The organism is Algoriphagus halophilus, assembly GCF_900129785.1.
Lineage (GTDB): Bacteria > Bacteroidota > Bacteroidia > Cytophagales > Cyclobacteriaceae > Algoriphagus > Algoriphagus halophilus.
Genome location: NZ_FSRC01000002.1, coordinates 980,417 through 1,038,087, shown reverse-complemented (window position 1 = coordinate 1,038,087; position 57,671 = coordinate 980,417). Strand labels below are relative to the sequence as shown.

Sequence of the window (57,671 nt, the reverse complement as noted above, 5' to 3'; positions counted from 1 at the left end):
TCCACATACTGAACTTGAACTCAAAGAAATAGAAATCTGGCTGAAGCATAAAGATAAATTATTGAGTGATTGGGGCATGAAGAGAAAACTTAAACCAGGATTTAAGGCCCTGTTCTATGGCCCTCCTGGAACAGGAAAAACTCTCACTACCACCCTTTTGGGACAAAAATTAGGCTTAGATGTTTATAGAATTGACCTTTCAAGATTGATTTCCAAATACATTGGAGAAACCGAAAAAAATCTGGCTAAGATTTTCGATCGGGCAGAGCGCAAAGGTTGGATCTTATTTTTTGATGAGGCCGATGCTTTGTTCGGAAAAAGAACTTCGGTTTCTGATTCCCATGACCGATATGCCAACCAAGAAGTCTCTTATCTGCTACAGCGAATAGAGGAATACGATGGCTTGGTGATTTTGGCTACTAACCTAAAAAACAATCTGGATGAGGCATTTATGCGACGCTTCCAAGCTTCTGTATTCTTTCCAATGCCTCAAGTGGACGAGCGTAAAAAACTATGGACCAAAGGTTTTCCTGCAGTGGTCCAATTGGAAGAACGAATTAACCTTCAGGAAATCGCAAAAAGTTACGAACTCTCGGGTGGTTCCATCATTCAGGTGATCCAGCACAGCCTACTGATGGCACTGGATAAGAATACCAATGAAATTAAACTTGGAGATATACGAGAAGGGATACGAAGAGAATATCATAAAATGGGCAGGACGATATGAGAAAGAAAGTCAGAAAAAAGCCTGATCAGGAAATAGAAAAGGAAGAAGTAGTCGTGGTGGTCAATGAAAAAGAAAAACCTCAAGTCAAAATGACACCGGTAGAGGAAGAACAAGAGCCTATGACCCCACTTGCTGCAGCTTCGCCAATGAAAACAAAAGTCGAAAAGAACTAATATGGGGGCTTTAGTTGAACATAAGACCATGCCTTCACCCTATCGAAGTGGTGCTGGAAGCTTTATGGTTCAGCCAAGTCTAAAAGTTGGAAAACCTGGGGATCATTTCGAAAAAGAAGCTGATGCAGTGGCAGATTATGTTATGATGAGCCCCTCTCCCTCTTCACCAGCATTTGCCATGAGTCCGAGCTCTTCCGATGCATTCCAAATGCAAGCAGAGGAAGAAGAAGAGACCCTTCAAATGATGCCATTCGCATCATCCTCCCCTTTCCTTCAATTGAGCGCCATGGAGGAAGAAGAGGAAACTATTCAACTTCAGCCTGAAATCGGATTTGGTATTCAAAGGCAGGAAGAGGAGGAAGAAAGTATCCAATTATCCCCAGATGGTTCAATCCAGGCTTCCCCTTCAATTTCAAGCCATCTAGTAAACAGCTCCGGAGGAGGTCAAGCACTTCCAGCCCCTTTGCAAAGTGAAATGGGAGCCAAAATTGGAGCGGATTTTTCAGGAGTTAGAATTCACAAAGATGCTCGGGCGGTTCAAATGAGCAATTCTTTGGGAGCCCAAGCTTTCACTCACGGAAAGGATATTTATTTCAATGAAGGAAAATACCAACCAGAATCCTCCCAAGGGAAGCATCTGTTAGCCCATGAACTGACTCATACAGTACAGCAAGGTTCCGCTCCTGTTCAACGAAGTCCTTTGCCCCAAATCAGCAGCACAGCACCTCAGGTGCAGCGATTACCTTGGGCAGTAAGAGAGGGACTCGCGGAGTTTGCAAGCTACATTCCAGGCTATTCCCTTTTGACAGTGATCATAGGATATGATCCTTTGGCAGGCAGGAATGTAGAAAGAAACGGTGTCAATTTACTTGGCGGATTACTGGGGCTTATTCCAGTATTCGGGATGCTACTTTTCAATAAACTGACCGAATTAGGAATCATCCAAGATGCATTTACCTGGGTAGAAACAGAAATGAGATCATTAAATCTCACTTCCAGTAGATTGAGTGATACCTTGGAAGAAGCTTGGGACCGAATGGGGATTACCGAGGGTTGGGATGGGAATATCCAAATCCTGGATGAAACTTTTGGACAGCTCTATCGGGATATTGTCACTTTTGCAGGTCGGGTAAAAGATCAGATTTTCATCATGATCAAAGAGGCTTTAATGACAGGCCTCAAAGCTTTGGCAGATGCTTTCCCAGGATATCCCTTGTTAACAAAACTACTTGGACACGACCCATTGACAGGGGAAGAAGTCATCTCCACTACTGCTGAAAAAATTGAAGATTTCCTGCGCCTGATCGGTAAAGAACAGGAATTGGAACGAATGCAAGCCGAAGGAACCATTCAGGAAACCGCTGATTGGATTGATGCAGAATTGGCTGCCTTAAACTTCAGTTTTGCAGAAGTCAGAGCCCTCTTTGAAACCGCTTGGAATGCCTTTTCATTGGATGATTTAAGTGATCCATTTGGTGCTTTCCAGCGTACTGTGGCTATTTTCACCCCTTTTACACAACGGGTATTTACCTTCGCAGCCAACGTAGCGATCAAGGTCCTTGAAATTATTAAAAATGCTTTGATGTCCCAGCTTTCTGCCTACGCCAGAGAGCAACAAGGCTTCCATTTGATGACGGTAATTTTAGGAAAAGATCCCTTCACAGAAGAGGTGGTGCCTCGCACTACCGTCAATATCATCAGGGGCTTTATGGGACTGATGCCGGGTGGGGAAGAACAGTTTCAGCAAATGCAGGAAACCGGAGCCATCGAACAGACCGCCTCTAGAATCAATGCGGCAATAGAAACCTTAAACTTCTCATTGGCATATATAACAGGTTTGTTTTTGGGACTATGGAACAGCTTTACCATAGAAGATGTATTCCATCCGATAGATGCCTTTGTTCGAATAGTTCAGACTCTTGCTGATCCTATTCGGCGACTTTTTGCCTTCATCGTCACCATCGTCAAAATTATTGTGGAAGTATTGCTGGTCGTGATGAATTTCCCAATTGAAACCATCCAGCAGATCATTGCGAATGCTCAAAGTGCCTTTGAAGACATCAAACGCGATCCAATTGGATTCCTAAAAAATTTACTGGGGGCTGTGAAGCTAGGTTTTGTACAGTTCTTTGACAATATACTAACCCATCTTTTGGGCGGATTAAGGGACTGGTTATTTGGGGAACTGGCTTCGGCCGGGATCAATCCACCTGCAGATCTAAGCTTCCAAAGCATTTTAGGATTTGTCCTCGATGTGCTTGGGTTAACCGTGGATAATGTATGGGAAAGACTTGAGATGAAAATCGGAGCCGAGCGGGTAGCTCAAATCCGAGGAGCCATTGATACACTTACCGGGATCTGGACTTTCATCAAAGATGTATGGGAACGTGGACCCATTGCCATTTGGGAGTATGTTCAGGAGCAGCTGAGCAATTTGTGGAATATGGTATTGGAACAGGTACAAAATTGGGTGGTGACCCGAATTATCACCCAAGTCACCACACGGTTGCTATCCATGCTTGATCCGACAGGAATTATGGCGGTCGTCAACAGCTTTATTGCCTTTTACAGAGCTGTTCAATCCTTTATTGAAAAACTGCGTGAGATGCTGGAAATCGTCAATTCATTTGTGGCGGGAGTGGCAAATATTGCCAGGGGAGCAATTGGAGATGCCGCCAATTTCTTGGAAGCTGCATTAGCACATGCCATACCTGTAGCCATTGGCTTCCTTGCCAACCAGGTAGGATTGAGAGGCCTGGGAACAAGGATCGCAGAAATGATTGGAGGATTAAGAGATCGGGTAAATGCAGCGATTGACTGGCTGATTGATAGAGCCTTGAGTGTGGGAGGTGCGATTTTGCAGGCTGGTAGAAATGCTGCCGATGCCGTCCTTGGATGGTTAGGGTTTAGAAAAAGATTTACTTTACCTAATGGTGAACAACATGAAGCTTATTTTGAAAACTCAACGCCCCAAGCTCAAATAATAATAGCAAGTGCCGATCCTATGACTTTAGGAAGAATTATTTCAACTAAAAGTTGGAATAACAAAACAATCCCTGATGATAAAGTAGCCGAACTACAAACTTCAGCAAATGAAATTGACAGAAATCGAGAAGGTCAAGGGGTAGAAAAAGGGCAGATAATCATGAGGGAATTTGAAAAAATAGTAGCTATACTAAATGCGATTGGTGGCCCTCCAATACCACAAACAAGGGTTGAAACTCGAGATAAGGTTTCAGGTGCAGGGATGGAAATGGGTCAACACGTAGTAGTAAATCCACTAAGTCTTGATCCCGGTGGCCTTGCAGGAAGTCAACCAACCTATACGACTGGATTGGGTAGATTACTGAAAATGAATTACCCAAATTATATCGTAGAAGGACATCTGTTAAATCATAAACTGCATGGACCTGGTAATGTCTCTTGGAATCTAACTCCAATAGCCAAGCAGACCAATTCCGAAATGAATTCTAAATTTGAGCGCTTTGCTAAACAGCATATTATCGATGAAGGAAAGGTCGTTCGATATGAAGTAGAAGTGAATTATCCACAAAACTTAAATAATGGAGTCAAAACCGATCCAGATAGCTATGTAGCCGATAGCCTAAGCTTCAGTCTTCAAGAGCTAGAATATACCAATAACAATTGGGTGCCCTCATCCTCACAACCTACCAGTTGGGATATTCCTCCTTCGATCACACATAACAAAGCTTCCATTCCAGGTTTTGGAACTGGTAGATTAAATTTTATGGTCTATCTGAACGATTCACCAATTGAAGTACTTCAGAGAGTCAATGGATTAGGTGAAGTAAGGGCTCAAGCTATTATCAATAAAAGAAATGAAAAGCGATTTACTTCCTACGCTGAACTAGAAGCTGCAGATGGAATTGGTCCTTCTACGGTTGCCGTTCTTAAGGCTGAACCCAATGTGAGACTCAACAATAGATAGAATTGCTCTCAATTGCTTTTAAATTTACCCTTTATGACCAGCTTTTAGGAATTTGAACTTTCATTCAATCTAGGTAACTTTTAAATCCTTTAAACCAACTAGAATGAAAAGTCTATCCTACCTGATTACTCTTTTTTGCTTCCTCTTATTTTCTTGCGGAAATCAAGAAACTCAAACTGATCCCATCCAAAATGAAATTGCTGCCATAGAAAATGGCCTGATTTCTCCCTTTGTGGTCAAGGGCGATTCCATCCAGACAATGAATATCTATGAGCGAATGGAACACTATCACGTTCCAGGAGTGAGTATTGCTGTAGTAAAAGATGGAAAACTACATTGGGCCAAAGGATATGGCATCGCCAATACTGCAACCGGAGATTCCGTGACTATTGAAACCATTTTTCAAGCCGGATCCATCAGTAAACCACTGGCTGCTTTGGGTGCACTCAAATTGGTGCAGGAAGGAAAAATGGATTTGAATGAAGATATCAACACCTATCTCAAAGGTTGGCAAGTCCCTGAAAACAAATTCACCGAAACTGAAAAAGTAACACTTGAAAGACTGTTGACGCATACCGCAGGAATGACCGTTCATGGCTTCCCAGGCTATACCCAAACTGACACTTTCCCTGATATAATCACCGTTTTGGAAGGAAAGGGCAATACCCCGACGATCTTTGTGGATACCATTCCAGGAAGCATTTGGAGGTACTCAGGAGGTGGTTATACCGTCATGGAGAAAGCTGTGGAAGATGTTTCAGGACAACCCTTGGATGTGTTTTTAGCTGAAAATGTATTAGAGTCAATAGGAATGAACCATAGTACTTTCGGCCAACCCCTCCCTCAAAATCACCAAGTCAATTTCAGCGCTGCTTATGATAGTGATGGAAAACTAATTGAGGGGTTGTATCATAATTACCCGGAACAAGCTGCGGCCGGCCTTTGGACTACTCCTTCTGATTTGGCCAAGTATTACCTGGAAATCCAAGCCATTCGATCCGGTAAAACTGATGGAGTCCTTTCCAAAGAGCTAATAGATCAAATGCTTACCGAGCACAAAAACCGTTGGGGGTTAGGCCCTGCTTTAGGGGAACGCGACGGGAAAGTTGTCTTTGCCCATGGTGGAAAAAATGCAGGCTTCAGCAATGACATGATGGGCTATGCAGATCAGGGAGATGCCATTATTGTAATGACAAGCGCCGATGGTGGGGTACGATTGATGTCAGAAATTATGAGGGGCATTTCTCATTATTACGATATGAATTTGAGAAATCCAGGCGAGGTAGAACTTGCTGACTTATCACAGGAACAACTGGAGCATCTTGCCGGATCCTATCAATTGGATAGACCTTTGAATGGAATTGAAAATTATGTAGTGGAAGTGAGCGTCCAAGGAAAAAATATCTTTGTTTACGATCCCAACAATGGCGACGAAAACCTGCTCTCCCCCACTTCAGAAACTGATTTTGTAGACTTGAGCACTGGCGACCGGGTGAAATTCCAGCCTTCCGAAAATCCGGTTGGAATGCTCTGGGGAGGAAGTTTTCAGTTTTATAAAGTGGAGGAGTGAAAAATTGAAATAATATCGTCACTGCGAGGCTCCTTTTTTAGAGCCGTGGCAGTCTCGTTTTAAAAAACAATGGAACCAATTTTTACGAGATTGCCGCGTCGTCGTTCCTCCTCCTCGCAATGACGGACTTAAATAAAATTATTGGAAAACTTGAAATAAATCCCCATTTTAATTACATGGTTTACCAGCATACCATCGGCAATTTTTCATATACTTTTCCCGATCTCAAAACCGTTTTAGCAAAGGCCTCCCCAGAAAAATCAGGGGATCAACTGGCAGGTCTGGCAGCTTCCTCCGAAAAGGAACGCATGGCCGCCAAACTCGTATTGGCCGAATTACCCATCAAACTTTTCCTATCCGAAGAAGTGATCCCGGCCGAAATTGATGCAGTTTCACAATTGGTTCAAGATAGTTTTGATCACAAAGCCTTCCAACCCATCTCCCATCTGACAATAGGAGATTTTAGAAATTGGCTGTTGGATTACCAAACCGATGGGAAAAAAATCGCTCAGATTAGTCCTGGCTTGACTCCGGAAATGGTCGCTGCAGTCAGTAAAATCATGGCCAACCAAGACCTGATCTTGGCTGCTTCCAAAATCCGAGTCATTAGCAAATTCAGAAATACCTTAGGCCTCAAGGGTCACTTTTCCACAAGACTCCAACCCAACCATGCCACGGACGATGCCAAAGGAATCATGGCCAGCACCATCGACGGATTGCTCTATGGAGTAGGCGATGCGGTGATCGGAATCAATCCCGTTTCGGATTCTGCAGAGACTACCCTACGACTATTAGAAATGCTGGAAAAGCTCCGGCTGCAATACGAAATTCCCACCCAATCCTGTATTCTTTCGCATGTGACCACCACCTTAGAACTCATCGCAAGAAAAGCGCCTGTGGATTTGATTTTTCAGTCCATTGGAGGCACCGAAGCTACCAATACCAGTTTTGGCTTTAGCTTGGATACTTTGGAAGAAGCCTATCAAGCGGGCAAAGAACTGAATCGAGGAAGCATCGGGGATAATTTCATGTACTTCGAAACAGGCCAGGGAAGTGCACATTCTGCCAATGCTCATCATGGAGTCGATCAGCAAACCTGTGAAGTTCGGGCCTATGCAGTGGCGAGAAAATTCAAGCCCCTTTTGGTCAATACCGTAGTAGGATTTATAGGTCCAGAATACTTGTATGATGGAAAACAAGTGATCCGAGCTGGATTGGAAGATCATTTCTGTGGTAAACTGATGGGCCTTCCTATGGGTTGCGATATCTGTTATACCAACCACATCGATGCAGATCAGGATGACATGGATAACCTACTGACCTTACTGGGAGTAGCAGGCTGCAACTTTATCATGGGAATCCCTGGTGCCGACGATGTGATGCTCAATTACCAAAGTACCTCCTTCCACGATCAACTTTACATCCGACAGGTGTTGGGGCTCAAAAGGGCCCCGGAATTTGACGAGTGGCTGCTTAAAATGAATCTGATAGACGCTACCGGAAAAGTCTTGGACGTTCAGGGAAATAAATTGCTAGAGCTATGAGTGAACAAACCAACCCTTGGGAAAAACTCAAAGCCTATACCGATGCCCGAATTGCCTTAGGAAGAACGGGCGGAAGTCTCAAAACCCATGAGCTGCTCCAATTCCGAAAAGACCATGCCTTGGCGAAAGATGCGGTTTGGACCGAAATGGATATCCCTCATCTGGAAGAAGGACTCCAAGATCTCAAGCTGAAAAGCCTGATTTTGCAAAGCCAAGCCGAAAGCCGTGAAAACTATATCAAAAGGCCTGATTTGGGCAGAAAATTGGATGAAAATTCCAAACAAGCCATTCGGAATTTAAAATTGGCTACATCCGATCTTTCCATCATCTTGTCTGATGGGCTTAGTGCACAGGCAATTGCCTTGCATGCCCTTCCATTTTTGCAGGAACTCCTGCCTAAACTATCAGGCTACTCACTGGCCCCCATCTCCATCGTAAAACAAGGACGGGTAGCCATCAGTGATGAAATCGGAGAATTATTTTCCAGTAAACTAGCCATTATTCTGATCGGGGAAAGACCCGGTTTGAGTTCCCCGTATAGCATGGGGATTTACTTGACATACAACCCAAAAGCAGGAAATACAGACGAAAAACGAAACTGCATTTCCAATATCAGAGCAGGCGGTTTGCCTTATGCTTATGCAGCAGAGAAACTCGCTTTTTTAACCTCGGAGGCTCTGAGACTAAAACTATCCGGTGTCCACTTAAAGGATACTTTTGACCACCATCTATTGAACAATGAATCAGGAAAAAACTGAATTAAAACGTACGCTCGGGCCATTTATGCTTTGGGGGCTAGGCGTAGGTTATGTAATTTCGGGAATGTACTTCGGCTGGAACCTCGGTTTGGCGGAAGGAGGCACCCTGGGATTGGCTGTGGCCACCCTATTTATCATTATCATGTATGTGACTTTTACCTTTAGCTACACGGAGATGGCCTGTGCCATTCCCAAAGCCGGAGGTGCTTTTGATTATGCCCGATTAGGACTGGGTAAAAACTGGGGATTCTTGGCCGGAATGGCTCAAAGTATCGAGTTTATCTTCGCTCCACCTGCCATCGCCGCAGCCATCGGAGCCTATTTCAATGTGTTTTTCCCGGAGATCAGCATCACCACCATTGCCATCACTGCCTATTTGATTTTCACTTTGATCAATATCTCCGGGGTGAAGTTTGCGGCCTACTTCGAACTCATCATTACCATCATCGCTGTAGCCGAACTTCTACTCTTTTCGGGCGTGAGTTTTACCGAATTCAAGTTTGAGAACTTGAGCCAAAATGCACTTCCCAACGGTTGGGGAGGCGCTTTTGCAGCCATTCCATTTGCAATATGGTTTTTCTTAGCAATCGAAGGTGTGGCCAATGTAGCCGAAGAAGCCAAAAACCCACAACGCAATATCCTGATCGGTTTCGGTTCCGCTTTGCTGACCCTAGTGATTTTATGTTTGCTGACCTTTACCTCCTCCATCGGGGTGGCAGGATGGGAAGCCATCGTCTATCCTCCGGGAAGTATGGAGCCCTCCGACTCTCCCCTTCCCTTGGCCTTGGCCAAGATTGTAGGTGAAAGCAATATTCTCTACCATTTACTGATTACAGTGGGATTGTTTGGATTGGTGGCCTCCTTTCATGGGATTATTCTGGCTGCAGGAAGATCTACCCTGGAACTAGGACGTGAGCGCTATGTGACGCCAATTGTAGGGAAAGTCCATCCTAAAACCAAGACTCCGGTGAACGCCCTTATTGTCAATATGGGTATCGGGATCTTGGCATTGCTTACTGGTAAAACCGGTGAAATCATCACCATCGCCTGTTTCGGGGCCTTGACCTTATACATTGTATCGATGATTGCCTTTTTTGCCTTGCGGAAAAACCATGCGGACTTAGAGCGTCCTTTCCATGTTCCCGCTTTTCCTTATTTCCCTGCCATTGCGTTAGTGATTGCGATCATCGCCATGGTTGCCATGAGTATTTATAACCTGACTTTAATGGCCATTTTCTGGGGATTGGTAGGTTTTGGGTATGTGAGTTTCAGATGGTATCAGAGGAAGGGGTAAGGAGGAAATTGGATTATACGATCAAACCGCCGAAAGCATTATCCAAAACCGAGTTCGGATCGATTACATTTTGGCCAGCCCATCACTTGCCAAAACCTGTTCCCAGGTAGAAATTTTTAATCATGGAGCCCCTGAAACCCTTTCGGATCATTTCCCGATGATGGCGGTATTTCAGATTTCTTCAGAGACTAAATAGATAAGGATGAACAAAATCCCACCCGGATTTTTGTAAACCTTTTCAAGTGGCTGTGTCATAAATACGTCTGGCTTCATTAAGTGTCAAGATCCCGATGTTTATCGGGATTGAAAAGTAGCTTGATTTGCTGCAATAAGCCTTCGATATATACTACTCTCGTCGTTCATTTGATGCATTTGGTTATTTACTGATATATCAAATCAATTTACTAATTCCAGACCCCAGCGGGGTCAAAGCTTTATAACCCAGGGTTTCAACCCTGGGTAAAATGGATTAGGTTTCCCCAGCGCTGGCCCGGGATTTTCTTTCGAAGACATGATCGTTTTGCCAGCAAGATGGAAGCTAATCTAAGATATAAAAAGTTTGATGAGTGTTCTTTTGCCTTGAAGCAAAAGAACCAAAAGTTCAAGACGCAGCAAAGCTTCAACCGCACAAGGCCAAACGCTGGCCCGCTGCTGCGTCAGCCCCACGCGCCCACACTTATTACGTTTTGTTCTTAAGAATTGGTTTTCGATTAAGTAATACCATCATGTAGTTTTCCTCTAAATGAGGTGAATAGCTTGTATTCATGTGCAAAAAACTATGCTGGATAAAAGGGATTGATCGAAGTAGATTATTTGTGAAAATCCAATTGCAAATTGAAAATATATGACGGTGTAGTTGCTCCAGACAGCTGTCGAGGACTACACCCAGTTTAGGAAAGATGAGGCACAATTAATTTTTCATTCCAATAACAGAAATATTATAAACACTGTCGGGATCTTGACTTCTTAGAAAAATATTCAATTCTATCTGTTCAAATCTATTGAGGCTGTTTTTAGGCCAAATCCTAAAAGCTGGAGCACTAATCTGACTTGGATTTGCTTTCCTCCTGTAATCATCTGTAGTAAGAAGTTCCAGATGAACCTCCACTATATTCAATAGGTCTAGTTGCTCTATTTTTCTGACACTATATTTTAATTCAGGCAAGGTATAGATCCCTGTATTCTGAAATCTCATCGTGACTACCTGCTCTTGATTATTAAATGAAACCATGGTTAAGACATCGTGGACAAGAAAGGTGGTATCGATCTCTTCAAATGAGTTAGTATTCTTGATCACATCATGGAATAAAGAACCTGTATAGCTACCCGCGATATTTGTAATACCTGGAACGTCCGGTTCTACTTCATCTTTATCGGTACATGAGAATAGTAAAGCACAAAAAAGGAGGCATAGATAAGATTTCATACTTTAATTTACCAACTATCACCTTGCCTCACTCCCAGAAAATCCCAATCTAAGAAAACTGTTTATTGATTTTCGCAAAAGCCCTGACCGAAGGTTTTTTGGTAAAATCCTTTTCTAGGTGTAGTCCACGACATTGTCGGGACAAACTACAACCAGATTAGGATTGATGAGGCACAATTAATTTTTCACTCCAATAACTGAAATATTATACACGCTATCAGGATCCTGACTTCTTAGAAAAATTTCAAATTGTAGTAAATCCCTTCTATTAAGGTTGTTTTTGGGCCAAATCCTAAAAACAGGTGTGTCTATTTGATTGGGGATTGCTTTCATTCGGTATTCATTCGTGTTTAGTAGCTCCAGATAAACATCAACGATTTTCATTGGCTCTAGATTCTCTATTTTTCTGACTTTATACTTTAATTCAGGCAAAACATATCTTCCCGTATTCAGAATTTGTATGGTGACTATCTGTTCTTGATCATTAAAAGCCACAACGGGTCGGACTCCATTTACTGTATAGGTTGTATCAAATGTTTCATTAATCTTAATGACATTATGGAATAAAGAACCTGTATAGCTCCCCACAATATTTTCAATACCTGGAACGTCCGGTTCTACTTCGTCTTTATCGGTACATGAGAATAGTAAAGCACAAAAAAGGAGGTATAGGTAAGATTTCATACTTTAATTTACCAACTATCACCTTGCTTCACTCCCAGAAAATCCCAATCTAAAAAAACTGTTTATTGATTTCTGCAAAAGCTGTAAGATTCTATTCCTCTCTCATAGTTATCCCGCCTACTAGCGCACAAAGATTCTGGTTTTGAATCATTTAACCTGATTTACGCTATGAAAAAAATAATATTATCTCGATATTGAATTAGCCAAACAATAGGATTGCCACAGGAAAGTTTCGTTGTCAAGTACCTTATTTGTCAATCATTACCTTTCATCGTTACCTACTATACCAACCATTTTAACGAATTCATCGCTCACTTTTGAATTTGATCCTACCCATCAAATTGGAAAGACCTTATTTCGATTCCAAAGTGAAGATTTTAGTGGTTGGTTGATTTTTTTACCAGCATAGTACCACTAATCCATTACGATTACTTTTTTCATTAAAAACTAACTGATCATGGGAGACCTAGGAGAGCAATTCACCAACCTATTTAAAAAGTATATGCCAAATGCTTTTGTTTTTGCGTTGGTCTTGACCATCATAACCGCTGTTTCCGCACTAGTATGGACAGAATCCACCATTATGGATACTATTTCGGCTTGGTACCAAGGGTTTTGGCAGCTTTTAGAGTTTGGTATGCAAATGACCCTCCTACTAGTAACAGGCTATTCCATCGCCCTCTCTCCCATTATAAAACGATTCTTTTCCAAACTCACCCAATTCATTCAAACTCCTAGGCAGCTTTATCCATTCATCATCCTCATTGGGATGCTTCTAAGTGCGGTCAGTTGGGGTTGGATCGTTATTACTGCCGTGCTGGGAAGAGAACTTGCCTTACGGATCAAAGGGGTCAATTACCCCTACCTCATTGCCTGTGTTTATTTCTCCGGAGGGGTTTGGGTCAGTGGATTTTCAAGTACTATCCCACTCTTGCTTAACACTGAAAATAATTACTTAATTGAGGCGGGAGTTTTGTCTGGTACCATCCCAACTTCTTATACCTTAGGATCTATTTTAAATATGTCCATTATTGGTTTTTCTTTATTCTTTGGTCCCCTCCTTTTCTTTTTATTAGCTCCAAAAAAATCAAATGGGCTGGAAGAAATGCTTTCCTCAAAAACTCAAAATCAGGAACTTACCATCCTGGAAGAAGCCGAAAGTATGAAGCAAAAGGAAATTTCTTTTTCAGATAGACAGAACAATAGCCCTATCCTTCAATATGTTATCGGGCTGATGGGGCTAGTTTACATCATTTATTATTTCAGTACCAAAGGATTGGACATCAACCTGAACATCATGATTTTTATTTTTATTGTGATGGGTCTGTTTTTGCATCAAACCCCCATCCGATATGGAATCGTTATGAAACGCTCCAGTAGTAATATTTCGGCAATTCTGTTTCAGTTTCCTTTTTATGCAGGAATCATGGGAATCATGAAATATACTGGGTTAGGAAATGAACTTACCAATGCCATGGTCTCAATCGGCACGATAGAAAGTTTTCCATTTTTGGCCTTTCTCAATGGGGCAATCGTCAATTTTGCGATCCCATCTGCAGGAGGAGAGTTTGCGGTCGTCGGTCCAAGCGTCATCGATGCGGTAAAAGAACTTGGAGTAGGGCTTCCTGAACTCCAAGTCACCAAAATGATTGCTAGAGCCTCCATGTCTATCGCTTTTGGGGAAAGTTTGACGAATTCATTGCAGCCCTTCTATTTGCTGCTTATCCTTCCCATTATGGGAGTTGGCATTAAAATCCAGGCACGGGACGTCATGGGGTATTTATTCATCCCTTTTATCCTGTTTTTCATTGCCTGGGCATTAATGGTGGTCTATGTACCACTTTAAAAAACCATGGATTCATCCAAAATGCCACTCAAGTAAAACCACATTCCCTTCACCAATTTTAACAGCGTTTTTCAATCCATTTTTCATTTGGGAGCGTTACATTGGACTATGATTAGAAGCAAAATCCAGCTGTTGGCCGGGTTGGGAGTAGGCCTGATGGTCATGGGATGTAGTTCCTCCTCCTTAATCACCGCCCCGCCGATCAGCTATACCAACACCAGCCCCAAAGTAGCCGAACTGACCGATCAGGAATCCAGGCATTGGGGACATCTAGATTTACAGCAAGATACGATTCCAGGCATGAGCATAGACCGCGCCTATGCGGAACTCCTCAAAAAGAAAAAAGGAGAGGAAGTCATCGTGGCTGTGATTGACTCAGGTATTGACCTGGATCATGAGGATATCCAAGAGGTTCTTTGGACCAATCCAGGAGAGAAGCCTGGGGATGGTCTCGATAATGATGGGAATGGATACATTGACGACATCCATGGATACAACTTCCTAGGCGAATCCTTCAATGAACAAATGGAAATGGCAAGAATCGTCCGGTTGAAACTCGGAGATGAGGCCTATCAAGCAGCTGCCCAAGAAAAGATCAATGAAAAGCTTCCTGAAGCCAGAGCAGCCCTTCCTCAGCTAAAGCAGATCGAAGCGTTGGTGACCTTAGCCGATAAGAATATCAAGACTGCTTTGGGAAAAGAATACTATTCCTTAGCTGATCTACAAGGATATGAGCCTAAGAATGTACAGGAAGAGAGAACCGTAGGGATGTTGATGCAGGTGATCAGCATGGGGGAAAATATCCCAGATGCGATCGAAGAACTTCAAGCAGGAATCAACTATTACGAGACCATGGTGAACTATAACCTGAACGTGGATTTCAACGGTCGAACTCCCGTAGGAGATGATCCTTATGATTATTCCGATCAGGACTATGGCAATGGAGATCCGAATATCAGAGATACAGAGGAAAGCCATGGTTCCCATGTAGCAGGAATCATTGCTGCTACCCGAAACAATAAAAAGGGCGTGGACGGCGTCGCGAATCGTGTCAAAATCATGTCTGTCCGGGCGGTGCCTAATGGAGATGAATACGACAAGGACATCGCATTGGCAATTCGCTATGCAGCAGATAATGGAGCCAAGGTCATCAATGCGAGTTTTGGAAAGGGATTCTCCCCTAATTCCGAATGGGTCTATGATGCCTTAGCCTATGCGGCTTCCAAAGATGTGCTCTTTGTACATGCTGCTGGAAACGATGGAATTGATTTGGATGATCCGAAGAACCCAAGTTTCCCGAATGACCATCCCAATGGAGCACAAAGTGAATTTGAAGACAATTACCTCACCGTGGGTGCCTTGACTCCAATGCTGGGATCTGAAATGGTCGCAGTATTTTCCAATTATGGAAAGAAGTACGTGGACATCTTTGCCCCTGGGCAAGAGATTCTATCCACTATGCCCAATAATGGCTATGAATTTCAGGACGGCACTTCCATGGCCGCTCCTGCAGTAACGGGTTTGGCGGCCATGATCCGATCCTATTATCCAAGCCTGAGTGCCGCCCAAGTGAAGCAAGTAATCTTGGAGTCAGGTATTGCTTTAGACATAGAAGTCATGGTAGGAGGTCCGGAAGGAGAAGAAAAACCCTTCTCCGAGATCTCATCCTCTGGGAAGATCGCCAACCTATACAATGCCCTGATCTTGGCCAGTCAAGTGGCTAACGGGAAAGCAAGTTTGTAAAGCCTGGTATCTTAATAAAAAACATAAGCAAAGCCTCTTCTGACTCACAGAAGGGGCTTTTTTTGATCAAAACGAAGATGGAAGTTCTATTGATTCCATCAACTAAACTCCCAATAATCTATATTATTGATGGACTATTAGAGCAAGAATTCAACTTATTCCAAGGAGATCAAAATGAAGAATCCCAAGGAATCAACCCAAATAAATGGGGCTGAACTACAAAAAACAGCTCAAAAAAGTATAAAATACCCAGTACTGGGTATAGGAACTCAACTTTTAGTTTCCGTACTTCAAGGGTTGGTGGGATTGGGGTTAGATCGAGCGTTTTAGAAAACAACAAAGAATTTTTGTCGGTTGTTGTCGGTTACGATTTATTAATACTTGTTTTTCAGTGCTTTATAAACCCATGCTCCTATTCCAACTATAATGGAAATATGCGGAATTCGTATATACAAATGTTAGGTGTAATTTAAAAAAATGATATGCCAATAAATGAAGATCATCCAATAATGAACCCACCTGATAAAGATGTAACTCTTTGGAGGTATATGGACATTCCTTCTTTTATGGCTCTTCTAACAAATCAAGAATTGACGTTTGTAAGAGGAGACTTATTTGAAGATAAGTATGAAGGCGTTCTACCAAAAAAAACATCTGCATTAATTGACGAATCAACAAGAAGGGAGATTAAGGATGGCAAACTTGATAAACGATATTGGAATTTTTCTCAAATTCTAAACAACGACAATAAGAATATTTACTTGAGCTGTTGGACTAAAGAAAACCATGAAATGGTCCACATGTGGAAAATCTACTCCAAAGAGAATGGTATAGCCATAAAGACAAGTTATGAAAAGCTAAAAAGGGCGATTGAGACAAAAGAAGATGTATATCCCACAGTCATAAATTATATTGACTTCGATAAAGATATAGTTGATTGGAAGTCAAACGGGTTAACAGCATTTACGATCAAACGCAATGAGTACAAATCTGAGAAAGAGTTTAGACTAATAATTTCATATCCAAGGGAATTGGAGGATCAACTTAGTCAATTAAAGACTCATGAAGAAATAAGTCCCGCTAGGCGACAGCTCTATCTTAAAACTCCAGTCATTAAATGTAAGGTTAATGCGGACGAGCTAATTTCAAATATTCAGGTTAGTCCTTATGCCCCTGATTGGTACTTAGGCCTGATTAAAGATATTATCAAAAAGTATAATTTAAAAATTGACTCAATAAAGCAATCGGAATTATAAAAAACTGAAGTCAATCGAGTAGACGGCCGTGAGCTATAAGCCCAAGGTGCGCCTAGGCCACGGCCCAAAGGTCGTACGAGTCTTCCCGATTACACTAAGTTTAGACCACCATACCTAACGGATGCATCTACGCTTTTTTATTATTAGGAATTTACAATTCCCTGTAGCCATCTGAGACAATTAATAAACAGGCAAATAAATTTCTAACTATTCAATATCGACAAGGAAGTCATTACCGAAATTGTTAATTTGGTTTACACAACACAAAATACCCCTGCAGACCATGCAGATATATGCAATAGAATAGGCGGACTTGGGTTTATAAAAGCGTTTGCTAATATTGAGAAACAAAATGAAAAAAGAAGAAATAAAACTTATTGTAAGTATCTCTATCGCAATAGCAACGATATTGGGAATATCTTACCTAATTATTTTAGATAAGAGTTTTGACCTTTCAAATGGTCTTAGGGCTATTAGTTTTGGAATAACAAGTACAACATTCTTTTGGACATTTTATTTTACTTATGGTTGGAAAATTTGGGGATTAGATAAGGTTTTTTATCGACCAAATTTAAGTGGTACTTGGGCAGGGATACTTAGATCCGATTGGAAAGATGAAAACGGAAATGGAGCTGGAGATATTGAGTTTTATATAGTAATACGACAAAGTTTTTTGAGAATTCATTTCACAACTTTCACCGACTCATTCATCGGGACTTCTTATTCAGAAACTTTATCCCTAAAGAAGGAAACAGGGCTTAAAAATGCGGCTTATTTATATCGTAAAGAAACTAGTCAAGATGAAAATGAGTTCCTTCAAGAAGGAGCGACAGAACTGAGAATAATTGAATCCAATCCTAAAAAACTTGAAGGAAAATATTGGAGTAACCAAAAAACTAATGGCAAAATAGATGTTTCCTTTATTTCAAAAAAAATAGTAGACTCATTTAATGATGCTAAAACTTTGAATAATAATGGAAAATAAAATATTTGTCCGGTTAGATGTAGACAATGTAGGAGACAGGATTGAGCTAGCCCTTTTAGAATCTAACACTATAGAAGCTCAAAATATCCATGATAATATTCAAAAAAATATAAATTCGATTTTATCTAATATTCAGAATCATAAATCAATTAAAGTCCTAATGACAGGGTGTGATGATATATTATTTATCATTAATAAGAATGAATATGACATTTTATATTTAGAAAAATTAAAAAGTGAGTTTAAACTAAAATCAGGTTTCTCTTTAAGTATTGGAGTTGGAACGTCTATTACCGAATGCATGTTGAATTTGCATATAGCAAAAGTATCTGGGAAAGACAAAATCGTAGATAAAACAACAGCAAACAAAACCTAAACTGCATAAAAACAAAGTAAATACAGAAACTTTTACAAGCATAATATTATGTCAAAAAAAAGTACATATCTGAACTTAGTAAATAAAGATTATAGAAAGGATTGGCAATTTGCAATGGATGTAATGAAAAATCCTATTGTCAAACCGGCTACATCTGTAATTTTTATAGTTCCGATATTATTAAGCATTCTAAATAAGGAAATTCTCGATGGCATACAATTACCATTTCAACTTCCCTTAACATTATGGTTATCATGGATTTCAGCAATACTTTATTTAATTGCTTTAATTATTTACAGAGTTTATTGTCCAAAATTTGTCCAAGAATATAGAGATTTTGGACAATTCTCAAAAAGAAAGCATTCACATCGCTGGATAGTTTGGGAGTTTTATTATAATATCATTAAATATGAAACTTGGGAATTATTAAGAGAATCGTTTGACAAAAATATTTCAATTGAAGCTGAAGGCGAGGAAGGAAAAGAATATTTTACTTCCAAAGCAAAAAATAATGAAACAATTGATATTGGAATACCAAAAGTTAAAGGGCGCAATGTCCTTTTGCCATTTAAATTAGAGGACAATAAGATTTATTTACTCAAAATTTCAGAAGACGATATTAAACTAAACGAAAAGGAAAAAGAACTTTTTTGGATTCTATATACAAGTCTTACAAAACAAAATAATACAGCTCGAAACTGGTTTTGGATAGTTATCTTTTTTATGATTTTTAGTGTCAGTTTAATTGTGATTTGTAACATCGCTAAAGTATTTATATAATTCAATGTCATTTTATAAGAATTCAATTACTATAACTAGTCAATTATTTTTTTGCTCATCCCCAATAAGAATAGACCCTTACAACACTTGTCAATTTGGTTGCACTTACTGTTTTTCGAAAAAACGGTCTAAGTTGGCTTCAAACAAAGGCGTACAAATTGCTTCTCCAGAAGCTCTTCGTACTCGTTTGAAAAGAATTAAAAGTGGAGTAATAAAGTCTGCATTAGACGAGATGTTTGAACAGAGAATACCTATCCAACTTGGTGGTTTACAAGATCCATTTACTGATTTCGAAGGAAAAAACAAAATCACCTTTGAAATTCTCAAAGTTTTAAAGGATTTTGATTATCCAACCATGGTTAGCACTAAAGGTAAAATTTTTACAGAGCCCAAATATTTAAACTTAATGTCTGGCATGAATATAATGTTTAGGCTTTCAGTAGCAGGAGTTTCTGAATCTAAAAGGGCTAATGTAGATATCGGTTGTGACTCTTTTGATGAAACATTAAAAAAGATAAGAATTTTAAAGAAAAATAGAATCCCTGTATCTGTTAGAATTCAACCAATCATTCCAACTTTTGAAAGCAACGTTCTCGAAATGATTAAAAAAATTGCCTTGCACGGAGGAAATCATGTTGCTTTAGAACACTTAAAAATTTCTGTTGAAAACAAAGCTCGTCAAATAGAATCACTAAACAAAGCTTTAGGAATTGATTTATGGAACGAAATGATAACTTTAGGATTGACAAAAATTGGCAGGGATTACTCTTTAAAACAAGAAGTTATAAAACCCTTTATAATCAAAGCACAAAAACTTTGTAAAGATTTAGGTCTTGCTTTTGGGGCTGGAGATACTGGATTTATTCACTGGAGTGATGGCAATGGATGCTGCAATGGTTCTAGTTTATTCTTAAAAGATGCAAATCAATTTGATTCTAACATTATTGGTGCACTGAAGAATGCTAAAAACGGAAAAATTTACTTTAATGATATTTTAAAAAGATGGTCACCTAAAGGAAATGTTCACCGTTTTTTAAATAAAAATTCTAGAAAACTATATGACAATGATGAATATACAAGTTGGCAAAAATTAATAGCATATCGTTGGAATGGTAAAAATAGTCCTTACAGTCCAATATTTTTTGAAGGAGTGACATGGAGTGGAGAATATGACTCCAATGGTTTTAAAGTTTATGAAATTAATAAACTGAAATCTAATAATATAGTTGATAAAAATAGATCTGAGTAATTGCTGGTTCTCGGCTACTTCTGAAAACTCAAAAATAGTTTTGGTTAGTTGTGTACTTGTATAATCCTCCTAACCACTCATAACCGAGACCTTTACAAAAAAACCCATCCTGTTTTGACAAGATGGGCTTTTGATTGATGGAATTTTCTGAATTAACTACAGGCGATCTTCTTCACTCGATTTTGATGTCTTCCGCCTTCAAACTCGGTAGTCAAGAAGATTTCGGCTAGCTTTTCGGCTAGTTCGTAGGAAATAAAACGTGCCGGCAAAGCAAGGACATTCGCATTGTTATGCTGTCTCGCCAAAGCAGCCAATTCCTCGTTCCAGCAAAGTGCCGCACGGATTCCCTGGTGCTTGTTGGCAGTGATCGCCACCCCATTTCCACTACCACAGATTACAATCCCGAGTTCGTACTCTCCTGCTTCGATCGCAGCACTCAAAGGATGTACATAGTCTGGGTAATCCACCGAAGCGGTAGAGAATGGACCAAAGTCCTTCACTTCATATCCAAGGGACTCCAGTTTGGTAATTAGTTGGGCTTTGTATTCAAAACCTGCATGATCTCCTCCTATTGCTATCTTCTTTGCCATAAGTTGTAAATTTATATAGGCTTCGACTCCGCTCAGCCAGACAACTTTGTCATCCTGAGCGGAGTCGAAGGATATTATGATTCTAATGTCCTAAAATCCTACTTCCTTAATCTCCCATTGCATCTCTTGCTTCTTCTTCCGCTTCTTTGATCGCTCTTTTCTTTTCCAGACGTTTCGCAATCTGAATCCCGGCCTCATACAAGACCAAGATCGGCATGGCAATCAAGACCTGGGAAATCACATCCGGAGGCGTAATAATTGCAGAAAGCACCAAGATCACTACAATGGCATGTCTTCTATAGGCTTTTAGCATTGCTGAAGACACCAATCCTGACATGGCTAAGAAATACACCACTACCGGAAGCTGGAACATAATGGCTGAAGCCAACACCAACATCGTGAGGGTAGAAATGTAGGAGGTAATATCAAACTCATTCAGGATCGAGGGATCCAGCTGGTAGTTTGACAAGAAGTTGATGGAAAGTGGGGATAGGATATAGTATCCAAAGGCCGCTCCCAAAAAGAATAACAAGCTGACGAAGAATACGGCTCCTCGAGCAGCATTTCTCTCCTGATCATATAATCCCGGGCTGATAAACCTCCAAATCTCCCAGAATACAAAAGGAAAGGCTGCAATAAACCCTACCACAAAACTCGAAGTCATGTGCATGGTAAACTGCCCGGTCATTTGCCTACTCTGAATCGTAAATGGCAATTCATCGATACAAAGAGCAGTGATTCCGAAATAGTCACTGACATTGCAAAGCCATCGATAGGTCACGAAGTCCACCTTGGAAGGTCCCAAGATTACGACTCCAAAGACAAAGCTCTTGGCTACGAATGCAGCAACGGAAAGTATTAAAATTGCAGAAACAGAACGAAGAAGGTGCCAACGAAGGGCTTCTAAATGGTCCAAAAAGGACATTCCTTCTTCTTCCTCATCTTGATATTGATCTAACGCCACGGGTGATTTTTAAATTCTAATATAATGGAAACTGATTCATCCAGGCATTGACTTCACTTCTGATGGTAGCCAATTCAGCTTCATTTTCGTGATTTACCAATGCGCGGTCAATCAAACCTACAATTTTGATCATATCGTCTTCTTTCAGGCCTCTGGTAGTGATTGCAGCAGTACCTACTCTCATTCCTGAAGTGACAAATGGAGATTTGGTATCAAACGGAACCATGTTCTTATTGATCGTGATATCCACTTTGCCCAAGGTCTGTTCAGCTATCTTACCAGTCAAGTCCTTATTTCTAAGATCGATCAACATCATGTGGTTATCTGTACCACCTGAAATGATTTGATATCCTAAACGTACGAACTCTTCTGCCATGACGGATGCATTCTTCTTTACTTGCAACACATATTCCATGTATTCATCCGAAAGCGCCTCTTCGAAAGCGATTGCTTTGGCAGCAATGATATGCTCTAATGGACCTCCCTGGGTACCTGGGAAAACTCCCATATCCAACAAGGAAGACATTTTCTTGATTTCTCCTTTTGGAGTGGTCAATCCCCAAGGATTATCGAAGTCTTCACGCATCAAGATCAAACCACCTCTTGGACCTCTCAACGTCTTATGGGTAGTCGTAGTTACGATATGGCAATGCTCCAAAGGATCATTCAATAGACCTCTCGCGATTAATCCAGATGGGTGGGAAATATCCGCCAATAAAAGCGCGCCTACTTCATCCGCAATCTCTCTCAATCTTGCATAATCCCAATCACGGCTATACGCAGAAGCACCACAAATGATCAATTTAGGAGAAACAGCCAAGGCTTTCTCTTCTACCTTATCGTAATCGATTCTTCCAGTCTCTTCTTCCACGCCATAGAAATGTGGCTCATATAATTTACCGGAGAAGTTCACTGGAGAACCATGCGTCAAGTGACCGCCATGAGAAAGGTCAAATCCTAAAATCGGATCACCTGCTTTCAGGCAAGCCAATAATACCGCTGCATTGGCCTGCGCCCCAGAGTGAGGCTGTACATTGGCCCAAGTAGCTCCAAATAATTTCTTGGCACGGTCGATCGCCAACTGCTCAATTTCATCGACTACTTCACATCCACCATAATATCTCTTGTTTGGTAAACCTTCTGCATATTTGTTGGTCAACACGCTTCCAGCAGCTTCCATTACTTGTTTGCTGGTGAAGTTTTCGGAGGCAATCAGTTCGATTCCTCTCTTTTGTCTGTCCTCTTCTTGGGCAATTAGATCAAATATTACCGTATCTCTTTTCATAATCAGGGGTTTGAAAGCGGATTAGCTATGGATTAAGAGCTGATTATCACAGCCCAAAAACGAGCCCAAAAATAGCCTGAAACTCTTGATATTCCAATCCAAATACTGCTTTGATCAAAGATTAAAGAATTCCTTTCACAGATTCACTATTTTAGCAGCATGTTTGATTTCAAATTCACACCGGAAACCTATTTTCAAGAAGACACTACATCGGTGCTATTGGTCAGGATGCAGTATCCGGAAAGTCAATGGGGAGAACAGATCAGCATCTATGCACACTGGATAGAGGGAAAGATTCAATTTGAGGCAGTAGATTTTTATGGAAATGACTTTATGCTCTATCCATCCTCGAGTTTTGAACCCTTAAATTTTGAGGATTTGGTGTACCTATTGGAAGGAATCCAAGTGAATCAGGATTCGAATGAAGGAAATATCGAAATGACCCTATATGGGATTCCGAAGGCAGAAAGTGCTTTCTACCCAGAGCTGAAAAAATATTTTGAAGAAAAAAGGGAAAATGCAGGTTTAGATTAAAAATCTAAGGCATTTTGGCTTCTGTTGGATACATGACGAGAGCGGAACCAATATTCATAGGTAGAAAAGTCTACGCATTCATTTAATTCCATTCCTTGAAATAGGATCTTCTTTAAACTATTGACAGGAAGCCAAGATTTAAGCTGCTGAGCTTGTTTCGAACTTAATTGTGAAAGTTGAATCCATTTTCGCCCTTCAATTGAAATAGGTACAAGTTTCGTCATATAGATTTATTTAGGTCAGGTAAAAGTATGCTGATTTTCAATACGATACAAAATTTGAAAATTAATTTTATGTTAATAGCTATTCAATTTTATCCTAAAACTACATGATACCAGTAATCATTGCAGTTTTGGGGCTTTTTTTGGGATTATTTCTTCAAAATCGAGACGGATTCCCTACCGAAAAAGCTACAAAATGGACCAATTTTTATTTATTGAATATTGTATTGCCTGCCTTGGCATTGCTTTATATCCCACAAATCAAAGCTGAATGGAGCTTATTGATCCCCATTTCTGCAGCCTGGTTTACCTTTATCACTTCCTGGATCATCTTCGGGATATTAGGAAAACTGTTGCACTGGGATCGAGGATTAACAGGCTGTCTGATCATTGTGGCAGGCTTGGCCAACACTTCTTTTTTGGGATTTCCCATTGTAGAAGGGCTCTATGGAAAGGAAGGGATGCCTATCGCCTTGTTGATGGATCAAGGAGGATCCTTCTTATTGGTTTCTTCCTTGTCGATCATCGTAGGTTCACTCTACAGTCATAAAAGTGGAAAGCTCAGTAGGATTCCCCTAAAAATCATCAGTTTTCCTCCTTTTGGATTTCTGATGGGTACCTTGGTAATGAGCATTCTGGAAATTCCTACTCCTGAGATGCTGATGCCCTTGCTCAAACTAATTGGAAGAACCATGGCCCCAATGGCCTTATTTGCCATTGGGTTAAAATTCTCTTTGGATTTTGACTCTTTAAAGTCCCGCTATTTCTGGATGGGAATGGGGTATCGGTTGATTTTAGCTCCTATACTCGTCTGGCTAATCTACCGCAATTTCCTGCCTCAGGATAGCCTTACCTTCAAAGTAACCGTGTTGGAAAGTGCCATGGCCCCTATGATCACCGGCTCCATTGTAGCCATCAGCTTTGATCTACGACCCAAACTAGCCACGCTATTGGCCGGACTGGGCATTCCAATAGCTGGACTCAGTTTGTTGGTCTGGTATTACTTATTGGGCTAATCCTATTGCCAGATTGTCTGAATCTCCTTGGTGAAGTCTTCTTGAATGTGGTGATTGCTAGCAATAATCTCTCTTCCGAAAATATAATTCTTCCCTCCTGAGAAATCAGTTACTGCTCCTCCTGCTTCTTGAACTATCAAAGCACCGGCAGCCACATCGTATGAATTCAGGTTGTATTCAAAAAATCCTTCAATCCTTCCAGCGGCCACATAGCAAAGATCTGTTGCTGCGCTGCCAAACCTTCGAATCCCATGGGTCTTTTGCATAAAGATCTTCAAGGCAAACAAATACTTATCGATCAATTCAAAATTGTAATAAGGGAAACCTGTAGCTATCAGAGAAGCTGACAAGTCTGGAGCCGAACTCACTTTTATTTTGGTATCGTTACAGAAGGCTCCGCCACCTTTCATGGCATAAAAGCATTCATGTCTATTCACTTCATAAACCACTCCCAAAATCACTTCATCGTATTCCATCAAAGCAATACTCACTGCAAAAACAGGGATTCCATGAATGAAATTTGTGGTTCCATCCAATGGATCAATCACCCAATTGTATTGATCCGCTTGGGTGCTGTTGGTCCCCTCTTCTGTAATAAAACCGGCTTCAGGAAGGATTTTGGATAGGGCAGCTACAATCATTTTCTCGGCTTCTTTATCTACATAAGAAACCAAATCGTTAAAGCCTTTGTGCTCCACTTTATCTGCACTGAAATGTTGACGCTCTTTTCTAATAAAAGAACCGACGTTCTTGGCAATTTCCTGAGTTTGCTCCAGGAGCGTACTTAATTGATTCTGGGTATCCATAAAATAATAGGTTTGTTAATTAGGCTTTGGGGTTCTTTCCGGCTACTACTAAAACAATTTCGCCTTTGACTGGGTGAGTACTATAATATTCTATTAATTCTGCCAGTGAACCTCTGACATTCTCTTCATGAAGTTTCGTCAACTCCCTGGAAACGCAGGCTTGGCGATCCTCTCCAAAAGCTTCGGATAATTGAAGCAAGGTTTTTTGAATTCGATGGGTAGATTCATAAAAAATCATGGTCCTGGTTTCTTCCATCAGACCTTCTATTCGGGTCTTACGCCCTTTTTTATGAGGCAAAAAGCCTTCGAAAACAAATCGATCATTGGGAAGTCCACTATTGACCAAAGCAGGAACAAAGGCAGTAGCTCCAGGAAGACATTGAACTTCCAAACCGGCTTCCAAAACTGCTCTTACCAATAAAAATCCAGGGTCTGAAATAGCCGGGGTTCCTGCATCTGAAACCAAGGCAAAATACTCTCCCGCTTTCATCCTACTGACCAATTTTTCCACTGCTTTATGCTCGTTGAAAATATGGTAACTCTGCAAAGGACGGGATATCTCCAGATGCTTTAACAAAATGCCACTGGTCCTGGTGTCTTCCGCAAGGATGACATCTGCCTGTTTCAGCACTTCTACCGCTCTGTAAGTGATATCCTTTAAGTTCCCTATAGGAGTAGGGACAATGTATAAATTGGGACGAGACGTTTCGCTCATTTAATCAGGGCATCAATTTCTTTCGCTAACGACCGATCCTTTTCGGTCACGGTATTTCCCTCATCATGTGTGGTCAACTCAATGGTTACCTCATTATACACATTACTCCAGTTGGGATGATGCTGGGAAGCTTCTGCTAGAAAAGCCACTCGGGTCATAAAAGCAAATGCCTCTTGAAAATCTTTAAATTTGAAAGTTTGCTTGAGTTTATTGTCTTCTTCTGTCCACATCATCTTTTGGTTTTATAGTGAAATAACTCCTTCTACCTTAGCTGCTTTTTCATAAAGGTCCACAATCTGATCTGATGTATCCATCATCGCCTGAATAGTGGCACTTATGTACTTCCCTCCCGAACTAGGCTTTAATTTCACCTCGTTCTTAGGAAACAAAGCTTCAATCTCAGTTTCCTTTCCTTTAGGAACTATAAATTTAAACATATAGAGCATAGGAAATTGTCCTGACCCCTCTAATTTCTCTTTAAAGTTTTCTCTATCAAAGTTCTTTTCCATAGTAATCCGATTCAATGTGATTAGAAATAGCTTCAAACAAAGAACCCATGCCGATTGGCATGGGTTCCGATGAGCTTCTTTAATTAAAAGAATTTATATCGGTAGTCTTTCACATCTGCGAGATCCTGCAGGGCCATCATGACCTGATAGGAAGTCCTTTGTGAAGCACTCTGTGTCAATTGACTTTGGAAACCACTATAGTCTCCTAATTCTGCAGCTGGGTTCAAGCTGTTCAGCTTACCTACGATCACTCCCACATCTTCTTTAATCGGTGCAGTCATGTCACCAGCGTTCTTCAATCCGAAGATGGATCCGATTGCTTTAGGAGCAAAACCAACGCCTGGAATAACAGATGCACTCAACTTCAAGTCTGGAGTAGTATTTAATGAAGCCTCAGGGAATACTGCTTGCATTTCTTCCAAAGTAGATTTACCTGCTAATTTCTCAGCAATCATCGCAGCTTTCTTATCATTTCTAACCTGCGCTTCTACTTGAGGACGAACATCAGCCAATTTCGCATCTCCTTCTTCTTTCTTACTGATCAAAGAAGCAACTATGTAATTGTTATCCAATTCGAATACTGGCGACACCTCATCGGCAGAAGCTTCTGTAAATGCCCATCTCACTACTTCTCTTGCATTTTGGATGTTGTTGATGTTTCTGCTAGTAGCATCTACATTACTTGCTTCCAAAACTCTATATCCTTGCGCAGCCGCATTTTCTTTGAACTGGTTTCTGTTTCCGCTCTCAGCAGCAAAAGAATCTGCATTTCTGAATGCTTCGTTTCTAGTTGCATCACTTGCTACCAACTCAATTTCCAAGGCTGCCAATTTAGTATACTGAGTTAATGGCATTCCAGTAACCTCAATGATATGGTAACCATATTCTGTTTCCACTACATTATTGATCAAACCAAGAGATTTTGCAGCGAATACTGCATTGGCAAATGGCTCTACGAAATCTGCTTTCGCAAAGTAGCCAAGGTCTCCACCGTTTTGAGCAGTTCCATCTTGACCATACTGGCTTGCAGTTACTGCGAAGTTAGCTCCACCTTTCAGATCCGCTAAAATCTGCTCTGCTTGCGCTTTGACAGCAGCTTTGGTAGCATCATCCATTCCTTCAGTGCTCAACAAGATATGAGAAGCTCTCATTCTAGCTGGACCTTCGTATTGATCACTTACCTTATAAGTAACATAGGTAGAATTTGGAGTTACAAATGGACCATAAGTAGCACCTTCTTCAATTTCATCTACATTGGATGTTAAACTTGCAGGAAGGTTGGTTCCTGGAGCATACGTAAAGAAAGGAAATTGAGTCTCAGAATTTCTAGCTACAAATGCAGAGTCATTTTCAGAATTTCTCAATTCTTCTGTCAAGCTTTGGATTTCAGAAATCACCTCAGCAGAATCTTCACTGCTTGGCAAAATGCTAAAGCTTACATATTCAATATTGGCACTAGTACCCGTTCTGAACTTACTTTGATTTTTGCTTAGGTAGTCTTTCATTTCGCTTTCGCTTACTGAAACTGCTGAATCAGCAATTGCATAGTAAGGAACAAACAAATGAGAAACGTCTGCAATGGTATTTGCAGCTTCATATTCGTGCTTTGCTTCTACTGAAGTCACGTACTCCGAGAAGGTAAGCATGTTGTCATATTTGATTCTCAATCTAGAATCCGCAAATAATTGTTCCTGCTGAGCCCAGAAAGCCTGCTGAGTAGGATCAGCATTTTCTAAAGACTGAAGGAAAGATACCAATTGGGACTTGTCGAATTGACCGGTCTGAGGGTTCACCAATTGCTGACGTAATTCTGCCACAATGTTTTTCCCCTGCACCATATCTACTAATTCTGCATCAGAGATGGTCAAGCCAAGCTTTTCATATTCCTCGTTGAATACTTTTTCAACGATCAATGCCTGCCATGCCTGCTCTCTTACGGTAAACATTTCTGGCTCGGAAGGAGCTCTACCTGTTCTTTGTTGGAAAGCAATTCTAAATTGCTCAATGTTTGCCACGTACTCTTCATAGGAGATTTCCTCTCCTGCGATTTCCCCAACAACATTTTGATTTGAATTGAGTATGGAGGAATTTGGACTTAGCAAATCTCCACCCAATAGGAATAAAATCAACCCGCCGGCAATGACACCGATTGCGAGACCCGTTCTCTGTCTTATTTGTTTAATTAACGCCATTTGTATTTCTACGCTTTTTTAGAAGTGTCGCAAAATAATAGCATTAGGGTCGAAATTCAAAATATATTCTGAATCAAACCTTTATCTAAAAAATCCCTGAGCTATTAATTTTCAGCTTAACTGAGTCAATTCGATGGTCTTGCTTAGTCATGATTGTAAACGTATACGGACCAAAAACGACCGATTCGCCCTTCTTGGGCAGGTTTTCTGTCAAAGAAAGAATTAATCCTGACAATGTTTCAAAATCACCGTAAGGTAAATCCCATCCATATTTATCATTTAAATAATCTATTTCGTGACGGGCACTTAACAAATATTCATGATCTCCGGTCTTTTGTTCGATCAAATCATCATTGTCATACTCATCTTCAATCTCTCCAAAGATCTCTTCAATGATGTCTTCCATGGAAACAATTCCACTGGTTCCCCCAAATTCATCCACCACCAAAGCCAAACTTTTTCTTTCCTGAATAAATTGGATGAGCAGTTCATTGGCCAAGGCTGATTCTGGTGCGATGATAATAGGAGTAAGTATTTCCTCGATACTTTTCGGCTTTTTGAACAACTCCAGTTGATGACAATAACCAATCACATCGTCGATGGTTTCACGATAGACAATCACCTTGGAGTGACCGCTTTCTGCAAATACCTCTTTCAGCTCTTCTATGGTATCCTCAATTTCTACCGATACAATGTCTGTTCTAGGCACCATGCACTCTCTCACACGCACTGTTTTAAACTCCACCGCATTGTCGAAAATCTTGGTATCTATATCCACTTTCCCTTCTTCTTTTTCCTGGGTCAAATGATTTTGGATAAAGCTATTCAAATCCGTCACCGTAAAAACCGGTTTGTCTTCACTGTATTCCAGTCTCAATATCTTGGTAATGAAGAATCTGGAAAGCCCTACCACTGCCCAGACAATGGGATACATGATAAAATAGATTGCCAAAAAAGGCAAGGCAAAGAAAGTGAGCATGCTGTTTGGGTTCAGCATAAAAATGCTTTTGGGAAGGAACTCTGCCGTCACCAATACAATCAAGGTAGAAATCACCGTTTGCAATACCAAGACTAGTGCTTCATTGTTAAAGCCTTCTGGTAGCATCATATTTAAAGGATCCTCTAACAGGAATGCCATGAAAATACCATAGAGCACCAAAGAGACGGTATTCCCCATCAAGGTAGTTCCTATAAATTGTCCGGTATTGTTGACAAAGGTACTGAGTACTTTGCCTACCAAGGACCCTTGTTTTCGCTGAAGCTCAATCTGCAGCTTGTTGGAGGAAATAAAAGCGATTTCCATTCCCGAAAAAAATGCTGAAAAAAGCAGCGTGATAATCACGTATATCAAATAAGAAACATCCATGTTTAATGCTTTTTCCGCTTTTTAGTTTTTTGCTTTGGTTTTTGGGAGTCTTTTGGGTCGTTGGTCCTTCTATATTGAAACCAAAATAGTAAGGCTACGGCAAACATAAAAACTGGATAGGACACTTCTACGCCTTGGCTCAGACTTAGGTGAATTCCAATGATTGCGAATGCTAGCGCAAGGGATAAAATAAGGACGTCAGGTAATTTCAATCTAATATTTTTGGTAAATCTAATATATGGGGAATTTACATTCCATCCTCTTGGAACTCAATTCTACTGTCCATTGGGTTTTTGATGGAATATTTGGAAAAATTTTCATCCGCTTCTAATCCTGCCCCTTGGAGCAAGGTTTTTCCATCTCTAACGCTGACAAATTTTTCAGTATAAATCTTTTTTTGATTGGGGTTCCAAAAAATCTCTTCGGACTTCAAACTTTGGTCCTTTTCCAGATTATCAACTTGAACATCTCCTTCACCCTTATAAAGATTATCTTCTCTAAGGTAATATCCTCTGTCTGCCCGCATGGTGGTGGTTATATTTCCCGCTTTATCAAAAAAAGTAATGTCAATCCCTTCAGGAAATTCCAAATTTCCATTTTCGAACTCCAATTGCTTGGGAGCTTTGATTTCAGATCTGATAATGGCAGAATCACTGGAAACCAAATTGATATTAATGGAGGTATTCATCGGCCCATCATATACCTGCAAGGCAGCCGCATCCACATCTTCCCGGCAAGAGGAAAATGCCATGACACAAATAGAAAGTAAGACGAATAGGTGGCTAAACTTCACGGTACAAAGATAAATGAAAATTAAATGATAAGTAGTAAACGCAAAAAGGGCAGCTGAGTAGCTGCCCTTTTAAGAATATTAACTAAAATTAGTCTCTTGTAGCCAAGGTTACGGTTTCACCAATCCAACATCCAGTGTTGATAGTGCCGCCCACTTGTAAGCTTTCTGTAAACAATTCCTCTTTAGAAGGGAATCTAGCCTTGGCATTGGCCATTCCTGTATTGTCACCAGCTCTTTGATATGCATTGTAAGCAGCGATGTAGATAGAGTAATCTTTTGCACGGCTTTCTCCACCTTTACAATCGTTCATAGAACCCATGTACAAGTCACCGATCAATTTCCAAGCATCTTTAGACTTAGACTCATCCATTGCAGCAGCTTCTTTAGCAGCAGCTCTAGCAGCAGACTTTTGACCTTTAGCGCCATAAATCTTCGCCAACTCAAACTTCACTTCCGCTTTCTGAGCATCGTTCTCAGCCAAAGTCATGGCCTTCTCCAATACTGGCTCTGCTTTGTCGTAATCTTTCTCCTGTAGGTATCTCATCGCTCTTACTTGAGAAGTTGCGAAAGTAGGGTTATTGGTATCGATGATTTCCAAAGCCTGCAGGAACGCATCAGAAGAGAAACACTTGTATTGTACAGAATAGTTGAAGATCTGATTAGCCAATTTCTCATTAGAAGGATCAGCGGCCAATTTTGGACCCATAGTGTTTTCGATGAAATCACAATCAATCAATTCCATAGCAACCAACAATTGCTCCATATTACCTTTTTGGCTAGTTACATTCGAACCTTTTGCTGCTTCTGCATCCAAAATTGCATTTAGCTCATCATACATATTAAGGATTTCCTCACCTGTGTATGCTTTGTGGTATGCAAAGTTTCTATAGACCAAGTTAAAGTATGCAGGTACTAACTGATAGTTAATAGAACCATTTATTTCAAGTGCTTTCTCGAAATCTGCTACTGGAACTTTCAATTTTTCCTTGTCATCTTTATAATACTGATAGCCGTAATAAGCTTTGTTTTCAATCCACTTAGATTCATTGTCATACAATTCACCTCTTTTTTCGTAAAGTGCTATTACAGAATCCTGATACACTCTTTTTTGTGCCTCATCACTTACAGCACCAGCTGCACCATCATAAATTTTGGTCCCGTTGATGTATAAAGATTCATTTAGCTGAGGAACATTTACTAATAGCCAATGTAAAGGCTTAGTAGCTTCCACATACTGCTCTGACTTCATATAGTCAGTATATGCAGCATTCAATTCTCTTGCTTTGGCTTCTTGCGCAGGATCAGATGGCCAATTCCATCCATCTTGCGCTTGAACCACGCCAGCCATCAATACGGCTGCTAGACCTAATAGGGTTGATTTAATTTTCATGGTTATTATGCTTTATTCAAATACTCGTTTATAAAACCAACTATTATCATTAAGTGAAAATCCAAACGTGAAGTTCACATAATTTTCTTGGATCAGGCCATTATCGGTAGTGCCACGTTGTCCAACCTTCACAGCCAAATTCACCAATGATAATTGATTAACTGGAAATGAAGCTCCAAAGTTAATGCCAATATCATTGATATTTGTCTGGTTCAGATAGTAGGGAGTCTGCTGATATTCCAATCCGAATCGATAAGTAGTTCTTTTCAATGGACTGTCAATCGCTAGGTAATCGGGTACAATCCGAAATCCCAAACCAACTTTAATGGCCTCCCTCAAAGAAAGACTCTCTCCAAAAAAGGATTTAAACTTATTAAAATCCTGATATTGCCCCTCCAAACCGAGGGCGAATTTATTCATTTTTTCAAATGTTACCCCAAATCCGATGCGATTTGGAATGTATATACTGCCTTTTTCATCGTTGGCGATCAAATCACCATCTGAATCGGGATCGCTAGCTTCACCTAAAGCAGCCAATTTGGCAAAGGCTTTTCCACTAACATTCCCCAAATTCTGATAAATGGCACCAAAGTGTAAGTTATTCTTGTCAGAAAGCTTTGCAACGTAATGTGCACCCCCTTTGAAACCAATATCACTAACTGTTAATCTTTCATAATATTCAGTAGTGTTCCCCACTGGGTTGTCATTACCATTCAAAAGTGACAATTGATTGTTCCGAATGGTTGACCCAAAAAGATAAGAAACTTGCGCACCTAGGCTGAAATTTTTGGCAACTTTCACCCCAAAGCTCATGTAAGTCTCCGAAATACCTCCATCTCCCTGCACATAATTATAGGCTCTCAACTCAGCATTTTCTACCGCGCTCTCTACCTGAAGTCGGTAATTCACACTGGTGATTTGATTCAGCCCAAGTCCCATCGTCACTTTTCCAGATTTCAATGGAAGTGACATGGCTACATAGGAAAGACCTCCACCATCGACATCTGAAGATTCGGAGCTATTTCTCGCATTGAATTTCTTATAATTCAGTGCTGCCTGAAAATTAAATATGGTATTATAAGTAGTCAATGCCGGGTTGACGACATTGGCATTCCATCCAGTACCATAACTAACTCCAAGACCTCCCATACCCTGGTTCTGAGTTAATCCTGAATAATTAAATTCACCAATGCCCAAAGCACTGTACGTAGAAGCTGAAGACTGTGCTTGGGCTTCACTAAATAAGAAAAGGGTGCAGATTACACCCAGCAATTGCAATTTGATTTTACTCAACATTGTGGTTTAGAATACAATTCAATCCATGCAGGACTAAATTTTGGACTACAAATATGTGGTCTTTTGCTAATGATTCAAAAGATTGAGCGTCTCCACCGCAAACAAAGACCTTGATTTGGGGGAATTTTTGCTCATATTTTTGGATTTGGCCAAGAATTTCTGATTCAATCCCATACCAAATACCTATCTGCATACAACTGATGGTGTTGGTTCCTATAAAATCTTCCGGCTTTCCAGAAACTTCCACCAAGGGAAGTCGGGCTGTTAATGCATTCATTGCCTTGGCCCTCATCAACAACCCTGGACTGATGGCTCCGCCTCGATAAGTATTGGATTCATCTACCAGATCAAATGTCATACAACTTCCCATGTCTATTACCAGCACTGGGCCTGTTCCTGCCATTTGCCAACCTCCTACAGCAGCGGCCATCCTATCCAAACCCAGGGTAGCTGGACTACCGTACGCATTGCCAATAGGAAATTGAAGATTGTTGGATAAGTATTTAAATGGAAATGGAATTTGAATTTTAAGATCTTTCTCGGTCCACTTCACAGAACTTATCAAGCAATTTTGAAAAGAAAGACCTTTCCAATATTGCAAAGCAGTCGGCAAATCTATAAAAACTGATTCATTTACAAATTCAGTCCCCTTAAACAAGGCAGATTTGATTCTGGTATTGCCAATATCAATGATTAGATTGTCCATTCAGAAACAGGATAGACTGCAAATTAGGCATTAAAAAAAAGAGGGCTTTTCTACAGCAGCAAATTATCTTTGGATTGCTCCATACTTAACAAACTTTAACCCATGAGCAACGCGAACTACCACATAATAGGATTGATGTCAGGAACTTCAGGAGATGGTTTAGATGTCGCTTATTGCCATTTTGAAAAATCCGACCTTTGGCAATTTGAGATTCTGGAAGCGATCACCATCCCTTTTCCGGACCAATTGGGTGAACAACTCCAAAAAGCCCACCTATTGAATGCATTGGACCTTCACTATCTAGATGTAGCATTTGGAAAATGGATGGGTCAGGAAGTGAAGCAGTTCTGTTCTAAAAAACAAATTTCTCCAATCGCCATCTGTTCCCATGGTCACACCGTATTCCATCAACCACAAAAAGGATTGAGTTTACAAATTGGAAATGGATGGGCGCTGCATCAAGCTTCGGAAATGAAAGTGATCAATGATTTCAGAATGTTGGATGTGCAGCTTGGAGGCCAGGGAGCACCATTGGTTCCTATAGGTGACCAACTCCTTTTCCCACATTTGGACTTTTGCATCAACCTGGGTGGCATTTCCAATATCAGTATGCAATGGAAGGGAGAGCGAATAGCGTTCGATTGTAGTCCATTCAACCTCTTACTGAATCCCATTGCGGAAAAACTGGGTAGCCCTTATGATCGGGATGGGCAGTGGGCCCGTGAGGGACAAGTGGATGCAGAACTGTTGGAAAAACTCAACCAAGTTCCTTTTTATCAAAAAAAGGGGGCCAAATCCCTTGGTAGAGAGGATATGGACGAAGTTTTTTCTCCTATCATCCAATCAAGCAACGCTCCTGAAAAAGATAAATTAGCCACATTGACGGAGCATTATGCAATTCAAATCGCTCAAATCATTCAAGCCTACGCACTCCATGAAAAGCCTAAGGTTCTCCTCTCCGGAGGAGGTGCCTATCATACCTATTTTATAGAGCGGCTCCACCATCAGCTCCAAGGTAATTGGCAACAATTTGAAGCTTCCAACGAATTGATTGAGTTTAAAGAAGCATTGATTTTTGGATTTTTAGGAGTGCTTAGATTGAGGGGAGAATCAAATTGTCTGGCTTCTGTTACCCATGCGAGCAGAGATTCTTCCGGAGGAACAATCTTTGGCTGATTTGCTCCTCCACAAAATTTATGAGAGGGATTAAAATTTTATATTTTTGGGGCAGATATAAACCCAAAAATTAATGCACGACTTACTAAAGAAATTCGAAAACAAAAAAGCTGAAATTGTTTTTGAATGGAGCGACAATGAATCTGAGGCCGAAGGCTGGGTAGTCATCAACTCTTTAAGAGGGGGAGCTGCAGGAGGTGGAACCCGCATGCGTAAAGGACTAGACAAACGAGAAGTAGAATCTCTTGCCAAAACCATGGAGGTGAAATTCACTGTATCAGGCCCCGCAATTGGTGGAGCCAAATCAGGGATTAATTTCGACCCAAATGATCCTAGAAAAAACGAAGTGCTTCAGCGCTGGTATAAGGCTGTCATGCCGCTTTTGAAAAATTATTATGGAACCGGAGGTGATATGAATGTGGATGAAATCCATGAAGTGATCCCTATTACGGAAACTTATGGACTTTGGCATCCTCAGGAAGGAATCGTAAATGGTCACTTTCATGCCACAGAACCAGAAAAAATCAAAAAGATTGGACAGTTAAGGCAAGGCGTCTCCAAAGTATTGGAAGATCCTCATTATACGCCCAATGGACCCAAGAAATACACGGTAGCCGACATGATTACAGGATATGGTGTGGCAGAGGCCGTGCGGCATTATTATAAAATTTGGGGTGGTCAGATCAAAGGAAAGCGAGCTGTTATCCAAGGATGGGGAAATGTAGGCGCTGCAGCCGCATGTTTTTTGGCGGTGGAAGGAGTGAAGGTGGTAGGAATTATTGATAGAGATGGAGGAATCATCCGTGAAGAGGGGCTAAGCCTGGATGAAGTACGAGACCTCTTTATTGCTAGAGACGGAAACAAACTGGTAGCCAAGGATATGATTCCTTTTGAGAAAATCAATGAAAAGATCTGGGATATCAACAGTGAAATATTCATTCCAGCTGCGGCTTCCAGATTAGTGACCCAAAACCAAGTAGAACGCATGGTAAATGCAGGGTTGGAAGTAATTTCCTGCGGAGCAAATGTGCCATTCGCAGACCCTGAGATCTTCTTTGGGCCTATTGGAGTCTGGGCAGATAAGCGGATTTCAGTTCTTCCGGATTTTATTGCCAACTGTGGAATGGCCAGAGTCTTTGCCTATTTGATGAGCAAGAAAGCTGAAGTTACCGACCGGGCAATATTCAACGATGTAAGCAAGACCATTGAAAAAGCATTGAACAAAACTTTTCAGGAAAATCCGGAAAAGACCAATATAGCTCAAAGCTCCTTTAAAATAGCTCTAGCACAACTCGTATAAAAAATAGTAGGTAGAATCGCTAGCAAAGGTTAATTTTTGAATTATTCTTGCTAGCGGTTATTTCTCTATTGGGGTCTTTCACCCAAAATCAGTAGTTTAGCAAAACCCATTTTGGGAATTTAACCGCTGGAAAATATTTACATTTAACCGAAAAGATTACCCAGCAGACCCTATTAGCCAAATGAAGAATTTCATCTTAAGTTTCTCCATACTTTTCGGAATACTCTTTCTTAATGGCTTACAACCTCAGCTTGCCCTTGCTGAAGAACGTGAGACAAAAGAGACATTCTTAGCCCAAGCAGATCAAACTGATACCGAACACGCTACTGTTGAACATAACGATCAAGCCGATCATGGAGATGAGGAGCATCATGTGGCTCCAACTTGGTTAGTAATACCCTTTGTTGTTTTACTATTAATGATTGCCACTGGTCCATTATTTTATGAGCACTTTTGGCATAAAAATTACCCTAAAATAGCCATAGGTCTGGCCATTTTAGTCGTCTTCTATTACCTGTTTATACTCCAAAATGTTCATGCTCCTGTGCATGCACTGGCGGAATACATTCAGTTTATTGCCCTATTAGCCTCCCTTTACATTGCGTCTGGAGGTATTTTGATTGAAATAGATAAAAAAGCGACCCCATTTGCGAATGTTTCATTATTGCTGATAGGAGCTTTAATCTCCAATTTGATTGGAACCACTGGAGCTTCCATGTTGCTGATCAGACCTTTTATCCGCTTGAACAAAGGAAATATTCAAGCTTATCACATTATCTTCTTCATTTTCATGGTTAGTAATGTGGGAGGTTCTTTGACTCCAATTGGAGATCCTCCGTTGTTCCTAGGTTTCTTGAAAGGAATTCCTTTCTTCTGGACCTTGGAGCATAACTGGCCTGCATGGATTTTTGCTTTGGCCTTGCTTGCTATCGCTTTCTATTTCATTGACAAGAAATTGGGTAAAGCGGCAGATGATGAAATTGAACCAGAAGAAATCACCTATACCAACAAGTTTTCCTTGATCGGAATGAAAAACTTTGGTTGGTTATTTATCATCATTTGTTCTGTATTCCTGGATCCTAATGTAATTGAGGGAGTTCCTGCTATCGTCTATGATGGCCAGAAGTTTTCTTACCTAAGAGAGGTGATCATGCTTTCCGTGGCATTCCTTTCTTATCGATTTGCAGACAAGAGAGCGATCCAAGGAAATGAATTTAATTTCGAGCCCATCCGTGAAGTGGCCTTTATTTTCATCGGGATCTTTGGTACCATGATGCCGGCATTGGAATTAGTAGGAAACTTTGCCAAATCTCCAGAAGGAGCATCTTTAATTTCCCATAATACTTTGTATTGGGGTACGGGTACACTCTCAGGATTCCTGGACAATGCGCCTACTTATTTGAATTTCTTAGCCGCAGCTATGGCATCGAAGGGAGCGGATATCAACAATATTGATCAGGTGAGAGAATTCGCAGCCAATGGATTCCCCGATTCTGCTTTTGAGTTAATGGCCATTGCAGTCGCTTCTGTCTTCTTCGGAGCAATGACTTACATTGGGAATGGACCAAACTTTATGGTAAAATCCATTGCAGAGCAAAGCGGAATCAAGATGCCATCCTTCTTTGGCTACATCATTCGATTCTCCTTACCGGTTTTACTTCCAATCCTTATTTTGGTTTGGCTGGTGTTCTTTGCCTTTGTAGGCTAATAGTTTTGAACTTCTGAATGGCGAAAGCAATCAGTTAGATGGTCATTCACAAGACCAGTGGCTTGCATGTGTGCATAAATCGTAGTACTTCCTAAAAATTTAAAGCCCCGTTTCTTGAGATCCTTTGCCAACGCATCGGACTCAGGAGAGGTGGCAGGAGATGGATCTCCTTTTTTAAGTTCATTTTGAATGGGCTTTCCCCCCACAAATCCCCAGATATAGGCAGCAAAAGTTCCGAACTCTTTTTGGACTTCCATAAAGCGTTGGGCATTATTGATGGCCGCTCGGATCTTCATTCCATTTCTAATGATTCCTTTATTCGTAAGTAATTCCTGCACATATGATTCAGGGAATTCCGCCACTACTCGATAATCAAAATTGGCAAAGGCATCTTTATAGCCTTGTCGTTTTTTTAAAATGGTAGCCCAACTCAAGCCTGCCTGCGCACTTTCCAATACTAAAAATTCGAAGTGAGTTTGATCGTCCCACACAGGTTTTCCCCATTCTTCGTCATGATATGCAACATACTCTGGGAATCCCAAACACCAAGGACATCGGGGTTTTTGATCGTTCATATAAATTTTCTAAAAGTTTGAGAATAAAATTAAATGAGAATTGGGATAAAGTAACAGCATGTCTTACTTTTTCATTTCAATAAATTAAAAACGATGATCGCTACATCCTTCTTGGAAATTAGCGCAAAAGCTTACCGCCAAAATATTCGCTATATCCGATCGGAAATTGGTCCCAAAACCATTATTTCGGCAGTAGTAAAAGGAAACGCCTACGGACATGGCATCCCTCAAATGGTAGAAATTGCTGAAAAAGCTGGAATCCGACATTTCAGTACCTTCAGTTCTGATGAGGCTTGGGAAGTCTTTAGGCATTCCAAGAAAAAGTCTCAGATCATGATCCTGGGAATGCTATACCCCGAAGAGATGGGGGATCTGATTAAAGCTGGAATTAGTTTTTATGTTTACGATTTTCAAAGACTAGAACTGGCCATCAACCTCTCAAAGAAACTTGGAATCCCTGCTAAAATACATATTGAGTTGGAAACCGGGTTTCATCGTACAGGATTTGAATGGTCTTCCCGAGATCGATTATCCAAACTATTGCTTGCAGAATCTGACTCTTTAGAACTGGAGGGGCTTTGTACCCATTATGCTGGGGCAGAGAGCATCAGTAATTATGTTCGAGTAAAAAATCAAATTGAGGTCTACAATAAATTTAGAGAGTACTTCACACATAAAGGAGTTGTTTTCCATAAATACCATACCGCTTGCTCAGCGGCAACTTTGATTTTCCCTGAAACCATCATGGATATGGTGAGGATAGGGATTGCAGGATATGGATTCTGGCCTACAAAGGAAACGTTTTATGCCAAACTCAATTCCTTACCTAAGGCAAACAAAAATCCACTAAAGAGACTGATCACTTGGAAAAGTACGGTCATGAGCATCAAATCAGTAAAAATGGGGGAGTTTGTGGGGTATGGGAATAGCTTTATGGCTTTACATAACATGAGGCTGGCGATTGTTCCTGTAGGTTATGGGCATGGCTATAGTCGATTGCTGAGTAATCAGGGGCAGGTGTTGATCGGTGGGCAATATTGTCAGGTGGTGGGAACTGTCATGATGAATGCCATCGCGCTAAACATTACCAAGCTGAAAAATATAGAAGTAGGGGATGAGGTAGTATTGATTGGTAAGCAAAAGAACAAAGAAATCACAGTTGCTTCTTTTTCAGAATCTACGCAGCAGGTCAATTATGAAATGCTCACCCGATTGCCCAAGGATATTCCAAGGAAGATTATTCCTTAGTAAAAAATCACGGTTTTGTTTTTGAAGGCCAATACCTTTCTATCTAAATGGTATTTAATCGCCTTGGAGAGCACCACTTTCTCCACGTCCTGTCCTATTTGCACTAAATCAGGGATGGTGTTATGATGTCTTACTCTTGCCACCTCCTGCTCGATGATCGGTCCGGCATCCAATTCCTCTGTCACATAGTGAGCAGTGGCACCAATGATTTTTACCCCACGTTCATAAGCAGCATGGTAAGGTTTAGCCCCCACAAAGGCAGGTAAAAAAGAGTGGTGAATATTTATGATTCTATTTGGGAATTTTGAGATGAAGGTGGCTGAAATAATCTGCATGTACCTGGCCAATACCACAAAGTCTATATCATGCTTTTTCATCAACTCCAATTGCTGCTTTTCGGCTTCCATTTTTGTATCCCGACTTACTGGAATATAATAATAAGGAATACCAAAAGCCTCTACGACGGATTTTAACTCCTGATGATTAGATACCACCAATGGGATATCCACTTCCAACTGACCCGCATGATGCCTGGCCAAAATATCAAAAAGGCAATGGGATAATTTGCTGACAAAAATGGCCATTTTTGGCCTTGGAAAATTGAAATGAACGTTGAAATCCATTTTGAATTTCTGTCCTACTTCCTCCTCAAATTTTTGGGCGATTTCATCTTTTTGAAGAGAAAAGGAATCCAATTCCCAAGCGGCTCGCATAAAAAACAAACTCAATTCCTCATCTACATGCTGATCAATCTCCAAAATATTTCCATGGTATGCATAAAGAAACCTCGACACTTCTGCGACGATTCCTTTCTGATCAGGGCATTGAATAAGAAGAATTGCTTTGTTCATCGGGGTAATTTAATCATTCCAGATTTTCCATGCAGCTTCTGCCTGTAATTCAAGCATATCCTGTCCGTTTTTTGCTCTCCCTCCAGCTTGAATGCAAGCCTTCATCAAACTCGTCTCAGCAGGATTATATACTAAATCATACACCAGGATCTCGGGGCCCATTTGTTCTAATGGAATAGCAGGTATTCCTTCCACTTTTGGATACGTTCCAAGTGGAGTACAATTGACGATTAAAGGATGCGATTTTAAAATCTTGGGATCATTTTCCAGGTCTTGGTAGCTAATGGACTGGGAATCCTTAGTTCTGGATACGGAAAGAAAATTGATTCCCAAATCTTTTAAAGCCTGTTTTACTGCTTTTGAGGCGCCACCAGTTCCTAAAACTAACGCATTTGGTCTTGCATCCCCAATCCATAATTCTAAGGAATGTTTAAACCCGATGTAATCCGTATTATAACCAGTAAGTGTTTGATCCTTTATTTTGATACAATTGACCGCACCGATTTCTTCACAAGCTGAATCCAGCTGATCTAAAAATGGAATGACCTGCTGTTTGTAAGGGATAGTTACTGCCATTCCCTCCAGGGTAGGGTTTTCTTCTAAAACAGCTTTAAAATCCTCAATCTTTGGGATTTCATACAAATCAAACTGGCATCCCTCAATTCCTTCTTTTTCAAATTTTGCAGTGAAATACTTTTTTGAAAATGAATGACCCAAAGGATATCCTATCAATCCGAATTTTCTCATGATTTATTCAAAATGCTTGCTAACCTTTCAATTCCTATCACCAAAGCTATTCCAAAAAGGAAAGCCAGAACAGCATACATTAGCTGTGGATCCTGGTCTACTTGGTTCAAGTATTCCCCAGGCCATAGATTTTCCGTCAAAAATGGTTTTTCTTCCCCGCTAGAAGAAGTTCTGTATGCTGTCACATTCTTCCAAGGCCAAAGCTTATTCATGGAACCCAACATAAAGCCGGAGAGCAATCCGATTGTTACGGCATAATATCTCTTTAATAACCAGGAGATCACTCTACTAAAAGATAAAATCCCTACCAAACAGCCAAAGGCAAATACTCCTAGGGTTACTACATCGCGTTCAGAAACGGCATTTAAGATGGTCTCATATTTTCCTAAGATCAGCAGCAGAAAACTCCCACTGATTCCAGGTAAAATCATTGCACATATGGCAATAGAACCAGAAATAAAGGTAAACCAAATGGAGTCCGGAGAACTGACCGGAGGCAATTCTGTCACAAAATAGGCGATTATGGTACCGAGAATAATGGCCAAAACCACTCCAAAATGCCAGCGGTTGATCCCTTTCAGAATGACAAAAGCACTGATCAAGATCAATCCACAGAAAAAGGACCAAAGCGGCACCGGATGCTCATCCATCAAATAGGTAATGATTTTGGAGAGCGTAAAAATACTGGTCAATATTCCCAAAAACAGGCTTAATAAAAAAGTGCCATTGACGGCCTTATAAAAAGGCTTGAAATGAAACGATAGCAATAATTTCAAATTCTTCGTATTGAATGAGTTTATGCTATCCAGCAACTTGCTGTAGATACCCGTAATCAATGCGATGGAACCTCCGGAAACACCGGGTACGATATCTGCGGCACCCATCGCCATTCCTTTCAGGTAATTCAGGAAATATTTTTTGATTAGATCCATAGGTAAAAATAAAGGCTGACCGGAAGCAATACCGATCAGCCTCTAATGGTTTTGATCCACTTATAATTTAATTTCTCCTATAAAATGATCGAAGGTATCCCCACGCAACCCAAGACGGATTGTTTCTAATGGAATCACTTCAGTGGGGCTGATATTTCCAAGGTTAACATTGGTACCTAACAATTTGATAAACCAAACTTGTTGTGCTTTGATTGGAGCTTCCCAGATAATTCTTTCTTCTGGAATTTGAGTTAAAATCTCCTCTACCAACCCTTGTCTAACTTCACCGGAATCCCTGAACAAACCAACATTTCCTCCTTCTCTTGCTTCACCGATTACCTTCCAAGCACCTGCATCCAGTTCAGTCTGCATTTGTTCAATCCACTTATAGGGTGGAATGATCTTGGCGGCATCTTTCGAACCAACTTCTGATAATACCGTCACATCCTTAGCTAGCGTGGAAATGTATTCACATTTTCTATCGTGGTTTAAAGAGATAGACCCATCGGAAACCTCACAATATTCCAATCCATATTTATCCAACACTCTTCGGTAATCATCGAATTGATCCCTGACGATAAATGCTTCAAACAGAGTTCCTCCTAAATAAACCGGAATTCCTGCTTCTCGATAAACAGCAATCTTTTCAGAAAGATTTTTAGTCACATAGGAAGTTGCCCATCCTAGTTTGACGATGTCAACAAAATCGGAACAGCTATCGACAAAATCCTCTGTTGCTCTAAGGCTCAGACCTTTGTCCATGGCCATAGTAAATCCCGAGGTACGTGGCTTTTCAGTCCGTACAGGGATGTTCTTCAGCTCATAATTCATTGGCTAGGTTTTAATATGTTAAGTCTCAGGATTTTCTTCCCGATACTGGGCGATGATCTTGGACATAGCCTTTTGCTTTTCCAGCTCTGGCATTAATTCGTACAAGACCACGTGCCTATCGTAGGCCAAAGTTAATGCATTTTCCAAATATGAAAACGCTTCTTTGTAATTGGCTAGTTTGATTTGAAAAACAACCATACGATAATACAGCTCCGCTTCCTCAGGAAGTTCGTCAATTCCTTCACTGATCACGTCCACGGCTTCTTCAAATCTATTTTGATCAAAATAGATCAACGATAGGTTAATATAAGTCTCTAAAATACCGGGTTCCAGGTTGATAGCTTCTTCATAAGCCTCTGAACTGGCTTGTAAATTACCCAAGTTAAACTCTGCATCAGCCAGACCCACCCAGTAATTTGGACTTTGTTTATTCAAATTGAGCGCTTTCTTGAAGTAGTGAATCGCTTCAAAAAATTTCTCTTTTTTTAACATACACATGCCCAATCCAAACCAGGCATCGTCATACTCTTCATCCAACTTCGCTGCTTTTTTGAAATATTTAAAGGCCCCTTCAATATTTCCCAACTTTTCATAAGCAGCACCCATGTAGCAACAATTCTCCGCATTGGCACCTTCACAATTGATGGTATTTTGATAGGCTTCCAAAGCAAGTTCATATTGCTCTGTATTCATTAAGGCATTACCCAAATTGAAATAAGCCGAGGCAAAAGAATCATCGATAATGATGGCATAATCATAGGCTTTGATTGCTTCCTCAAATCTTCCGAGCCTGTTGTAAACCACACCTAAATTATACCAAGCTCCTGCACTATAGGGATCCTGATCAATAAACTCTTGGTAGAACTGAAGAATCTCATCAAAAGATCCTTCCTCTTCCGTGATCATTGCCAACTGGAAAAGTGCATCTTCATGATTGATTCGGTGCTTCACCGCTTCCTTGAAATAGTAAGATGCTTTTTTATTGTCACTGGTCGCTCTGTACAGATTTCCCAGCGAATAATAGACCTCTGCCTTATCTTCTGCCAAGGGCAGAAAATTTTCCAATAATTCAATACCGTATTGGGGGCTTCCTGCCAAAATATGCGCATTGGCTAAGGCTAAAAGGATATCCTCATTGTTAGGAGAAATATTGTTGATATTCTCTAATATGCTCAAGCCTTCTTCCAATTCATCATTGAATATCAAGCATTGCGCTTTTAACAATTTTATCTCTACTGAATAGGGGAATTTTTCCAAAGAGAACTCACTAGCCCTCAAGGCTTTAAGGAACTTTTGCTGATCAAAATAATATCGGATAATATCCTCTAATTCCTCCTCTTCAAAATACAATTCTAAATTGGATTTCAGGGAATTTTCAAACCGCTCTACCAGCTTTTTATCATTTTCCCACTCGTGATCGTGATCTCCTGTCATTAAGATGAGTTAAGTTTATTTAAGATACCAAATAAATTGTTCTCTCAAAATCTCAATTTGTTAATTTTTGTGTCAAAATCTAGAAATAATTCCTAAAACATTTCGACCATCTAAGAAGCAAACGATCGCTTCAAAAAATAAGTTTATTTCGCCCACAAAAAGGTCTCCTCGATCGGAGTATATTTAAAATGAAGGAGCTTTTCTATTTTATCATTTTTGAAGGTGATGTCCTGCTGGGAAATCATTGCCGTTTGTTTATTCAGTGGGTTTTTACTCAAGCGTAACATTCGGGCTATGCCCAGGAAGAACAAGCCTAATTTCAATAAAGAATTAGAAACCGGTTTAGTTGGGACCTTTTTACCAAATGCTTTCGCCATCTTTTCGAAAAACTCCCGGTATTTAATGGTCTCTTTGTTGAGAATAAACCGATCTCCCCAACAAGCCTTTTCATAAAGTTCCCTCATGATTTTCGAAGCATCTCTAACGTCCAGATAATTTATACTACCCACAGGATAGTAGCTCGAATTTCCTAAAACATGAGCATAAATAGAGGTACTGCTTCTCTCATCACTTATTTTCCCTAAAAGGATAGAAGGATTTACCACAATCAATTCCAGCCCTTCCTGCTCTCCTCTCCAAGCTTCTAACTCCCCAAGGTATTTGGAGGTACCATATTTAGTATTTAGAGGTGAATCCACCCACTTATGCTCCTCATCAATTACGCTTAATTCTGGATTTCTACCCAATGCAGACACAGAGCTTACGTGAATTAGTTTCTTAACACCCGCATTCAACATGCAATTCACCAAATTGGAAGTGCCTCGAACATTTACTTCAAACAGTTCTTCCTCATCCCCTGGAAGAAAAGAGACCATTCCTGCACAGTGAATTACCAGGTCCATCTCTTGAATTGCATCATCAATGGATCCCACATCTGAAATAGTGCCTTCATGCCAATGAATTGGAAAATTAACCCCATCCAATAATCGGGTAGAAGAGTTCTTTCTTTTGAAACCATGTATTTCTCCCAAAGAGGCAAACTCTTTGGCTACATAGCTTCCTAAAAGACCTGTGATTCCAGTGATAAAAATTTTCACTTGTATAGATTATAGACTTGAATTGAGAATTTCTATTTCCTTGATCTTTTGATAGGACTTTGACCTTGTCAAGGTCTCCAACATGTCTAGGTACCTTGGGTTATGGCAATCAGTCCCAAAAAATTTAACCAAGTTTCGCTCTAATAGCATTTCAGCAAAATCTTTTACTTGCTTGGAATAAAACCCAGTTAAAGAAAGAAGGTTTACTTGAAAACTGATTTGTCTATCTACCAAGTCTTCCAGAAGCTTTTTATCTGAAATTAAATATTGATATCTCTCAGGGTGGGCAAAAATAGGTTTGTACCCCGCCATTTCTAATTGAAAGAAAGTTTCCAGAAGCATTTGAGGCTTATTGATGAATCCTGTTTCCACCAATATATGATTGGGGCCAAAGGTTAGTAATTCCTCTCCGGATTTTACCTTTTCCAGGAATATCTCATCCATGTAATATTCAGCCGCAGCCTCAATTTCGATCTCTATCCCCTCATTTTTTACTGCTCTACGAACATCCTGAAGGCCCATGTTTATAATTTCTGGGGTATTCCGGTAGTATTCGGACATGATATGGGGCGTGGTGATGATCTTCCTGAGTCCAAAATCTGATAAGCGTTTGATCAGCCCCAAGGACTCCTCCATGGATTTAGAGCCATCATCAATCCCAGGAATCAGGTGGGAATGCATATCCACCTGCATCCAACTCAGGTCCAAATCTTCAAATACTACTTCCTTTTTTTTGAATAAATCAAAAATTCCCATTACAATCCTCCTTCGCTAGTTACTTTGAATTCCTCTAAACTTTGCCACTTTGTATCTTTCTCAGAAATAATCGGATCATTCACCATCCAATCAATCTGAAGACTTGGGTCATTCCATAGAATACCCCCTTCACTTTCCTTATCGTAATAATTGGAACACTTATAAACAAAAATCGCATCTTCCAATACTGAAAATCCATGTGCAAATCCTCTTGGAACATACAAAAGATTATGCTTTTCAGTGTCCATAATAGTAGAATAATAGGACCCGAATGTTTCGGAATCCTTCCTCAAATCCACGACCACATCCAAGACCTTCCCTTGAATTACCCTAACTAGTTTTGCTTGTGCAAATGGTTCCCGTTGGAAGTGTAATCCTCTTACTGTTCCTTTCTGTGAATAAGACTGATTATCCTGTACCCAAGTTTCAAAAACATGCTCTTTCTCTAACCAGTCTGCCCTGAATGATTCAAAGAAATAACCTCTTTGATCATTAAAAACCTTAGGAAATATTTCTAAGACACCAGGTAAACTGGTTTTACAAATCTCAGCCATGGGTGATGTACGTATACGGCAATTAATTAAATGGTAAAATAACCAAGCCAATACGGAGTATCCTAATCAATTCTAAGGAAATATCCCGAACTTTGCAGAATAATAAGAAGCATACAGCATAATTCTAAGTTTAGAGGAGAGAATTTGATAAAATGAAACTTAATCTACCTCAAATGCTTTTTAGTAGCATATAACAGAATCTCATGGGTAAATTTTCAAGAAAACTTCAAAAATTACACGATACCGCTCCAAAAGTGGATACAGCTGTATTGGTAACGATCATCCGACAAGGGGAGACAGAGCGGGAAACTGAAGAGCATTTGGATGAATTGGCATTTCTTACAGAAACCTTGGGAGCCAAAACAGTTTATCGCTTTACCCAAAAAATGGATAAGCCTGATATCCGCACATTTATAGGGTCAGGAAAACTGGAAGAAATACAATCATACGTAGAGCATTTTGAAGTGGACATGGTCATATTCGACGACGATCTTTCCCCTTCCCAAATGCGGAATTTGGAAAATGAGCTGAAAGTAAAAATCTATGATCGCTCCTTATTAATCCTCGATATATTTCTAAACAGAGCCCAAACAGCCCAAGCAAAGACCCAGGTTGAGCTGGCTCGTTTCCAATACTTACTTCCTCGTTTGACCAGAATGTGGACGCACTTGGAGCGTCAAAGAGGGGGAACCAGTACTCGTGGTGGTGCGGGTGAGAAAGAGATTGAAACAGATAAAAGAGACATTCGGAATAAAATCACCCTGCTGAAATCAAAACTCAGAGATATTGAAAAGCAAGGGATTACCCAACGAAAAGGTAGAAAAGGCATTGTAAGGGTTGCTTTGGTAGGATATACCAACGTGGGAAAAAGTACCTTGATGAACCTGATAACCAAAACTGATATTCTTGCAGAAAACAAGCTTTTTGCGACCGTGGACTCCACCGTCAGAAAAGTGGTTTTGGATAATATTCCATTCCTTTTATCAGATACGGTAGGTTTTATCCGAAAACTGCCTACTCACTTGATTGAGTCCTTCAAGTCTACCTTGGATGAAATCCGGGAGGCTGATTTATTGGTCCACGTAGTCGATATTTCTCATCCCAATTTTGAAGATCATATCAATGTTGTGACTGAAACTCTAAGAGAAATCAATGCTGGTGACAAGCCTATCCTGTTGGTGTTCAACAAAATTGATTTGGTAGAAACCATGCCCGATGAGGAAGGCATCATGAATATGAGTGAACTGGAATTGGAAGAAGCCAATTACTTGGATTTTCCTTCTTTGTCTGATGCCTATGAGAAAAAAACCGGTATCAAGCCTGTATTTATGGCCGCTACCTCTGGACTTCATGTGGAGGAATTCCGAGAATCTTTGGTTGCTGAGGTGAAGAAAGCCCATCGAAAAATTTACCCACATTACCTTGAAAATGAAATAGTGGACTGGGAAATGAAAGAAACCGATAATTCCTCTCAATGATGAATTACGATGGCAAATCTTTTCGCCCCATCAGCAATACAGAGAACGGGGAAACTTCTGAAGAAACCATTTTTCACTACAAGCAAGAAGGAAAAATTCTTTCCTGTGACTATTCTGGTGGAAAAATTATAAAAGGACATTTGATCGGGATTGTAAACGATGCCGGAGAAATTGATATGCGGTATCATCAGATCAATTCGCAAGGAGAACTGATGACAGGAGTCTGTACATCTGTTCCTGAGCTTCTGGAAAATGGAAAAATCCGCCTTCACGAAACCTGGCAATGGACTTCGGGAGACAGATCAAAAGGAAATTCAATTTTAGAGGAGATATAAAAAGGGCAAGTAATTTACTTGCCCTTTAATACTAAGAAACAGATTCAATCATAGCTTCTCTTAAATCCTTTGCCGCACCGACCATTTCAGTCAAGGCCTTTTTGGTTTCTTCCCAATGGCGGGTTTTTAATCCACAATCGGGATTTACCCATAAATTAGACACCGGAATTACCTCTTTGGCTTTTTCCATTAAATCCACCATTTCAGCCCTACTCGGTACTCTTGGCGAATGGATATCATAAACTCCTGGACCGATTTCGTTGGGATAATTAAATTGACCAAATGCATCTAACAGCTCCATTTGAGATCTAGAACACTCAATAGTAATCACATCGGCATCCATGTCCGCAATATTCTGGATGATATCATTGAACTCAGAATAACACATATGGGTATGAATCTGCGTTTCATCTTTAACTCCGCTAGCAGAGATTCTAAAAGCTCGAACAGCCCAATTTAAATATTCTTGCCAATCAGATTTACGAAGGGGAAGCCCCTCACGAATTGCGGGCTCATCTATTTGAATCACTTTGATCCCAGCTTTTTCCAAATCCACGACCTCATCCCGTATGGCCAATGCAATTTGGGTACATGTTTGGGATCTTGGCTGATCATTTCTGACAAAGCTCCATTGTAATATAGTTACTGGCCCCGTCAACATGCCCTTTACAAGCTTATCGGTAAGAGATTGGGCAAAAGCTGACCAGCGGACAGTCATTGCCGCAGGTCTGTGAACATCTCCATAAATGATCGGAGGTTTCACACAACGGCTACCATAACTTTGAACCCACCCATTTTTGGTAAAGGCAAAACCGGCTAACTGTTCACCAAAATATTCCACCATGTCATTTCGCTCAAATTCTCCATGAACCAATACATCCATCCCGATCGATTCCTGCCATACGATAGACTCCCGGGTTTCATCCTCCAAGAGTCTTTCATAATCCTCTCGGCTAAGATCTCCTTTTTTAAATCTCGCTCTCCAGGATCGGACCTCCTTGGTCTGAGGAAAAGATCCTATCGTGGTAGTGGGAAAAAGAGGAAGGTCTAAAGCTTTTTTCTGTATTCCCTGACGGATAGAAAAGGGGCTTTGGCGTTGATCATCCCTTGAGTTGATCGCTTTGACCCTACTTTTCACTTGTTCGTTGTGGATCAAAGTGGAAGTCTTTCTATTCTCAATAGCGCGCTGATTTTGCCCTAATTGTTCGAGTGCTTCCAAGGAGGGATCTTTCTCAGCCAGCTTTTTCAGGCATACTACTTCTTCGATTTTTTGCTTCGCAAACGCCAACCATTCTTTAATCTGGGGTGCAAGAGATTTTTCATTGGTTTCCAATGCTAAATCACAAGGTGAATGAATCAGAGAGCAAGAAGGAGCAACCCACACTCGATCTGAACCAATTTGATCCACCGCCTTTTGGATATAAAAAAGTGACTTCTGAAAATCATTCATCCAAATATTCCTACCATCTATGAGGCCTAAAGAAAGGTGCTTTTGCCCTCCGAGTTTTCCAGAATCCAAGATGTCGTGTAGCTGGGAAGGACATCTCACTAAGTCTAAATGAAGCGTATGAACTGGAAGTGAAAGTGCAGTTTCCAGATTTTCCCCAAAACAGTCAAAGTAATTGGCCAAAATGATTTTTAGGGAAGGAAAAACTTTTTTTATTTCTGAATAAGCAAAGTGAAGAGCTTTCTTCTCTTTCGCACCCAATTCGATCGCTAAAAATGGTTCATCAAATTGAACCCATTCTACATGGTTTGCATCCAACTTTTTTAGTATTTCCAGATACACTGGAAGAAGATTTTTGATTAAATCTATCCGATCAAATCCGGACTCTTTTTCTTTACCCAACAATAAATAAGAAACAGGACCTATCAATACCGGCTTGGTGGAAATTCCAGTATGTTTAGCTTCGTTATATTCCTGAATTGCCTTTGTAGAAAACAACTTGAACTGTTGGTCTTTTCTAAATTCGGGAACGATGTAATGATAATTGGTATCAAACCACTTGGTCATTTCCATAGCAGTGATATCCAACCCATTTTGTTGATACCCTCTGGCCATGGCAAAATACAAGTCCAGTTCATTATTCCCTTTTTGTAAAATCACCTCATGGTAACGATCTGGAATCGCTCCCACCATCAATGACATATCCAATACCTGATCGTAAAAGGAAAAATCATTGGAAGGAATCAAATCAATTCCTACCTCCTGCTGAAGTTTCCAGTTTTGTTTTCGGATGGACTCGCCGACACTTTGTAATTCATGTAACGTGATTTTGCCTGACCAATAAGACTCGCAGGCTTTTTTGAGTTCTCGGTTGCTACCAATTCGCGGGTAGCCAAGATTGTGCGTTTGCATCTCTTTTAACTTTTAATTTGAATAATGAGTTAAAAGCTCTTGTACTGAACCTCACAACACTTTGAAATTGAATGTTTTATCAAGAAGAATGCAGATTTTTCCTAAGGCATAGCCTATCTGGTCTGGAATGGACAGACAAATAGTTAAGCTCAGAAATAATGCATCAAACCCGACAAAAAGCTTCAAATCGCGAAAGCATTGTCTCTCCTACCTTCAGGTAGGTCGGAATAGGCAGGTCTCCTGACTTGTAACGGATTTCATCGTCCTTCCCGCCTCGATGGGGATCAAAACAGTGGACATGCAAGGATGAACTCCTTTGGTATGTTACTTACAGTTGCGCGACAGTTCGTGATTTTCACACGATTCCCTTTTCACCTCGATTTTCATCGAAGACCGCTTCCGGTTGATAAAGTATAGAACTAATTCAACTGTGAAAGTAATGAATTTTATCCAGGTATAACTAATCCCATTGTTTTTGATACTTGCTGAATTCCCAGTCTAGAAAAAAGAATTATACATCACTTGAAGTACCTATTCAATTATTGATCACAAAGATGTAATTTAAATCCAAACTTCAACTTCATGGCACTTCTAACAGACATCCTAATTGGCTTAATTGCAGCACTGCATCTCTATTTCTTATACTTCGAAATGTTCGCTTGGGATACCATTGGCCGCAAGACCTTTAAACAAATACCCCCCGAAGTATTCCCTAAAACCAAAGTATTAGCTGCTAACCAGGGTTTGTACAATGGATTTTTGGTAGCAGGGCTCATTTGGTCTTTATTGATTGAAGATCATCATTGGTCATTTTATATCGCAATTTTCTTCTTGAGCTGTGTGTTAATAGCGGGAATTTATGGAGCCTTGACTGCGAGCAAAAAAATCTTTTGGATTCAGGGTTTTCCTGCTTTGATCGCGTTGATTTTAATTCATTTAAAATGGTAAACTAACACTGAATAATTGAATACAAAAAAACCTTCGAGATCCTAAAGACTTCAAAGGTTTCAGTTCTAATTATATGAATAAAAGCTTATAAATCATCCTCTTCGAAATCGTCTGGATCCCCAGGCCCCATATCAAACATGGAGCTGAATAGGTCCTTGAATTTCAATCCGGTATCCAGCATTTTTTTACTCAATTGAGAATATTCTGCCAGTCCATGTAGGGCAAATTCCATAAAGAATTCCTTCTCTTTTTCCGGCAAATTTTTCACCATTCCAGTGACCACTTCTTCCAATCCCGGAACAGATTGTAATGCAGTCTTGTAATCCTTGTCGGATTGAGAAGCCAAAATATCCAGTTCATTTCCCTCTCCAAACCAAGCTAGTGGAATGACATATGGGTTTCCTTCTTTGGACTTTTTCTTTTGTTCTGGAGAAGGAAAGTAATTCACAAACTGCGAACGGATTGCTTTTCCAATCAAGCTATATGCTACAATTCCAGCACCTTCCTGTTCTCCTTCATACACCAACTCCACTTTACCTGTAATGGCTGGTATTACTCCTATCAAATCGGCAATTCGAACCATGGTATTGGATTCCCCATTCATATACATTCTCCTTTCCGCTGCTGAAATCAGATTTTCATAAGCAGAAATAGTCAATCGGGCAGAAACACCACTTTTCTCATCCACGTATTCTGAAGCTCTTGCTTCGATGGCAATTTGCTCAATCAAATCTTTCATCAATTCCGGCACCAAAATGTTTTCTACTGGCTTCCCTTTCAGATTCGCTTCTTGAGAAGTGATTCTTCTACCTATTTCAATAGACTTCGGATAATGGGTAATGATCTGACTTTCAATCCTGTCTTTTAAAGGAGTGACAATACTTCCTCGGTTGGTATAGTCCTCGGGATTTGCGGTAAAGACAAACTGGATATCCAAAGGCAATCTCAATTTGAAACCACGAATTTGAATGTCACCTTCCTGTAAAATATTGAACAAGGCTACCTGAATTCTTGCCTGTAAATCCGGTAATTCATTGATCACAAAAATGGAGCGATGGGAGCGAGGCACCAACCCATAATGAATGACACGTTCATCATTGTAGCTCAATTTCATAGTTGCTGCTTTGATGGGATCTACATCTCCAATCAAATCTGCCACCGACACATCGGGTGTAGCCAATTTCTCGGTATATCGATCATCTCGATGCCACCAAGCAACAGGTGTATCTTCACCCTTTTCTTCAATTTTCTCTTTTGCATAGGTACTCAAGGGTGCCATTGGATCATCATTCAATTCTGAACCAAAAACCACCGGAACATATTCATCCAATAGTTGAGTCATAATTCTGGCAATCCTAGTTTTCGCCTGTCCACGAAGACCCAATAAATTGATGTTGTGCCTGGATAAAATGGCGCGTTCTATATCTGGAATCACCGTATCCTCATATCCCCAGATTCCTTCAAAAACATTTTCTTTGGCTTTGATTTTTTGAATCAGATTGTCACGAAGTTCTTCTTTAATGGATTTGGGTTGGTATCCGGCCGCCTTAAGCTGACCTAATGTTTTTATTTGCTTGAGTTCTTTTCCAGTCAATTTTTGGTATTCCATGGTGATTAAAAGCGTTTGGTTCGGTTTCTTCTATAATCTTCAAAAATCAGGTCGCCCAGTCCTTTCAGACTGCTGTAATAGGCATTCCCGTTGTTTACTTTGGTAAATTCTTTGACAAATTCCTTCAGATATGGATCAGAAGCAATCATAAAGGTGGTTACTGGGATTTTTAGTTTCCTGCATTGAGCAGCCAATTTCAGCGTCTCACTAAGAATCTTACTGTCTATCCCAAAAGCGTTTTTATAGTATTTAATCCCCACTTTTAAACAGGTAGGCTTCCCATCGGTAATCATGAAAATCTGCTTGTTAGGGTTTTTTCTTCTTCGCAAGAGGTCCATGGCTAGCTCCAACCCTGCAACGGTATTGGTATGGTAAGGGCCCACTTGTAGATAAGGCAAATCCTTGATTTCTATTTGCCAGGCATCATTTCCAAAGACGATGATATCCAAAGTGTCTTTTGGATAACGGGTTTTGATCAATTCGGCCAATGCCATGGCGACTTTTTTGGCAGGAGTGATTCGGTCTTCTCCATATAAAATCATGGAATGGGAAATATCAATCATCAACACGGTCGAAGTTTGAGAACGGTATTCGTTTTCTACCACTTCCAAATCATCTTCTGTAAGCAGATAATCTCCTCCAAATCCGTGATTGGCCTGTGCATTTCTCAATGAATCGGTCAAGGCAATCTGATCCAAATTATCTCCGAATTCATAAGCTCGCCGATCAGTGCCACGTTCTTCACCTTGTCCAGAGTGAGTGGTTTTATGTTGCCCGGATTTTCCTCGCTTGAGTTTACCGAATATTTCTTCCAAGGCAGACTTTCGGATGGTTTGCTCTGCTTTTCCGGTAATTTTAATTTCTCCTTTTTGATTTTCCTCAGTCAGGTATCCTTTGCTTTTCAGATCGTCTATGAAGTCACCGATTCCATAATTGGGATTGGTCAGTTGATATCGATTATCCAAGTTGGTCAACCAACTCAACGCTTCAGCTACATCTCCACCCGTCATGGTAACCAGTTGCAAAAATATATTCAGCAGGTTATCGAAGGTGTTCTTCTCCGGATCCTGTGAGGGAACAAATTTCGTAAATCGGAATCCTTTCATAATTAGACTAATGTATCAAGATTCAAGAAACAAGACTTTAAGTTTAAAAAAACAACGAAACTCTTGTCAAAATTAACTAAGCCGGAAAGCCTTGAATTTCAATTTAGTGGAATTTTATTCTTTCCGACAGTAGAAGTAACAAACAGAATGGTATGGTAGTTTAATAAATAGAATAAAAACCTAAAAAAGATGAAAAACTATTTGCAAGTAGTAGGAATTGTGACGGGGATTTTGATAGTTTTCGTCACCTTGATCCAGTTAGAAGTAGCCTTACCTCTGATCTGGTTACTATTTATTTCTGGTCCAGCTTTAATACTCTGGATGTTTTGGGCTGTCTTGGCAGCTCCCGTAGAAATCAATGAAACTTTCGAAGAGCAATGGTATCAGGATAGGCCAGATTTATTGAAGGGTTAGTTTGATTGAAAAAAATTAACTCTCTTATCTTTACCCCATGACTCCTGCCGAGAAACATGCTTCCCTGATCAAATCCATCGCCAATCGGCTCGGCTTTGACTTTTGTGGGATAGCAAAAGCTGGTTTTTTAGAAGAGGAGGCTCCTAGATTGGAAGAGTGGCTGAGCCGGAATTACCAAGGTGAAATGGGCTATTTGGCTAATCACTTTGACAAGCGACTGGATCCAACCAAACTGGTAGAGGGTGCTAAAACAGTAGTTTCACTTGTTTATAATTACTATCCTGAAACCTCACTTCCCGAGTCTCCAGAATCCATTAAACTCGCAAAATATGCGTATGGAGAGGATTATCATTTTGTAATCAAAGACAAACTCAAAGACTTCCTGGAAATCCTCCGGAATGAAATAGGAGAAATCGAGGGACGGGCATTTGTGGATTCGGCGCCCGTCATGGAACGTCAATGGGCACAAAAAGCAGGCTTGGGTTGGATCGGTAAAAACAGCCTTTTGCTGAACAAAAAACAAGGAAGCTTTTTCTTCTTGGCCGAATTGATTATCGATCTGGAGGTTACCCCGGACACCCCGCTCACCAAGGATTACTGCGGAACTTGCACTGCCTGTATAGATGCTTGCCCTACTGATGCCATTGTTCAGCCCAGTGTAGTAGATGGATCACGATGCATTTCCTATTTGACCATCGAGCTAAAAGATGCTATTCCCAATGAGTTTAAGGGAAAAATGGACAACTGGGCTTTTGGTTGTGATATCTGCCAGGATGTATGCCCTTGGAATCGGTTTTCCAAACCCCATCAAGAATCCAAATTCAAACCTCATCCAGATTTGGAAGGATTTACAAATCAAGATTGGTTGGAACTTACCGACGAAACATTTAGAAAAGTCTTTAAAAAATCTGCGGTAAAGCGCACCAAATTTGCTGGACTAAAAAGAAATGTCGAATTTCTTCGGTCAAAAGAATAGTACTTATGAGTCCTAAAGCTCCAAATCTTAAATCCGTTCAAAAGCTTTTTAAACCCAAAAAGAAGAAAAGACCTAGTCATAAAATCGGGTTGCCTCCAGGCTCATTGGTATTTACTGGAGACAAGAAACAAGAGGAAGTATTCATCAATTTAATTACCTATGATGAGAATGAATTCTATGAGGAAAACATCAAACTCGATCAGCTTGATACTCATTTAAAACTTCAGAAAAAGGTAATCTGGATCGATATTATAGGGTTGCATGATGTGGAATTGCTTGAAAAAATAGGGAATCATTTCGGGATCCATAAACTGACTTTGGAAGATATTCTAAGTGTAGATCAGCGTCCCAAAATGGAGCTTTTTGAAGATTATATCTTTTCTACCTTAAAGATGATCCAATGCCCAAGTCCAGAATCACCTATCGTAGATGAGCAGGTAAGCTTTGTGCTACGTGAAAATGTATTGCTGACTTTTCAGGAGAAAAAAGGTGAT

Annotated in this window: 54 protein-coding genes and 1 riboswitch (2 of these 55 running past the window's edge); of the genes, 26 read left to right on the top strand and 28 right to left on the bottom strand. The window is 40.4% G+C overall.

What is annotated here, in order from left to right:
• The 7 genes from BUR11_RS16360 to eat form a co-directional block, all read left to right on the top strand.
• A protein-coding gene (locus BUR11_RS16360) for an ATP-binding protein (protein WP_074226040.1) crosses the window boundary here: on the top strand, window positions 1-727 show its 3' portion. It extends 623 nt beyond the left edge of the window; only the last 727 of its 1,350 coding nucleotides appear in the window; the start codon falls outside the window, past its left edge; the stop codon is at window positions 725-727.
• Window positions 724-900, top strand: coding sequence for a hypothetical protein (locus tag BUR11_RS21180; protein WP_159439235.1), 177 nt, complete (start codon window positions 724-726; stop codon window positions 898-900). Before BUR11_RS16360 ends, BUR11_RS21180 begins: the two co-directional genes overlap by 4 nt.
• 1 nt (window position 901) lies before the next feature.
• A complete protein-coding gene (locus tag BUR11_RS16355) occupies window positions 902-4,849 on the top strand; it encodes an eCIS core domain-containing protein (RefSeq protein ID WP_074226039.1) in 3,948 nt (1,315 codons plus the stop codon).
• A 103-nt stretch (window positions 4,850-4,952) separates the two neighbouring features.
• On the top strand, window positions 4,953-6,419 hold the full coding sequence (locus BUR11_RS16350) for a serine hydrolase domain-containing protein (RefSeq protein ID WP_074226038.1): 1,467 nt from the start codon (window positions 4,953-4,955) through the stop codon (window positions 6,417-6,419).
• A 176-nt stretch (window positions 6,420-6,595) separates the two neighbouring features.
• Window positions 6,596-7,963, top strand: a complete 1,368-nt coding sequence (locus BUR11_RS16345) for an ethanolamine ammonia-lyase subunit EutB (RefSeq protein ID WP_074226174.1) — start codon at window positions 6,596-6,598, stop codon at window positions 7,961-7,963.
• Window positions 7,960-8,721 (top strand): ethanolamine ammonia-lyase subunit EutC, encoded by a 762-nt coding sequence (eutC, locus tag BUR11_RS16340; RefSeq protein WP_074226037.1) that lies wholly within the window; start codon window positions 7,960-7,962, stop codon window positions 8,719-8,721. The genes BUR11_RS16345 and eutC overlap by 4 nt, the downstream gene beginning before the upstream one ends.
• Entirely contained in the window at window positions 8,702-10,015 is a 1,314-nt protein-coding gene (eat, locus tag BUR11_RS16335; protein WP_074226036.1) for an ethanolamine permease, read from the top strand. The genes eutC and eat overlap by 20 nt, the downstream gene beginning before the upstream one ends.
• 910 nt (window positions 10,016-10,925) lie before the next feature.
• Here eat and BUR11_RS16330 read toward each other — a convergent pair.
• Complete coding sequence (locus BUR11_RS16330; protein WP_074226035.1) at window positions 10,926-11,441, bottom strand: hypothetical protein; 516 nt, start codon at window positions 11,439-11,441, stop codon at window positions 10,926-10,928.
• Between the two features lie 177 nt (window positions 11,442-11,618).
• Entirely contained in the window at window positions 11,619-12,125 is a 507-nt protein-coding gene (locus BUR11_RS16325) for a hypothetical protein (protein ID WP_074226034.1), read from the bottom strand.
• Window positions 12,126-12,582: 457 nt separating this feature from the next.
• Here BUR11_RS16325 and BUR11_RS16320 point away from each other — a divergent pair, with 457 nt between their 5' ends.
• The 7 genes from BUR11_RS16320 (at window position 12,583) to BUR11_RS16290 (ending at window position 20,360) form a co-directional block, all read left to right on the top strand.
• Complete coding sequence (locus BUR11_RS16320; RefSeq protein ID WP_084561021.1) at window positions 12,583-13,971, top strand: short-chain fatty acid transporter; 1,389 nt, start codon at window positions 12,583-12,585, stop codon at window positions 13,969-13,971.
• A gap of 108 nt (window positions 13,972-14,079) precedes the next feature.
• Window positions 14,080-15,714: a S8 family peptidase gene (locus BUR11_RS16315; RefSeq protein WP_074226032.1), complete on the top strand. Its 1,635-nt coding sequence runs from the start codon at window positions 14,080-14,082 to the stop codon at window positions 15,712-15,714.
• Window positions 15,715-16,196: 482 nt separating this feature from the next.
• Window positions 16,197-16,970 (top strand): hypothetical protein, encoded by a 774-nt coding sequence (locus BUR11_RS16310; RefSeq protein ID WP_074226031.1) that lies wholly within the window; start codon window positions 16,197-16,199, stop codon window positions 16,968-16,970.
• A gap of 352 nt (window positions 16,971-17,322) precedes the next feature.
• A complete protein-coding gene (locus BUR11_RS16305; RefSeq protein ID WP_074226030.1) occupies window positions 17,323-17,955 on the top strand; it encodes a Cap15 family cyclic dinucleotide receptor domain-containing protein in 633 nt (210 codons plus the stop codon).
• Window positions 17,945-18,331, top strand: a complete 387-nt coding sequence (locus BUR11_RS16300; protein WP_074226029.1) for a mCpol domain-containing protein — start codon at window positions 17,945-17,947, stop codon at window positions 18,329-18,331. Before BUR11_RS16305 ends, BUR11_RS16300 begins: the two co-directional genes overlap by 11 nt.
• A 48-nt stretch (window positions 18,332-18,379) precedes the next feature.
• On the top strand, window positions 18,380-19,111 hold the full coding sequence (locus BUR11_RS16295; protein WP_074226028.1) for a hypothetical protein: 732 nt from the start codon (window positions 18,380-18,382) through the stop codon (window positions 19,109-19,111).
• Window positions 19,112-19,115: 4 nt separating this feature from the next.
• On the top strand, window positions 19,116-20,360 hold the full coding sequence (locus BUR11_RS16290) for a radical SAM protein (protein WP_407640231.1): 1,245 nt from the start codon (window positions 19,116-19,118) through the stop codon (window positions 20,358-20,360).
• Between the two features lie 152 nt (window positions 20,361-20,512).
• On the opposite strand, the gene rpiB is transcribed toward BUR11_RS16290, so the two are convergent.
• From rpiB to glyA, 3 genes are all read right to left on the bottom strand, one after another.
• Window positions 20,513-20,950: a ribose 5-phosphate isomerase B gene (gene rpiB / locus BUR11_RS16285; RefSeq protein WP_074226026.1), complete on the bottom strand. Its 438-nt coding sequence runs from the start codon at window positions 20,948-20,950 to the stop codon at window positions 20,513-20,515.
• A 106-nt stretch (window positions 20,951-21,056) separates the two neighbouring features.
• Complete coding sequence (gene tatC / locus BUR11_RS16280; RefSeq protein WP_074226025.1) at window positions 21,057-21,914, bottom strand: twin-arginine translocase subunit TatC; 858 nt, start codon at window positions 21,912-21,914, stop codon at window positions 21,057-21,059.
• 16 nt (window positions 21,915-21,930) lie between these two features.
• Window positions 21,931-23,199: a serine hydroxymethyltransferase gene (gene glyA, locus BUR11_RS16275; protein WP_074226024.1), complete on the bottom strand. Its 1,269-nt coding sequence runs from the start codon at window positions 23,197-23,199 to the stop codon at window positions 21,931-21,933.
• Between the two features lie 159 nt (window positions 23,200-23,358).
• Here glyA and BUR11_RS16270 point away from each other — a divergent pair, with 159 nt between their 5' ends.
• Complete coding sequence (locus tag BUR11_RS16270; RefSeq protein ID WP_074226023.1) at window positions 23,359-23,733, top strand: UDP-glucuronosyltransferase; 375 nt, start codon at window positions 23,359-23,361, stop codon at window positions 23,731-23,733.
• On the opposite strand, the gene BUR11_RS16265 is transcribed toward BUR11_RS16270, so the two are convergent.
• Window positions 23,730-23,957, bottom strand: coding sequence for a hypothetical protein (locus tag BUR11_RS16265; RefSeq protein ID WP_074226022.1), 228 nt, complete (start codon window positions 23,955-23,957; stop codon window positions 23,730-23,732). The genes BUR11_RS16270 and BUR11_RS16265 overlap by 4 nt on opposite strands.
• A 104-nt stretch (window positions 23,958-24,061) precedes the next feature.
• On the opposite strand from BUR11_RS16265, the gene BUR11_RS16260 reads away from it, so the two are divergent.
• On the top strand, window positions 24,062-24,970 hold the full coding sequence (locus BUR11_RS16260) for an AEC family transporter (protein ID WP_074226021.1): 909 nt from the start codon (window positions 24,062-24,064) through the stop codon (window positions 24,968-24,970).
• A 2-nt stretch (window positions 24,971-24,972) separates the two neighbouring features.
• Here the strand turns inward: BUR11_RS16260 and BUR11_RS16255 are convergent, their stop codons facing one another.
• From BUR11_RS16255 to BUR11_RS16205, 10 genes are all read right to left on the bottom strand, one after another.
• Entirely contained in the window at window positions 24,973-25,776 is an 804-nt protein-coding gene (locus BUR11_RS16255) for an inositol monophosphatase family protein (protein ID WP_074226020.1), read from the bottom strand.
• 19 nt (window positions 25,777-25,795) lie between these two features.
• On the bottom strand, window positions 25,796-26,491 hold the full coding sequence (gene rsmI, locus BUR11_RS16250) for a 16S rRNA (cytidine(1402)-2'-O)-methyltransferase (protein WP_074226019.1): 696 nt from the start codon (window positions 26,489-26,491) through the stop codon (window positions 25,796-25,798).
• Complete coding sequence (locus BUR11_RS16245) at window positions 26,488-26,721, bottom strand: 4a-hydroxytetrahydrobiopterin dehydratase (protein WP_074226018.1); 234 nt, start codon at window positions 26,719-26,721, stop codon at window positions 26,488-26,490. The genes rsmI and BUR11_RS16245 overlap by 4 nt, the downstream gene beginning before the upstream one ends.
• 12 nt (window positions 26,722-26,733) lie before the next feature.
• The gene (locus BUR11_RS16240; protein WP_074226017.1) at window positions 26,734-27,000 is read right to left on the bottom strand and encodes a DUF493 family protein; all 267 of its coding nucleotides are present in this window, start codon (window positions 26,998-27,000) and stop codon (window positions 26,734-26,736) included.
• A gap of 83 nt (window positions 27,001-27,083) precedes the next feature.
• A complete protein-coding gene (locus BUR11_RS16235; protein ID WP_074226016.1) occupies window positions 27,084-29,192 on the bottom strand; it encodes a peptidylprolyl isomerase in 2,109 nt (702 codons plus the stop codon).
• Window positions 29,193-29,277: 85 nt separating this feature from the next.
• Window positions 29,278-30,558: a hemolysin family protein gene (locus tag BUR11_RS16230; protein WP_074226015.1), complete on the bottom strand. Its 1,281-nt coding sequence runs from the start codon at window positions 30,556-30,558 to the stop codon at window positions 29,278-29,280.
• Window positions 30,559-30,805: 247 nt separating this feature from the next.
• Window positions 30,806-31,351, bottom strand: coding sequence for an LPS export ABC transporter periplasmic protein LptC (gene lptC / locus BUR11_RS16220; RefSeq protein ID WP_074226013.1), 546 nt, complete (start codon window positions 31,349-31,351; stop codon window positions 30,806-30,808).
• 88 nt (window positions 31,352-31,439) lie between these two features.
• Window positions 31,440-32,741: a hypothetical protein gene (locus BUR11_RS16215; protein ID WP_074226012.1), complete on the bottom strand. Its 1,302-nt coding sequence runs from the start codon at window positions 32,739-32,741 to the stop codon at window positions 31,440-31,442.
• A 12-nt stretch (window positions 32,742-32,753) separates the two neighbouring features.
• Window positions 32,754-34,037 carry a hypothetical protein gene (locus BUR11_RS16210; protein WP_074226011.1) on the bottom strand — a complete coding sequence of 428 codons (1,284 nt, stop codon included), beginning with the start codon at window positions 34,035-34,037 and terminating at the stop codon, window positions 32,754-32,756.
• Complete coding sequence (locus BUR11_RS16205; protein ID WP_074226010.1) at window positions 34,027-34,743, bottom strand: type III pantothenate kinase; 717 nt, start codon at window positions 34,741-34,743, stop codon at window positions 34,027-34,029. The genes BUR11_RS16210 and BUR11_RS16205 overlap by 11 nt, the downstream gene beginning before the upstream one ends.
• Before the next feature lie 102 nt (window positions 34,744-34,845).
• On the opposite strand from BUR11_RS16205, the gene BUR11_RS16200 reads away from it, so the two are divergent.
• The 3 genes from BUR11_RS16200 (at window position 34,846) to BUR11_RS16190 (ending at window position 38,927) form a co-directional block, all read left to right on the top strand.
• Window positions 34,846-35,919, top strand: a complete 1,074-nt coding sequence (locus BUR11_RS16200; RefSeq protein WP_074226009.1) for an anhydro-N-acetylmuramic acid kinase — start codon at window positions 34,846-34,848, stop codon at window positions 35,917-35,919.
• 73 nt (window positions 35,920-35,992) lie between these two features.
• The gene (locus tag BUR11_RS16195; protein ID WP_074226008.1) at window positions 35,993-37,219 is read left to right on the top strand and encodes a Glu/Leu/Phe/Val dehydrogenase dimerization domain-containing protein; all 1,227 of its coding nucleotides are present in this window, start codon (window positions 35,993-35,995) and stop codon (window positions 37,217-37,219) included.
• Between the two features lie 181 nt (window positions 37,220-37,400).
• Window positions 37,401-38,927 carry a sodium:proton antiporter gene (locus BUR11_RS16190; protein ID WP_074226007.1) on the top strand — a complete coding sequence of 509 codons (1,527 nt, stop codon included), beginning with the start codon at window positions 37,401-37,403 and terminating at the stop codon, window positions 38,925-38,927.
• Here the strand turns inward: BUR11_RS16190 and BUR11_RS16185 are convergent.
• Window positions 38,924-39,502, bottom strand: a complete 579-nt coding sequence (locus tag BUR11_RS16185) for a DNA-3-methyladenine glycosylase I (RefSeq protein ID WP_074226006.1) — start codon at window positions 39,500-39,502, stop codon at window positions 38,924-38,926. The two genes, BUR11_RS16190 and BUR11_RS16185, sit on opposite strands and share 4 nt — an antisense overlap.
• 93 nt (window positions 39,503-39,595) lie before the next feature.
• On the opposite strand from BUR11_RS16185, the gene alr reads away from it, so the two are divergent.
• Window positions 39,596-40,750 carry an alanine racemase gene (gene alr, locus BUR11_RS16180; protein ID WP_074226005.1) on the top strand — a complete coding sequence of 385 codons (1,155 nt, stop codon included), beginning with the start codon at window positions 39,596-39,598 and terminating at the stop codon, window positions 40,748-40,750.
• Here alr and purU read toward each other — a convergent pair.
• The 8 genes from purU to rfbC all read right to left on the bottom strand — a co-directional run bounded on the left by purU (window position 40,747) and on the right by rfbC (window position 47,952).
• The gene (purU, locus tag BUR11_RS16175) at window positions 40,747-41,601 is read right to left on the bottom strand and encodes a formyltetrahydrofolate deformylase (RefSeq protein ID WP_074226004.1); all 855 of its coding nucleotides are present in this window, start codon (window positions 41,599-41,601) and stop codon (window positions 40,747-40,749) included. The two genes, alr and purU, sit on opposite strands and share 4 nt — an antisense overlap.
• Before the next feature lie 9 nt (window positions 41,602-41,610).
• Entirely contained in the window at window positions 41,611-42,348 is a 738-nt protein-coding gene (locus BUR11_RS16170) for a shikimate dehydrogenase family protein (protein WP_074226003.1), read from the bottom strand.
• Window positions 42,345-43,280: a DUF368 domain-containing protein gene (locus BUR11_RS16165; RefSeq protein ID WP_074226002.1), complete on the bottom strand. Its 936-nt coding sequence runs from the start codon at window positions 43,278-43,280 to the stop codon at window positions 42,345-42,347. The genes BUR11_RS16170 and BUR11_RS16165 overlap by 4 nt, the downstream gene beginning before the upstream one ends.
• A 60-nt stretch (window positions 43,281-43,340) precedes the next feature.
• Window positions 43,341-44,111 carry a phosphosulfolactate synthase gene (locus tag BUR11_RS16160; protein WP_074226001.1) on the bottom strand — a complete coding sequence of 257 codons (771 nt, stop codon included), beginning with the start codon at window positions 44,109-44,111 and terminating at the stop codon, window positions 43,341-43,343.
• 18 nt (window positions 44,112-44,129) lie between these two features.
• Window positions 44,130-45,545 (bottom strand): tetratricopeptide repeat protein, encoded by a 1,416-nt coding sequence (locus BUR11_RS16155; RefSeq protein ID WP_074226000.1) that lies wholly within the window; start codon window positions 45,543-45,545, stop codon window positions 44,130-44,132.
• A gap of 143 nt (window positions 45,546-45,688) precedes the next feature.
• Window positions 45,689-46,642 carry an NAD-dependent epimerase/dehydratase family protein gene (locus BUR11_RS16150; protein WP_074225999.1) on the bottom strand — a complete coding sequence of 318 codons (954 nt, stop codon included), beginning with the start codon at window positions 46,640-46,642 and terminating at the stop codon, window positions 45,689-45,691.
• A 9-nt stretch (window positions 46,643-46,651) separates the two neighbouring features.
• Window positions 46,652-47,398 carry a tyrosine-protein phosphatase gene (locus BUR11_RS16145; RefSeq protein WP_074225998.1) on the bottom strand — a complete coding sequence of 249 codons (747 nt, stop codon included), beginning with the start codon at window positions 47,396-47,398 and terminating at the stop codon, window positions 46,652-46,654.
• Window positions 47,398-47,952 carry a dTDP-4-dehydrorhamnose 3,5-epimerase gene (gene rfbC / locus BUR11_RS16140; protein WP_074225997.1) on the bottom strand — a complete coding sequence of 185 codons (555 nt, stop codon included), beginning with the start codon at window positions 47,950-47,952 and terminating at the stop codon, window positions 47,398-47,400. The genes BUR11_RS16145 and rfbC overlap by 1 nt, the downstream gene beginning before the upstream one ends.
• Window positions 47,953-48,155: 203 nt before the next feature.
• Here rfbC and hflX point away from each other — a divergent pair, with 203 nt between their 5' ends.
• On the top strand, window positions 48,156-49,430 hold the full coding sequence (gene hflX / locus BUR11_RS16135; protein WP_074225996.1) for a GTPase HflX: 1,275 nt from the start codon (window positions 48,156-48,158) through the stop codon (window positions 49,428-49,430).
• Complete coding sequence (locus tag BUR11_RS16130; protein ID WP_200800424.1) at window positions 49,430-49,765, top strand: n-acetylglutamate synthase; 336 nt, start codon at window positions 49,430-49,432, stop codon at window positions 49,763-49,765. Before hflX ends, BUR11_RS16130 begins: the two co-directional genes overlap by 1 nt.
• 31 nt (window positions 49,766-49,796) lie before the next feature.
• Here the strand turns inward: BUR11_RS16130 and metE are convergent, their stop codons facing one another.
• A complete protein-coding gene (gene metE / locus BUR11_RS16125; RefSeq protein ID WP_074225994.1) occupies window positions 49,797-52,124 on the bottom strand; it encodes a 5-methyltetrahydropteroyltriglutamate--homocysteine S-methyltransferase in 2,328 nt (775 codons plus the stop codon).
• Window positions 52,125-52,337: 213 nt separating this feature from the next.
• Window positions 52,338-52,537: riboswitch (cobalamin riboswitch) on the bottom strand.
• A gap of 169 nt (window positions 52,538-52,706) precedes the next feature.
• Between metE and BUR11_RS16120 the strand changes: the two genes are divergently transcribed.
• Window positions 52,707-53,072 (top strand): DUF1304 domain-containing protein, encoded by a 366-nt coding sequence (locus BUR11_RS16120; RefSeq protein WP_074225993.1) that lies wholly within the window; start codon window positions 52,707-52,709, stop codon window positions 53,070-53,072.
• Between the two features lie 85 nt (window positions 53,073-53,157).
• Here BUR11_RS16120 and BUR11_RS16115 read toward each other — a convergent pair whose 3' ends face one another.
• Together BUR11_RS16115 and BUR11_RS16110 are read right to left on the bottom strand one after the other, a co-directional pair.
• Complete coding sequence (locus BUR11_RS16115) at window positions 53,158-54,681, bottom strand: P-loop NTPase family protein (RefSeq protein WP_074225992.1); 1,524 nt, start codon at window positions 54,679-54,681, stop codon at window positions 53,158-53,160.
• Between the two features lie 5 nt (window positions 54,682-54,686).
• The gene (locus BUR11_RS16110; RefSeq protein WP_074225991.1) at window positions 54,687-55,787 is read right to left on the bottom strand and encodes a vWA domain-containing protein; all 1,101 of its coding nucleotides are present in this window, start codon (window positions 55,785-55,787) and stop codon (window positions 54,687-54,689) included.
• Window positions 55,788-55,976: 189 nt separating this feature from the next.
• On the opposite strand from BUR11_RS16110, the gene BUR11_RS16105 reads away from it, so the two are divergent.
• The 3 genes in view from BUR11_RS16105 to corA are tightly spaced (at most 37 nt apart) and all read left to right on the top strand, a layout consistent with a single transcriptional unit that may run on beyond the window.
• Entirely contained in the window at window positions 55,977-56,201 is a 225-nt protein-coding gene (locus tag BUR11_RS16105; protein ID WP_074225990.1) for a hypothetical protein, read from the top strand.
• Window positions 56,202-56,238: 37 nt separating this feature from the next.
• Window positions 56,239-57,177, top strand: a complete 939-nt coding sequence (gene queG, locus BUR11_RS16100; RefSeq protein ID WP_074225989.1) for a tRNA epoxyqueuosine(34) reductase QueG — start codon at window positions 56,239-56,241, stop codon at window positions 57,175-57,177.
• Between the two features lie 5 nt (window positions 57,178-57,182).
• Window positions 57,183-57,671 carry the start of a magnesium/cobalt transporter CorA gene (gene corA, locus BUR11_RS16095; protein ID WP_074225988.1) on the top strand. The gene runs 621 nt beyond the window's last position, so the window shows 489 of its 1,110 coding nt (coding positions 1-489); it begins with the start codon at window positions 57,183-57,185; its stop codon lies off the right edge, out of view.

Coding starts and splice junctions, on each gene's coding strand:
- BUR11_RS21180 (WP_159439235.1), top strand. CDS start 724: ATGAGAAAGAAAGTCAGAAAAAAGCCTGATCAGGAAATAGAAAAGGAA.
- BUR11_RS16355 (WP_074226039.1), top strand. CDS start 902: ATGGGGGCTTTAGTTGAACATAAGACCATGCCTTCACCCTATCGAAGT.
- BUR11_RS16350 (WP_074226038.1), top strand. CDS start 4,953: ATGAAAAGTCTATCCTACCTGATTACTCTTTTTTGCTTCCTCTTATTT.
- BUR11_RS16345 (WP_074226174.1), top strand. CDS start 6,596: ATGGTTTACCAGCATACCATCGGCAATTTTTCATATACTTTTCCCGAT.
- eutC (WP_074226037.1), top strand. CDS start 7,960: ATGAGTGAACAAACCAACCCTTGGGAAAAACTCAAAGCCTATACCGAT.
- eat (WP_074226036.1), top strand. CDS start 8,702: ATGAATCAGGAAAAAACTGAATTAAAACGTACGCTCGGGCCATTTATG.
- BUR11_RS16330 (WP_074226035.1), bottom strand. CDS start 11,441: ATGAAATCTTATCTATGCCTCCTTTTTTGTGCTTTACTATTCTCATGT.
- BUR11_RS16325 (WP_074226034.1), bottom strand. CDS start 12,125: ATGAAATCTTACCTATACCTCCTTTTTTGTGCTTTACTATTCTCATGT.
- BUR11_RS16320 (WP_084561021.1), top strand. CDS start 12,583: ATGGGAGACCTAGGAGAGCAATTCACCAACCTATTTAAAAAGTATATG.
- BUR11_RS16315 (WP_074226032.1), top strand. CDS start 14,080: ATGATTAGAAGCAAAATCCAGCTGTTGGCCGGGTTGGGAGTAGGCCTG.
- BUR11_RS16310 (WP_074226031.1), top strand. CDS start 16,197: ATGCCAATAAATGAAGATCATCCAATAATGAACCCACCTGATAAAGAT.
- BUR11_RS16305 (WP_074226030.1), top strand. CDS start 17,323: ATGAAAAAAGAAGAAATAAAACTTATTGTAAGTATCTCTATCGCAATA.
- BUR11_RS16300 (WP_074226029.1), top strand. CDS start 17,945: ATGGAAAATAAAATATTTGTCCGGTTAGATGTAGACAATGTAGGAGAC.
- BUR11_RS16295 (WP_074226028.1), top strand. CDS start 18,380: ATGTCAAAAAAAAGTACATATCTGAACTTAGTAAATAAAGATTATAGA.
- BUR11_RS16290 (WP_407640231.1), top strand. CDS start 19,116: ATGTCATTTTATAAGAATTCAATTACTATAACTAGTCAATTATTTTTT.
- rpiB (WP_074226026.1), bottom strand. CDS start 20,950: ATGGCAAAGAAGATAGCAATAGGAGGAGATCATGCAGGTTTTGAATAC.
- glyA (WP_074226024.1), bottom strand. CDS start 23,199: ATGAAAAGAGATACGGTAATATTTGATCTAATTGCCCAAGAAGAGGAC.
- BUR11_RS16270 (WP_074226023.1), top strand. CDS start 23,359: ATGTTTGATTTCAAATTCACACCGGAAACCTATTTTCAAGAAGACACT.
- BUR11_RS16265 (WP_074226022.1), bottom strand. CDS start 23,957: ATGACGAAACTTGTACCTATTTCAATTGAAGGGCGAAAATGGATTCAA.
- BUR11_RS16260 (WP_074226021.1), top strand. CDS start 24,062: ATGATACCAGTAATCATTGCAGTTTTGGGGCTTTTTTTGGGATTATTT.
- BUR11_RS16255 (WP_074226020.1), bottom strand. CDS start 25,776: ATGGATACCCAGAATCAATTAAGTACGCTCCTGGAGCAAACTCAGGAA.
- rsmI (WP_074226019.1), bottom strand. CDS start 26,491: ATGAGCGAAACGTCTCGTCCCAATTTATACATTGTCCCTACTCCTATA.
- BUR11_RS16245 (WP_074226018.1), bottom strand. CDS start 26,721: ATGTGGACAGAAGAAGACAATAAACTCAAGCAAACTTTCAAATTTAAA.
- BUR11_RS16240 (WP_074226017.1), bottom strand. CDS start 27,000: ATGGAAAAGAACTTTGATAGAGAAAACTTTAAAGAGAAATTAGAGGGG.
- BUR11_RS16235 (WP_074226016.1), bottom strand. CDS start 29,192: ATGGCGTTAATTAAACAAATAAGACAGAGAACGGGTCTCGCAATCGGT.
- BUR11_RS16230 (WP_074226015.1), bottom strand. CDS start 30,558: ATGGATGTTTCTTATTTGATATACGTGATTATCACGCTGCTTTTTTCA.
- BUR11_RS16215 (WP_074226012.1), bottom strand. CDS start 32,741: ATGAAAATTAAATCAACCCTATTAGGTCTAGCAGCCGTATTGATGGCT.
- BUR11_RS16210 (WP_074226011.1), bottom strand. CDS start 34,037: ATGTTGAGTAAAATCAAATTGCAATTGCTGGGTGTAATCTGCACCCTT.
- BUR11_RS16205 (WP_074226010.1), bottom strand. CDS start 34,743: ATGGACAATCTAATCATTGATATTGGCAATACCAGAATCAAATCTGCC.
- BUR11_RS16200 (WP_074226009.1), top strand. CDS start 34,846: ATGAGCAACGCGAACTACCACATAATAGGATTGATGTCAGGAACTTCA.
- BUR11_RS16195 (WP_074226008.1), top strand. CDS start 35,993: ATGCACGACTTACTAAAGAAATTCGAAAACAAAAAAGCTGAAATTGTT.
- BUR11_RS16190 (WP_074226007.1), top strand. CDS start 37,401: ATGAAGAATTTCATCTTAAGTTTCTCCATACTTTTCGGAATACTCTTT.
- BUR11_RS16185 (WP_074226006.1), bottom strand. CDS start 39,502: ATGAACGATCAAAAACCCCGATGTCCTTGGTGTTTGGGATTCCCAGAG.
- alr (WP_074226005.1), top strand. CDS start 39,596: ATGATCGCTACATCCTTCTTGGAAATTAGCGCAAAAGCTTACCGCCAA.
- purU (WP_074226004.1), bottom strand. CDS start 41,601: ATGAACAAAGCAATTCTTCTTATTCAATGCCCTGATCAGAAAGGAATC.
- BUR11_RS16170 (WP_074226003.1), bottom strand. CDS start 42,348: ATGAGAAAATTCGGATTGATAGGATATCCTTTGGGTCATTCATTTTCA.
- BUR11_RS16165 (WP_074226002.1), bottom strand. CDS start 43,280: ATGGATCTAATCAAAAAATATTTCCTGAATTACCTGAAAGGAATGGCG.
- BUR11_RS16160 (WP_074226001.1), bottom strand. CDS start 44,111: ATGAATTATGAGCTGAAGAACATCCCTGTACGGACTGAAAAGCCACGT.
- BUR11_RS16155 (WP_074226000.1), bottom strand. CDS start 45,545: ATGACAGGAGATCACGATCACGAGTGGGAAAATGATAAAAAGCTGGTA.
- BUR11_RS16145 (WP_074225998.1), bottom strand. CDS start 47,398: ATGGGAATTTTTGATTTATTCAAAAAAAAGGAAGTAGTATTTGAAGAT.
- rfbC (WP_074225997.1), bottom strand. CDS start 47,952: ATGGCTGAGATTTGTAAAACCAGTTTACCTGGTGTCTTAGAAATATTT.
- hflX (WP_074225996.1), top strand. CDS start 48,156: ATGGGTAAATTTTCAAGAAAACTTCAAAAATTACACGATACCGCTCCA.
- BUR11_RS16130 (WP_200800424.1), top strand. CDS start 49,430: ATGAATTACGATGGCAAATCTTTTCGCCCCATCAGCAATACAGAGAAC.
- metE (WP_074225994.1), bottom strand. CDS start 52,124: ATGCAAACGCACAATCTTGGCTACCCGCGAATTGGTAGCAACCGAGAA.
- BUR11_RS16120 (WP_074225993.1), top strand. CDS start 52,707: ATGGCACTTCTAACAGACATCCTAATTGGCTTAATTGCAGCACTGCAT.
- BUR11_RS16115 (WP_074225992.1), bottom strand. CDS start 54,681: ATGGAATACCAAAAATTGACTGGAAAAGAACTCAAGCAAATAAAAACA.
- BUR11_RS16110 (WP_074225991.1), bottom strand. CDS start 55,787: ATGAAAGGATTCCGATTTACGAAATTTGTTCCCTCACAGGATCCGGAG.
- BUR11_RS16105 (WP_074225990.1), top strand. CDS start 55,977: ATGAAAAACTATTTGCAAGTAGTAGGAATTGTGACGGGGATTTTGATA.
- queG (WP_074225989.1), top strand. CDS start 56,239: ATGACTCCTGCCGAGAAACATGCTTCCCTGATCAAATCCATCGCCAAT.